This is a genomic window from Cryobacterium sp. TMT1-66-1, assembly GCF_004403435.1.
In the GTDB taxonomy this organism is placed as follows: Bacteria; Actinomycetota; Actinomycetes; order Actinomycetales; family Microbacteriaceae; genus Cryobacterium; species Cryobacterium flavum.
Genome location: NZ_SOGP01000002.1, coordinates 114183 through 170816, shown reverse-complemented (window position 1 = coordinate 170816; position 56634 = coordinate 114183). Strand labels below are relative to the sequence as shown.

Annotated in this window: 56 protein-coding genes and 2 tRNA genes (1 of these 58 cut by a window edge); 33 read left to right on the top strand and 25 right to left on the bottom strand. The window is 65.9% G+C overall.

Annotation, left to right across the window (positions count from 1 at the left end; genetic code table 11):
- The 6 genes from E3T29_RS01675 to E3T29_RS01650 form a co-directional block, all read right to left on the bottom strand.
- Positions 1-476, bottom strand: the 5' end (the start) of a protein-coding gene (locus E3T29_RS01675; protein WP_241987585.1) for a GMC family oxidoreductase. The gene continues 1105 nt to the left of window position 1, outside the view; 476 of the gene's 1581 nt are visible here — the first part of the coding sequence; the start codon lies at positions 474-476; the stop codon falls past the left edge of the window.
- Between the two features lie 50 nt (positions 477-526).
- A complete protein-coding gene (locus tag E3T29_RS01670) occupies positions 527-2014 on the bottom strand; it encodes an aldehyde dehydrogenase family protein (protein ID WP_134343809.1) in 1488 nt (495 codons plus the stop codon).
- Complete coding sequence (betT, locus tag E3T29_RS01665) at positions 2011-4143, bottom strand: choline BCCT transporter BetT (protein ID WP_134343808.1); 2133 nt, start codon at positions 4141-4143, stop codon at positions 2011-2013. Before betT ends, E3T29_RS01670 begins: the two co-directional genes overlap by 4 nt.
- A 268-nt stretch (positions 4144-4411) precedes the next feature.
- Positions 4412-4702, bottom strand: coding sequence for a WXG100 family type VII secretion target (locus E3T29_RS01660; protein ID WP_105035001.1), 291 nt, complete (start codon positions 4700-4702; stop codon positions 4412-4414).
- A gap of 124 nt (positions 4703-4826) precedes the next feature.
- Entirely contained in the window at positions 4827-6548 is a 1722-nt protein-coding gene (locus E3T29_RS01655; protein ID WP_134343807.1) for a HAMP domain-containing sensor histidine kinase, read from the bottom strand.
- A gap of 48 nt (positions 6549-6596) precedes the next feature.
- Positions 6597-7289, bottom strand: a complete 693-nt coding sequence (locus E3T29_RS01650) for a response regulator transcription factor (protein ID WP_092112483.1) — start codon at positions 7287-7289, stop codon at positions 6597-6599.
- 142 nt (positions 7290-7431) lie between these two features.
- Here E3T29_RS01650 and folP point away from each other — a divergent pair, with 142 nt between their 5' ends.
- Together folP and E3T29_RS01640 are read left to right on the top strand one after the other, a co-directional pair.
- Positions 7432-8346: a dihydropteroate synthase gene (folP, locus tag E3T29_RS01645; RefSeq protein WP_134343806.1), complete on the top strand. Its 915-nt coding sequence runs from the start codon at positions 7432-7434 to the stop codon at positions 8344-8346.
- Between the two features lie 119 nt (positions 8347-8465).
- A complete protein-coding gene (locus E3T29_RS01640; RefSeq protein ID WP_241987584.1) occupies positions 8466-9140 on the top strand; it encodes a pyrimidine reductase family protein in 675 nt (224 codons plus the stop codon).
- Positions 9141-9395: 255 nt separating this feature from the next.
- Here E3T29_RS01640 and E3T29_RS01635 read toward each other — a convergent pair whose 3' ends face one another.
- From E3T29_RS01635 to E3T29_RS01625, 3 genes are all read right to left on the bottom strand, one after another.
- Positions 9396-11087: a DNA repair helicase XPB gene (locus E3T29_RS01635; protein ID WP_134343804.1), complete on the bottom strand. Its 1692-nt coding sequence runs from the start codon at positions 11085-11087 to the stop codon at positions 9396-9398.
- A gap of 167 nt (positions 11088-11254) precedes the next feature.
- Positions 11255-13147 carry a helicase-associated domain-containing protein gene (locus tag E3T29_RS01630; RefSeq protein ID WP_134343803.1) on the bottom strand — a complete coding sequence of 631 codons (1893 nt, stop codon included), beginning with the start codon at positions 13145-13147 and terminating at the stop codon, positions 11255-11257.
- Positions 13147-13422 carry a hypothetical protein gene (locus E3T29_RS01625; protein WP_241987583.1) on the bottom strand — a complete coding sequence of 92 codons (276 nt, stop codon included), beginning with the start codon at positions 13420-13422 and terminating at the stop codon, positions 13147-13149. Before E3T29_RS01625 ends, E3T29_RS01630 begins: the two co-directional genes overlap by 1 nt.
- A 93-nt stretch (positions 13423-13515) precedes the next feature.
- Here E3T29_RS01625 and E3T29_RS01620 point away from each other — a divergent pair, with 93 nt between their 5' ends.
- Together E3T29_RS01620 and E3T29_RS01615 are read left to right on the top strand one after the other, a co-directional pair.
- Entirely contained in the window at positions 13516-13896 is a 381-nt protein-coding gene (locus E3T29_RS01620) for a cold-shock protein (protein ID WP_092112494.1), read from the top strand.
- The gene (locus tag E3T29_RS01615) at positions 13889-14557 is read left to right on the top strand and encodes a DUF3027 domain-containing protein (RefSeq protein ID WP_134343802.1); all 669 of its coding nucleotides are present in this window, start codon (positions 13889-13891) and stop codon (positions 14555-14557) included. Before E3T29_RS01620 ends, E3T29_RS01615 begins: the two co-directional genes overlap by 8 nt.
- Here E3T29_RS01615 and E3T29_RS01610 read toward each other — a convergent pair.
- Entirely contained in the window at positions 14450-14710 is a 261-nt protein-coding gene (locus E3T29_RS01610) for a DUF2530 domain-containing protein (RefSeq protein WP_134343801.1), read from the bottom strand. The genes E3T29_RS01615 and E3T29_RS01610 overlap by 108 nt on opposite strands.
- Positions 14711-14729: 19 nt before the next feature.
- On the bottom strand, positions 14730-15848 hold the full coding sequence (gene serC, locus E3T29_RS01605) for a phosphoserine transaminase (RefSeq protein ID WP_104089154.1): 1119 nt from the start codon (positions 15846-15848) through the stop codon (positions 14730-14732).
- A gap of 131 nt (positions 15849-15979) precedes the next feature.
- On the opposite strand from serC, the gene E3T29_RS01600 reads away from it, so the two are divergent.
- The 5 genes from E3T29_RS01600 (at position 15980) to E3T29_RS01580 (ending at position 19191) form a co-directional block, all read left to right on the top strand.
- Positions 15980-16699: a metal-dependent transcriptional regulator gene (locus E3T29_RS01600; protein WP_134343800.1), complete on the top strand. Its 720-nt coding sequence runs from the start codon at positions 15980-15982 to the stop codon at positions 16697-16699.
- Positions 16700-17033: 334 nt separating this feature from the next.
- Positions 17034-17786, top strand: a complete 753-nt coding sequence (locus tag E3T29_RS01595) for a C40 family peptidase (protein WP_241987582.1) — start codon at positions 17034-17036, stop codon at positions 17784-17786.
- Positions 17787-18132: 346 nt separating this feature from the next.
- The gene (locus tag E3T29_RS01590; protein WP_134343798.1) at positions 18133-18630 is read left to right on the top strand and encodes an HNH endonuclease; all 498 of its coding nucleotides are present in this window, start codon (positions 18133-18135) and stop codon (positions 18628-18630) included.
- A gap of 10 nt (positions 18631-18640) precedes the next feature.
- A complete protein-coding gene (locus E3T29_RS01585) occupies positions 18641-19033 on the top strand; it encodes a VOC family protein (RefSeq protein WP_134343797.1) in 393 nt (130 codons plus the stop codon).
- A gap of 83 nt (positions 19034-19116) precedes the next feature.
- Positions 19117-19191 (top strand) — tRNA-Arg (locus tag E3T29_RS01580).
- 274 nt (positions 19192-19465) lie between these two features.
- Here E3T29_RS01580 and E3T29_RS20585 read toward each other — a convergent pair.
- The gene (locus tag E3T29_RS20585) at positions 19466-19771 is read right to left on the bottom strand and encodes a hypothetical protein (RefSeq protein WP_174776387.1); all 306 of its coding nucleotides are present in this window, start codon (positions 19769-19771) and stop codon (positions 19466-19468) included.
- 634 nt (positions 19772-20405) lie between these two features.
- On the opposite strand from E3T29_RS20585, the gene E3T29_RS01565 reads away from it, so the two are divergent.
- The 3 genes from E3T29_RS01565 (at position 20406) to E3T29_RS01555 (ending at position 22665) form a co-directional block, all read left to right on the top strand.
- On the top strand, positions 20406-20681 hold the full coding sequence (locus E3T29_RS01565; RefSeq protein ID WP_134343796.1) for a hypothetical protein: 276 nt from the start codon (positions 20406-20408) through the stop codon (positions 20679-20681).
- A gap of 154 nt (positions 20682-20835) precedes the next feature.
- On the top strand, positions 20836-22209 hold the full coding sequence (locus E3T29_RS01560; RefSeq protein WP_134343795.1) for a glutamine synthetase: 1374 nt from the start codon (positions 20836-20838) through the stop codon (positions 22207-22209).
- 123 nt (positions 22210-22332) lie between these two features.
- Positions 22333-22665: a cupin domain-containing protein gene (locus E3T29_RS01555; protein ID WP_134343794.1), complete on the top strand. Its 333-nt coding sequence runs from the start codon at positions 22333-22335 to the stop codon at positions 22663-22665.
- Between the two features lie 62 nt (positions 22666-22727).
- Here the strand turns inward: E3T29_RS01555 and fdxA are convergent, their stop codons facing one another.
- Positions 22728-23051, bottom strand: a complete 324-nt coding sequence (gene fdxA, locus E3T29_RS01550; RefSeq protein ID WP_134343793.1) for a ferredoxin — start codon at positions 23049-23051, stop codon at positions 22728-22730.
- A gap of 498 nt (positions 23052-23549) precedes the next feature.
- On the opposite strand from fdxA, the gene E3T29_RS01545 reads away from it, so the two are divergent.
- Positions 23550-24353 carry an alpha/beta fold hydrolase gene (locus E3T29_RS01545; protein ID WP_134343792.1) on the top strand — a complete coding sequence of 268 codons (804 nt, stop codon included), beginning with the start codon at positions 23550-23552 and terminating at the stop codon, positions 24351-24353.
- Between the two features lie 153 nt (positions 24354-24506).
- Here E3T29_RS01545 and E3T29_RS01540 read toward each other — a convergent pair whose 3' ends face one another.
- The gene (locus E3T29_RS01540) at positions 24507-25121 is read right to left on the bottom strand and encodes a nucleotidyl transferase AbiEii/AbiGii toxin family protein (protein WP_255574915.1); all 615 of its coding nucleotides are present in this window, start codon (positions 25119-25121) and stop codon (positions 24507-24509) included.
- A gap of 187 nt (positions 25122-25308) precedes the next feature.
- Positions 25309-25893: a type IV toxin-antitoxin system AbiEi family antitoxin domain-containing protein gene (locus E3T29_RS01535; protein ID WP_241987581.1), complete on the bottom strand. Its 585-nt coding sequence runs from the start codon at positions 25891-25893 to the stop codon at positions 25309-25311.
- Positions 25894-26274: 381 nt separating this feature from the next.
- Here E3T29_RS01535 and E3T29_RS01530 point away from each other — a divergent pair, with 381 nt between their 5' ends.
- Positions 26275-26679 (top strand): VOC family protein, encoded by a 405-nt coding sequence (locus E3T29_RS01530; RefSeq protein WP_134343790.1) that lies wholly within the window; start codon positions 26275-26277, stop codon positions 26677-26679.
- A 122-nt stretch (positions 26680-26801) separates the two neighbouring features.
- On the opposite strand, the gene E3T29_RS19515 is transcribed toward E3T29_RS01530, so the two are convergent.
- The gene (locus tag E3T29_RS19515) at positions 26802-26957 is read right to left on the bottom strand and encodes a hypothetical protein (RefSeq protein WP_158252850.1); all 156 of its coding nucleotides are present in this window, start codon (positions 26955-26957) and stop codon (positions 26802-26804) included.
- A gap of 339 nt (positions 26958-27296) precedes the next feature.
- On the opposite strand from E3T29_RS19515, the gene E3T29_RS01525 reads away from it, so the two are divergent.
- Both E3T29_RS01525 and E3T29_RS01520 read left to right on the top strand, forming a co-directional pair.
- Positions 27297-31244, top strand: a complete 3948-nt coding sequence (locus E3T29_RS01525; RefSeq protein ID WP_134343789.1) for a Pls/PosA family non-ribosomal peptide synthetase — start codon at positions 27297-27299, stop codon at positions 31242-31244.
- An 18-nt stretch (positions 31245-31262) separates the two neighbouring features.
- Positions 31263-32588 carry a M1 family metallopeptidase gene (locus E3T29_RS01520; protein WP_134343788.1) on the top strand — a complete coding sequence of 442 codons (1326 nt, stop codon included), beginning with the start codon at positions 31263-31265 and terminating at the stop codon, positions 32586-32588.
- A gap of 342 nt (positions 32589-32930) precedes the next feature.
- On the opposite strand, the gene E3T29_RS01515 is transcribed toward E3T29_RS01520, so the two are convergent.
- Positions 32931-33575 (bottom strand): 4'-phosphopantetheinyl transferase superfamily protein, encoded by a 645-nt coding sequence (locus tag E3T29_RS01515; protein WP_166792303.1) that lies wholly within the window; start codon positions 33573-33575, stop codon positions 32931-32933.
- An 89-nt stretch (positions 33576-33664) separates the two neighbouring features.
- Here E3T29_RS01515 and E3T29_RS01510 point away from each other — a divergent pair, with 89 nt between their 5' ends.
- The 3 genes from E3T29_RS01510 to E3T29_RS01500 all read left to right on the top strand — a co-directional run bounded on the left by E3T29_RS01510 (position 33665) and on the right by E3T29_RS01500 (position 38746).
- Complete coding sequence (locus tag E3T29_RS01510; protein ID WP_134343786.1) at positions 33665-34681, top strand: magnesium and cobalt transport protein CorA; 1017 nt, start codon at positions 33665-33667, stop codon at positions 34679-34681.
- Between the two features lie 79 nt (positions 34682-34760).
- Positions 34761-38531, top strand: a complete 3771-nt coding sequence (locus E3T29_RS01505; RefSeq protein ID WP_134343785.1) for an ATP-binding protein — start codon at positions 34761-34763, stop codon at positions 38529-38531.
- Positions 38528-38746, top strand: coding sequence for a hypothetical protein (locus E3T29_RS01500; protein WP_134343784.1), 219 nt, complete (start codon positions 38528-38530; stop codon positions 38744-38746). Before E3T29_RS01505 ends, E3T29_RS01500 begins: the two co-directional genes overlap by 4 nt.
- Here E3T29_RS01500 and mscL read toward each other — a convergent pair whose 3' ends face one another.
- The 3 genes from mscL to E3T29_RS01485 form a co-directional block, all read right to left on the bottom strand.
- Positions 38747-39223, bottom strand: coding sequence for a large conductance mechanosensitive channel protein MscL (gene mscL, locus E3T29_RS01495; protein WP_241987580.1), 477 nt, complete (start codon positions 39221-39223; stop codon positions 38747-38749).
- Between the two features lie 4 nt (positions 39224-39227).
- Entirely contained in the window at positions 39228-39578 is a 351-nt protein-coding gene (locus E3T29_RS01490; protein WP_134343783.1) for an FmdB family zinc ribbon protein, read from the bottom strand.
- A gap of 107 nt (positions 39579-39685) precedes the next feature.
- Positions 39686-40264, bottom strand: coding sequence for a 5-formyltetrahydrofolate cyclo-ligase (locus tag E3T29_RS01485; protein ID WP_092341571.1), 579 nt, complete (start codon positions 40262-40264; stop codon positions 39686-39688).
- Positions 40265-40298: 34 nt separating this feature from the next.
- On the opposite strand from E3T29_RS01485, the gene galU reads away from it, so the two are divergent.
- From galU to E3T29_RS01465, 4 genes are all read left to right on the top strand, one after another.
- The gene (galU, locus tag E3T29_RS01480; RefSeq protein ID WP_092341572.1) at positions 40299-41192 is read left to right on the top strand and encodes a UTP--glucose-1-phosphate uridylyltransferase GalU; all 894 of its coding nucleotides are present in this window, start codon (positions 40299-40301) and stop codon (positions 41190-41192) included.
- Between the two features lie 40 nt (positions 41193-41232).
- Positions 41233-41892, top strand: coding sequence for a GNAT family N-acetyltransferase (locus tag E3T29_RS01475; protein ID WP_134343782.1), 660 nt, complete (start codon positions 41233-41235; stop codon positions 41890-41892).
- A 105-nt stretch (positions 41893-41997) separates the two neighbouring features.
- Complete coding sequence (locus E3T29_RS01470) at positions 41998-42927, top strand: hypothetical protein (protein ID WP_134343781.1); 930 nt, start codon at positions 41998-42000, stop codon at positions 42925-42927.
- 100 nt (positions 42928-43027) lie between these two features.
- Positions 43028-43103 (top strand) — tRNA-Ala (locus E3T29_RS01465).
- A gap of 118 nt (positions 43104-43221) precedes the next feature.
- Here the strand turns inward: E3T29_RS01465 and E3T29_RS01460 are convergent.
- Positions 43222-44073, bottom strand: a complete 852-nt coding sequence (locus E3T29_RS01460) for an IclR family transcriptional regulator (RefSeq protein ID WP_134343780.1) — start codon at positions 44071-44073, stop codon at positions 43222-43224.
- Between the two features lie 167 nt (positions 44074-44240).
- On the opposite strand from E3T29_RS01460, the gene E3T29_RS01455 reads away from it, so the two are divergent.
- Both E3T29_RS01455 and E3T29_RS01450 read left to right on the top strand, forming a co-directional pair.
- The gene (locus tag E3T29_RS01455; RefSeq protein WP_092341575.1) at positions 44241-44957 is read left to right on the top strand and encodes a CoA transferase subunit A; all 717 of its coding nucleotides are present in this window, start codon (positions 44241-44243) and stop codon (positions 44955-44957) included.
- An 11-nt stretch (positions 44958-44968) separates the two neighbouring features.
- A complete protein-coding gene (locus tag E3T29_RS01450) occupies positions 44969-45616 on the top strand; it encodes a CoA transferase subunit B (protein ID WP_092341630.1) in 648 nt (215 codons plus the stop codon).
- A 50-nt stretch (positions 45617-45666) separates the two neighbouring features.
- Here E3T29_RS01450 and E3T29_RS19510 read toward each other — a convergent pair whose 3' ends face one another.
- Complete coding sequence (locus E3T29_RS19510; protein ID WP_166789979.1) at positions 45667-45837, bottom strand: hypothetical protein; 171 nt, start codon at positions 45835-45837, stop codon at positions 45667-45669.
- Complete coding sequence (locus E3T29_RS01445; protein ID WP_370449088.1) at positions 45818-46804, bottom strand: serine protease; 987 nt, start codon at positions 46802-46804, stop codon at positions 45818-45820. Before E3T29_RS01445 ends, E3T29_RS19510 begins: the two co-directional genes overlap by 20 nt.
- A gap of 508 nt (positions 46805-47312) precedes the next feature.
- Between E3T29_RS01445 and E3T29_RS01440 the strand changes: the two genes are divergently transcribed.
- Genes E3T29_RS01440 through E3T29_RS01410 form a run of 7 tightly spaced genes read left to right on the top strand, consistent with a single transcriptional unit; the run spans position 47313 to position 54855 of the window.
- The gene (locus E3T29_RS01440; protein ID WP_104130387.1) at positions 47313-48032 is read left to right on the top strand and encodes a DUF969 domain-containing protein; all 720 of its coding nucleotides are present in this window, start codon (positions 47313-47315) and stop codon (positions 48030-48032) included.
- Positions 48029-48997, top strand: a complete 969-nt coding sequence (locus E3T29_RS01435) for a DUF979 domain-containing protein (RefSeq protein WP_104088584.1) — start codon at positions 48029-48031, stop codon at positions 48995-48997. Before E3T29_RS01440 ends, E3T29_RS01435 begins: the two co-directional genes overlap by 4 nt.
- Positions 48998-49020: 23 nt before the next feature.
- Positions 49021-50094 carry a DUF2891 family protein gene (locus E3T29_RS01430; protein WP_134343779.1) on the top strand — a complete coding sequence of 358 codons (1074 nt, stop codon included), beginning with the start codon at positions 49021-49023 and terminating at the stop codon, positions 50092-50094.
- Between the two features lie 5 nt (positions 50095-50099).
- A complete protein-coding gene (locus E3T29_RS01425; RefSeq protein WP_134343778.1) occupies positions 50100-50858 on the top strand; it encodes a LamB/YcsF family protein in 759 nt (252 codons plus the stop codon).
- Positions 50859-50861: 3 nt separating this feature from the next.
- Positions 50862-52415: an urea amidolyase family protein gene (locus E3T29_RS01420; RefSeq protein WP_134343777.1), complete on the top strand. Its 1554-nt coding sequence runs from the start codon at positions 50862-50864 to the stop codon at positions 52413-52415.
- A gap of 3 nt (positions 52416-52418) precedes the next feature.
- Positions 52419-54149: a biotin carboxylase N-terminal domain-containing protein gene (locus tag E3T29_RS01415; RefSeq protein WP_134343776.1), complete on the top strand. Its 1731-nt coding sequence runs from the start codon at positions 52419-52421 to the stop codon at positions 54147-54149.
- Between the two features lie 25 nt (positions 54150-54174).
- Positions 54175-54855 (top strand): GntR family transcriptional regulator, encoded by a 681-nt coding sequence (locus E3T29_RS01410; RefSeq protein WP_134343775.1) that lies wholly within the window; start codon positions 54175-54177, stop codon positions 54853-54855.
- A gap of 133 nt (positions 54856-54988) precedes the next feature.
- Here the strand turns inward: E3T29_RS01410 and E3T29_RS01405 are convergent, their stop codons facing one another.
- Together E3T29_RS01405 and E3T29_RS01400 are read right to left on the bottom strand one after the other, a co-directional pair.
- Positions 54989-55405, bottom strand: coding sequence for a DUF6855 family protein (locus E3T29_RS01405; protein WP_174776386.1), 417 nt, complete (start codon positions 55403-55405; stop codon positions 54989-54991).
- A 273-nt stretch (positions 55406-55678) separates the two neighbouring features.
- Positions 55679-56110 (bottom strand): MarR family winged helix-turn-helix transcriptional regulator, encoded by a 432-nt coding sequence (locus tag E3T29_RS01400; RefSeq protein WP_241987579.1) that lies wholly within the window; start codon positions 56108-56110, stop codon positions 55679-55681.
- 25 nt (positions 56111-56135) lie between these two features.
- Here E3T29_RS01400 and E3T29_RS01395 point away from each other — a divergent pair, with 25 nt between their 5' ends.
- On the top strand, positions 56136-56558 hold the full coding sequence (locus tag E3T29_RS01395; RefSeq protein ID WP_241987578.1) for an amidohydrolase family protein: 423 nt from the start codon (positions 56136-56138) through the stop codon (positions 56556-56558).
- Positions 56559-56634 lie beyond the last annotated feature (76 nt).

The following is a 56634-nucleotide window of genomic DNA, read 5'->3' as shown; positions in this document are numbered from 1 at the left end:
TCGTTGGCGGGCACGTTCATCAGGTGCACGGGACCGTCGTGCCCGTGATGGGACGCCTGGTCTTCGTTGGTTTCGAGCTTGGTGAACAGGGGGAAGGTGTTCGCGGCCTCCCAGCCGGTCGCGCCGTGCTTGCCGGCCCAATCGTCGAGGTCTTCCGCCGGCGCCCAGAAGGCGATGCAGGAATTGTGACTCGAACAGCCGCCCATCACCTTGGCGCGGGCGTGCCGCATAAAAGAGTTTCCGTGTTCCTGCGGCTCGATCGGGTAGTCCCAGTCGTAGCCGCTCTCGAGCAGTTCCATCCAGCGGTCGAGTCGCAGAATGGCGTCGATGCCGCGGTCGTCTGGCCCGGCCTCCACGAGGGCGACCTGAACGGCGGGGTCTTCCGAGAGTCGCGCGGCGACGGCGGCTCCCGCCGACCCGCCCCCGATGACGATGTAGTCGAATTCGGTGGGCGTAGCGGGTATTGCAGTGGTCAATTGATTCCTCATCTGGTCGATCTACTCACGCGATAAGCGGATGCCCGCAGCTACCGCTGCTGAAACCAGCCGGTCACGGCCGGGGCCGTGTTCTGGTAGATATGCTTGGTTTCCTGGTATTCGCCGAGGCCCATCGGGCCGAGTTCGCGGCCGGACCCCGACTGGCCGTAGCCGCCCCACTCGGCCTGCGGCAGGTAGGGGTGAAAGTCATTGATCCAGACGGTGCCGTGGCGCAGGGCCTTGGCTATGCGTTGGGCCTTGCCTGCGTCCTGGGTCCAGACCGCTCCGGCCAGGCCGTAGACGGTGTCGTTCGCGATCCGCACGGCATCGGCTTCGGTCTCGAAGGTCTCGATGGTCACGACCGGGCCGAACGCTTCGTCGATCACGACGGACATTCCGCTCGATACTTGGTCGAGGATGGTGGGCGTGTAGTAAAACCCTTCGGTCAGGTCGCCCTCGCCCCAGGTTCCGCCCGATCGGAGGCGGGCTCCCTCGGCCAGACCCTTGGCTACGTAAGCGGTGACCTTGTCGCGGTGGGCGGCGCTGATCAGCGGTCCGGTCTCGGCGTTCGGGTCGAATGGCCCGCCGAGACGAATCTGATTGGCCCGGCGCACCAGCTCGTCGACAAACTTCTCCGCAATGGATGCCTCCACCACGATGCGCGCGCCGGCGGAGCATACCTGGCCCGAGTGCACGAACGCGCCGTTGAGAGCGTTGTCGACCGCGGCATCGAAGTCGGCGTCGGCGAAGATCACGTTCGGGTTCTTGCCGCCGAGTTCGAGGGCGACCTTTTTGACGGTTCCGGCGGCTGCGGCGGCGATCTTCTTGCCGGTTTCGAGGCCTCCGGTGAACGAGACGAGATCGACGTCGGGATGGCTGGCCAGCGGGGCTCCGGCCACAGGGCCCGCGCCGAGCACGAGGTTGGCGACGCCCGCGGGCAGGCCGAGGTGGTCGAGCAGCTCCATCATGAGCATGCTGGTGTGCGGGGTGAGCTCGCTCGGCTTGAGCACGAAGGTGTTGCCCGCCGCGAGGGCCGGGGCGATCTTCCACGCAGCCTGTAGCAGGGGGTAGTTCCACGGCGCGATCAGACCGCAGACTCCGACGGGTTCGTGCACGATGCGGCTGATGACGCGCTCGTCGCCGGCATCGACCATGCGGCCAGTGTCCTGTCCGGCGAGCTTGCCGAAGTAAGCGAAGCAGTTGGCGATGTCGTCCATGTCGATTTCACTCTCGACCAGGCGTTTGCCGGTGTCGAGGGTCTCGGCGCGGGCGAATTCAGCCCGGCGCACGCGCAATTCAGCGGCCACCCGCAGCAGAAAGTCGCCGCGGGTGGGCGCCGGCACTGTGCTCCAGATTCCGCTGTCGAAAGCGGTGCGGGCGGCGCGGACCGCGGCGTGGACATCCGTTGTGGTGGCCTCGCTGACGGTACCGACCAGTGTTTGATCGGCCGGGCAACGGATCTCTCTGCTGCCGGCGTCGCTTGCGGGTACCCAGGCCCCGCTGATGAACAGTGTGGCCGGTGCGGTGGTGGTGCTCATTGTTTGACCTCGTCCGATTCGAAATCGGCTTCCCAGTTGTCTTTGGCCACCTGGTCCTCGGCGAGGGCGGTGTTTCCCGGTTCGGCACGGTTCAGGTGCAGAAAGTCGAGGTGTGTTTCGTAGTGATCGAGCACGTCGGTGATGACCTGCTCCTTGCTGTAGCCCATGAGGTCGTAGCCATGGCTGCCCTCGAGGGAAAAGACCTCCATGCGGTAGTACTTGCCGCTCGCGCTGGCTGCGCGCACCGCATAGGTGGGGGTATCGAATTGAACGGGGTAGATCTGGTACTTGAAACCGCGCTCGTCGCCCATCGAGACGTTCAGGTCGAGATGCGGAATCTGCAGTCCGTCGACGATTCCCTGCGACAGGGTGACTTCCGCGCCCTGCTGGAGCAGCTCATCGTGCACCTCCTGCAAGGCGGGCAGTGCCACGCTCGAAACGAAACGTTCCGCCTGGCGCGGGCCGGGGTAACTCATCGCCCGGGTGAGGCGCTGACGCCAGTTGCGGGCGCGGGCCGGGTCGGTGCTGCGGCCCGACAGCAGGCTGGGCAGGCTGGCCCGAAAACTGTCGGTGAGCGATTGTTCTACCCGTAGTGCCTTGTAGAGCCCGAGCATGACGAGCAGCAGTACGGCCGAGAACGGCAGCCCCATGATGATCGTGGCATTCTGCAACGTCGGGATACCGCCGACCAGCAACATCGCCATGGTCAGCACGCCCGTGGTCACCGCCCAGAAGATGCGCAGCCACTTGGGCCCGTCAGACTCAGAGTCCTTGAGGTGTGAGGTGAAATTCGCCATGACGAGGGCGCCGGAGTCGGCGCTCGTGACGTAGAACAGCAGTCCGGTGAAGGTGGCGATCGCAGCGGTGGCCGGGGCGAACGGAAACTCGGCCAGCAGGGAATAAAATGCTCGCTCCGGGGAATTCATTGCGACCTCGCCGAAGCCGGCGTCGCCGCCGATCACGATTGCGAGAGCACTGTTCCCGAAGACTGCGATCCAGATGAGGATGAAAGCAAATGGCACGATCATGGTGCCGGCGACGAACTCGCGAATGGTACGGCCGCGGCTAATGCGGGCCAGGAACAGGCCGACGAACGGAGCCCAGGCGATCCACCAGGCCCAGAAGAACAGGGTCCACCAGTTCAGCCATTCGTCAGGACGGTCGTAGGCGAAGGTGTCGAGCGTCATCGCCGGGAAACGGCTGAGCGTGTCACCGATGTTGAGCACGATGGCGTCGAGGAGAAAGCTCGTGTTGCCGGCGATGAGCACGAACAGCATGAGCCCGACGCTGAGCAATACATTTAGTTCGGACAACCGTCGAATGCCCTTTTCGACCCCGGACACGACGGAAATCGTGGCCATCACCACGCTGAGAGCGATGAGCGAACCCTGCACCAGAAGGGTCTCCGGCGTTCCGAACATGAAGGTTAGGCCGTAGTTGAGCTGGGCGACGCCGATGCCGAGGCTCGTGGCGATGCCGAAGATAGTGCCGAGAATTGCGGCGATGTCGACCACGTCGCCGATCGGTCCGTGAATTCTCTTACCGAAGATGGGATACAACGCCGAACGGATGCTCAGCGGCAGGTTCTGCCGGTAGGCGAAGTAGCCGAGGGCCAGGCCCATGAGTGCGTAGAGCGCCCAGCCGGTGATGCCGTAGTGGAACAGCGTCCAGACCATGGCCTGACGGGCGGCCTCAACCGAGCTGCCGTCGCCGGTGGGCGGAGCGAGATATTGGGTGACTGGCTCGGAGACCGAGAAGAACATCAGGTCGATTCCGATGCCGGCGGCGAACAACATGGCCGTCCAGGTGAACAGGCTGAACTGCGGACGCGAGTGGTCTGGTCCGAGGCGGGTCTTACCGACGCGGGACAGGGCGACGACGATCACGAACACGAGGACGACCGTGACGATGAGAAAGTAGTACCAGCCGAGGTTGACGGAAACCCAACCAACGACGGCGGCGATGACGTCACTGGCGTTGGTGGGGGCCAGGATCGCCCACAGCGCTATCGCGATGATGCCGGAGGCGGAACCGAAGAAGACTGTTTTATTGACCCGGGTCTTGTTCTCCGGTGGGCCGGCGGCGGGACTCTCCGGGGGAAGAGCGGGAGTGTGGGCAGAGAGAGTCATCTCATCCTTGGTGCTCGGTGTGATGTCTCGATGGCGCCAGTGCCCGATATGCGCACTGGCAATCCGAGTGGCCGCGGTGGCGGCGTGGTGCGCGTCTGTCAGTCTAGCAAGGCAAGATCCGCGTCTTTCCGGGCCTCTTCGGGGTTCAGGGTGTTATCCCGCGCGGGATATCACAGATTCCTGGTTGTGAGTTTCTACCGCCGAGGTGTGAGATTCACGCCGCTTTTCGCGAAAATTCGCCCAAGGCTCACACCTCGGTGCAGCGCACCTACCGTGCGAACAGTCGGGTGTTGGCCTGCTCGGTCTCGGCGTACTGCTGCCCGGCCACGCTCAGCGCCTGGTTGAGCACGGTCAGGCTTTCCTCCAGCTGCTGGTGCATGCCGCGCCACTCGGCGAATGCGCCCTGAAAGGCGGCGGAGGCCTGGCCGGTCCAGAACCCTTCGAGACTGGTCAGCTGAGCGTTGAGATCGCCCACATCGGCCTGCACTCGCGCGATGGTGCCGCGGGCGGTGCTCGCGGTGCTCTGCACCGCATCGCTGTCGACCTGAAAGCTCGTCATGGTGTGCCCTTCTCCTACATAACAGTGGTTGGTGACTGTGAGAGTAGAAGAGGAGCGGCAGTATCCGCTTGTCAGGCGCAGATCTGTGAGCGGATGTCGCCACCCGTACCCTGGGGAGGAGCCCCTACGGGATGACGGGCTGGGCGTGCTGCGGGGCGCTCGGCGTTCCGGCGAGGGGCAGCGAGACACGGAAGGTGGCACCGCCGCCGGGAGTGTCGACGACGTCGACGGTGCCGTTGTGGCTCGCGACGATCGCGGCGACGATGGCGAGTCCGAGGCCGCTGCCGCCGGTTTCGCGAGCGCGAGACGAGTCGGCGCGCCAGAATCGCTGGAAGATCTTCTCCCGAATCTGCGGCGGAATTCCCTCGCCGTGGTCGATCACGGCGATGGAAGCTCGCTGGGCGTGCGGGTCGACCATCACCTCGAGCTCGATCGGGCTGTCCGAGGCGGTGAAGCGCATCGCATTGCCCATCAGGTTGGTGATGACTTGCCGAATCTTGTTCTCTTCGGCCATGACGATCGGCGGCAGTTGCGGCTCCACCGGCAGTACAGTCAGGTCAGCCTCGGGCAGAACGACGGTTCCTCGACGCGGTTTGCGGGTGCGCAGCCGGGCCAGGGTGGCGCCGGCGAAGGCGATGGCTCCGGTCGGCGTGCCGGTTCCGGACGGCCGGGCGATGGCGCCGGTGGTGACGCTCTCTGACGAGTCGTTTTCGAACGGCACAATTTCGCCGGAGTCGCCGTCAACGTGCCCGTCGAGCGGCCCGACAACAGCCGGGGGAGTGAGTACGGTAACCTGGCGGCCCGGGGAGCTCGCCATGGCGTCGAGGGCGGCGTCACGGGCCAGGGGAACGAGGTCGACCGGGGTCAGCGCGAGCGGCTTGGTCTCGTCGAGGCGAGCGAGTTCGAGCAGGTCCTCGACCAGGCCGCCCATGCGGATGGCCTCTTTCTCGATGCGTTCCATGGCCTGAGCAACATCTTCGGGGGTTTGCAGCGCGCCCATGCGGTACAGCTCGGCGTAACCGCGCACCGAGACGAGGGGGGTGCGCAGCTCGTGGCTGGCATCGCCGACGAAGCGGCGCATCTGGTCGATGGTACGGGCTCGGTCTTTGAAGGCGCGGTCGATGCGGCTGAGCATGATGTTGAGCGAGCGGTTGAGGCGACCGACCTCGGTGTTTGGGGTGGCGCCGCCGAGCCGCTGGCTGAAGTCGCCGTCGGCGATGGCCGCGGCGGTCTGTTCCGCCTCACGCAACGGCACGAAGGTGGTCGTGACGAGCACCCGGGTGAGCATGGCACCAATCAACACGACCCCGGCGCCGAAACCCAGAAAGATCGTGAGATAGGTGGCCATGGTGTTCTCGGTCGGCCGCAGCGAAACGGCCATGACGAGGGTGCCGTAGGTGCCGGTAGGGCTGATCACCACGGGCACCATGATGGCGTGAAACTCGGTGTCGTGGGCAGCGTCCCAGAGTGTCTGAATCTGCCCGTCGAGCTGCGATACCCGCTTCAGGTCGAGCGGCATACCCACCACAGGCAGCTCAGCGTGGTCGCGTTCCTGCCAGGTGCGGGTGATCAGGGCGCCGTCCTGGTCATACAGGGCCACGAAGTAGTCCGACGCGACGCCCTTGGTGTCACCCTGCGAGAACACGCTCGACGAGTAGCCGCTGAGCGCGGTCTGCGTGTCGACCTGCAGCTGCGTGTCGACCTGGGTCACCACATACTGCTTGAGCATGGCCATGGTGCCGATGCCCGAAACGAGCAGGCCGAGCGTGAGCATCAGCACCGTGACACCGGTGATCTTGGAACGGAGGGAGATGCTGCTCCACCGCCTGGAGAGGGTTTCGTGCATAAGTGTGGATTTAGTCTACGAAAGCTCGCTGTGCCTAAGCCCCATGGATCATGCCTTGGCAGCCTTGAGCATGTAGCCGAAGCCACGCTTGGTCTGGATGAGCGGTTCGCTCGAGTGCACGTCGACCTTGCGGCGCAGGTAGGAGATGTAGCTCTCCACGATTCCCGCGTCACCGTTGAAGTCGTACTCCCAGACGTGGTCGAGGATCTGCGCCTTTGACAGCACCCGGTTGGGGTTCAGCATGAGGTAGCGCAGCAGCTTGAACTCGGTCGGGCTCAGCTCGATGGCCTCGGTGCCCACGAGAACCTCGTGGGTGTCCTGGTCCATGGTGAGCTCGCCGGCGCGGATCACGGCATCCTCGTCGGCGTGCATGGTGCGGCGCAGAATGGCCTTGATGCGCGCGACGATCTCGTCGAGGCTGAACGGCTTGGTCACGTAGTCATCGCCGCCGACCGTGAGGCCGGTGATCTTGTCCTCGGTGTCGTCTTTTGCCGTGAGGAAGAGGATCGGTGCGGTGTAGCCGGCCGAACGCAGGCGCTTGGTGACCCCGAAGCCGTTCATGTCGGGGAGCATGACGTCGAGAATGATGAGGTCGGGTTCCTCCTCGAGCACGGCGGAGATGGCCTGTGCACCATTGCCAACGGCGCGCACGGCGAAGCCGGCGAAACGGAGGCTGGTGGTGAGGAGATCGCGAATATTGGGTTCGTCATCGACGATAAGGATGCGGGGGCCGTCAGTCATGCCACCAGTATCTGCGCGTTAGCTGGAGCTTTGCTGAGAGTGGGCGGTACGTGGTGGGATCGGCGGGCGGTGATCCGTTGTGCGGCACGAATTACCGACATGATGGGAGGAACGATCGACGTGTTTCAACCTGAGGACCGATATGACCCGCACCAGAATCAGCTCGGCCCCGGCCTTGACGCTGCCACAACTGGATGCCCCGCGCCGGCTGATCGGCGGTCGCACCTTCGACTTCGATCGTGAGGTGGCCGTGATGGCCATCATCAATCGCACGCCGGACTCGTTCTATGACCAGGGCGCAACGTTCGCTCTCGACGCATCCGTTGTGGCGGCCCGTCAGGCTATTGCCGACGGGGCCGACTGGATCGATATCGGCGGTGCGAAGTTCGCGCCCGGGCCGGCCGTGCCGATCGAGCAGGAGATCGACCGGGTGGTTCCGGTGGTCGAGGCCCTGCGCGGTTCCGGGGTCGTCATCTCGGTCGACACCTTTCACCCCGCCGTGGCCGCCGCGAGCATCGCCGCCGGCGCGCACGTGATCAACGACACGACCGGGGTGCATGACCCCGCGATGGCCGATGTCGTTGCAAACAGCGATGCCACCCTGGTGATCACGCACAGTCTCGCGGCGCCGCGCATGCCGTACCCGGCGCCGCATTACGACGATGTCGTGGCCGAGGTGAGCGCGTTTCTGCTCGCCAGGGTCGACCGTGCGGTCGGGCGCGGGGTGCCGCCCGAACGCATCATCATCGACCCTGGCCATGACCTCAACAAGACCACTCGGCACTCGCTCGAACTGACCCGTCGGCTCGGTGAGATCGCCGGCCTCGGCCTGCCCACCCTGGTGGCCGTGTCGAACAAGGATTTCGTGGGGGAGAGCCTTGACCGTGAGCGCGGCGAACGGGTCGAGGGGTCGCTGGCCGCCATGACGGTCTGCATTCTGCAGGGCGCCCGCATCGTGCGCATGCACAACGTGCGGGCCGCCGTCGACGCCGTGCGCATGACCGAGGCCATCCTCGGGTTTCGCGAGCCTGCCTACGAGCGTCACAACCTCGCCTGATGGGTGCCGAAGTGCCCTCGCGGGTTGAGTCGTCGGTGCGGGCCGAACTACCTCCGAGCTCTGAGTCTTCCGTACGCGCCGAACTGCCGCCACGGGCCGAATTGATCGAGTGTTACCGGGTGGCTGACCGCTCGGTGCCGTGGGTGCGCGTGAATTTCATCGCGAGCCTCGATGGCGCCGCCACGGTTGACGGCCTCAGCGGTGGCCTGAATAACGCCGACGACAAGCTGGTCTTCGACACCCTGCGGCTGCTCACCGACGTTATTCTGGTCGGCGCCGGAACCGTGCGGGCCGAGGGCTATGGCGGCATTCTCCTGTCAGAGGATGACGCGGCCTGGCGCGTGCAGGCGGGCCTGGCCGCCCAGCCCCCCGTTGCGATTGTGTCGGGGCGGCTGGATCTTGAGCCGGGGCATCCGGTTTTCGTTGATGCGGCGACCCGGCCGATCGTGCTGACCCATGCGGCCGCACCGGCCGACCGCCGGGCCGCGCTCGCCGCCGTGGCCGACGTCGTCATCTGCGGCGACGAGGCGATCGACCCGCGCCGTCTGGTGGCGGAGCTCGCGGCGCGGGGCCTGCCGCAGATTCTGTGCGAGGGCGGTCCGCACCTGTTCGGTGACCTTCTCGCGGCGGACCGAGTCGACGAGCTCTGCCTGAGCCTCGCCCCGGTCCTCGTCGGAGGCTCCGCCGGGCGCATCGCGGTTGGGGAGGCCGCGGCGACCCGAGCCATGGAACTGCTGCACGTGCTGCGCGCCGGCGACATGCTCTTTTTGCGCTACCTGCGCCCCGCCGGCTGAGCGGGGGCGGCTGAGCGCGCGTGCTGATCGCGTGCTGGTGGGCGGCCTGCGCCGGGCCGCACCGGCTGGGCCCACCTTATAACCCTGGGCCCAGTTTATAAACTGGGCCTGTGGACGGGGCCTGGGCCCCGTCCACAGCCACTGGGGGACGCGGGTGTGTGCGGGGCTGGTGGGGGGTGAGCCGCTCGGCGAGAGGTGAGTTGGGGGCATCCGCTCGCCGAGACGTGAGTTTGGGGGCGGGTCGGCGCAGGAAACTCACGGGTCGGCGAGGTCGCTGGACAAAACTGCCCGCGGGTCAGACAGCGAGGGGGCCGTGAGGCTCTGGGCGTCGAGGATCGTGTAGCTGTAGCCCTGTTCGGCCAGAAAACGTTGGCGATTCTGCGCAAAATCCTGGTCGACCGTGTCGCGGGCGACCAGCGTGTAGAAGTTCGCCGACAAGCCGGACACCTTGGGCCGCAGCAGCCGGCCGAGGCGCTGGGCTTCCTCCTGGCGGGAGCCGAACGAGCCCGACACCTGGATGGCCACGGTCGCTTCGGGGAGGTCGACCGAGAAATTCGCGACTTTCGAGACGACGAGCACCTTCACCTCGCCCACCCGGAACGCTTGGTACAGCCGCTCGCGTTCGTCGATCGGCGTGGCGCCGGTGAGCTGCGGGGCGTTCAAGACCTCGGCGAGTTCGTCGATCTGGTCGAGGTATTGGCCGATCACGAGGATGCGTTCGCCTTCGTGCTTGGCGATCAGCGCCTGTACCACGCCGAGCTTGGCCGGTGCGGTCGCGGCCAGGCGATAGCGCTCGTCGTCGGCGGCAGCGGCGTAGCTGAGCCGCTCGGACTGCGGCAGGTCGATGCGCACCTCGTAGCAGTTGGCCGGGGAGATGAAGCCCTGGGCCTCGATCTCTTTCCACGGGGCGTCGAAGCGCTTCGGGCCGATCAGGCTGAACACGTCGCCCTCCCGGCCGTCCTCCCGCACGAGCGTGGCGGTGAGGCCGAGGCGGCGGCGCGCCTGCAGCTCAGCGGTGAGCTTGAACACGGGCGCGGGCAGCAGGTGCACCTCGTCGTAGATCACGAGGCCCCAGTCCATCGCGTCGAGCAGTTCAAGGTGCGCGTACTCGCCCTTGCGCTTCGCGGTGAGAATTTGATAGGTCGCAATGGTGACCGGCTTGACCTCTTTCACCTGGCCGGAATACTCGCCGATCTCCTCTGCGGTCAGGGTGGTGCGCTTGAGTAACTCGTCCCGCCACTGGCGCGCGGAAACCGTGTTGGTCACCAAAATGAGCGTGTTCGTCTTCGCGGTCGCCATGGCTCCGGCGCCGACGAGGGTCTTGCCCGCGCCACAGGGCAGCACGACCACGCCGCTGCCGCCGTCGAAGAAGCTCGCGACGGCCTTGTTCTGGTAGTCGCGCAGCGCCCAGCCGTCTTCCAACAGGGCGATGTCGTGCGGGGTTCCGGGCGTGTACCCGGCGAGGTCTTCGGCCGGCCAGCCGAGTTTGACCAGCTCCTGCTTGAGCTGTCCGCGTGCCCACGCCTCCACCAGGTATGTCTCCGGTGACGGATGCCCGATCAACAATGGCGCGATTCGTTTGGCTCCGGCGATTTCGGTGAGCACGGCCTGGTCGCTGCTGTGCAGCACGAGGGCGCCCTCGGAATCGCGCTCGATGACGAGCCGGCCGTAACGCCCGACGGTCTCGGTGATGTCCACGCTGACCGTTTGCGGTATGGCGAATTTGGAATATTTCTCGAGCGTTGCGAGCATATCCGACGCATCGTGCCCGGCCGCACGGGCATTCCACAGGCCGAGCCGCGTGATGCGGTAGGTGTGGATGTGTTCGGGCGCGCGTTCCAGCTCGGCGAAAACGGCGAGGTCGTGACGAGCATCCTCGGAAAGAGGGTGGGCGACTTCGAGCAACACCGTGCGGTCACTTTGGACAATCAGGGGGCCATCAGACATAGCGCCCAATCCTACTCTCGTCAGTCCGCGGTCCTGTCCAGAGGCTGGTCATTGCGCACGCATTCATGACTCTCGTCAGTGCGCGGTCCTGTCCAGGGGCTGGTCATTGCGCTCTCACTCTCGTCCGGTCGTCGGTCGCGTCCAGCGGATGCCCGCGCGCAGGCCGGTCAGGGCGCCGGTGTGATGCTGAGGATGCTCTTGAGCGGTAGGGTGCGCTCGATATCGGCACGGCGGTCCCGGGCCCGAAAGCGTCCGTTGCTGACGCTGGCCGGTTCGAGCAGGTAGTCCACCACAGCGCCGCCGGGCATCGCAATGCTCACCAGGATGGTCTGCTTGGCCTTGATGGCGGTGTCGAGCTGGCGGGTGAGCCAGGCATCCGCTACCGAAATACCACTTTCGGCGCCGAGTCGTAGCTTCTCGACCAGGTTGCGGGCGGTGTCAACCGTCGGCGTCAGCGTGACGTGGGCGATCTGGTGGCGGCGCAGGTGCACGATCTCACCGAGGTCGTCCTCGGCGGCGACCGGATAGCGCGCGTCACTGAGTGCCCAGAACACGGCGTCACCGGCGAAGCGGCTGAGCAAGTGTTCGCTGTCGCCGGCGCGCACGAGAGCGAGTGGCGCTAGAGTTTGGTCGACGGCGATCGTGCCGAGCAGCGCGGCATCCGCTGAGCAGACGTAGCTCAGAAAAACAGTCTCATCGCCGACCGGAGCGACCGGGGTGTTCGGTGCGCCGGTGAGACTTCCCACTCGCACCCGACCGTACCGCAAAGCCGACTCCTTGATGAGGTAATCGACCGGCTGCGGAATGCCGGTGAGCGAGATCGACGAGAGAAAAGCCAGCAGCGAGTCGGCGTTCTCGCCCGCGGCCAAGGCGCGATTGACGGATGCCGCGGTGATGCGATAGCTCGACGCCAGCTCGCGGCTCTCCACGTCGGCCATCCCGCGCAGGCGGGAGTCGATGGACGGTGCGAGCGGTCCGGGCGCGACGATCGAGAGGTCGTGCTGCAGATACACCGCGCCGACCTCGGTCGGGAGCGCGATCGCCATGGTGTCCACGGCCGCCTCGAGGTCGCCGCGCAGTACGCTCGCGCCGGCCGTGCTGGTGGTGTCGTGGGCGGTGATGCCGAGCAACTCGGCGTCGCGGGCGAACTCGGTGAGCTGTGCGAGCATCCACTCGCCGCCGGCCGGGTACAGCCAGGCGATGAACGTGGTGAGGCCGTCTCCCCAGAGCAGCCCGGCCTGACGCGGCAGGATATCGGCCACGATCGGCGGGAGCGCCGCCTGCCAGGCCGCGGCCAGAGCCGCCCAGCGCGCGGTCGTGCGTTCGAGCAGCCAGCCTTCGCCCGCCTCGGTCTCCATCCAATAACCGTCGGAGCGGGCGAGCAGGTCGGCCCGCGATGCCAGGGCCAGGATCGGGGCCACCAGATCGACGTCGACGGACATCACGGCGGACAGTCGCTTGGTGTCGGGCAGGCCTAGCCCGCCCCGGCTGAGCTGCCGGGCAGGCTCGCGGCTGAGCTCGTTGACCAGCTCCGCGATCGATGACACGACCGCGAAGGCGCGTTCGGCGGCCAGCTGGTCGATGAAGGCGACCTCGGTGTCGGGGACAGCGGTGAGGGATGCCGGGGGCAGAGCGACCGCGAGGTCGGCGGCACCCGGCAGGCCCTGGGCCGGCCAGCGCGCCAGGTGAGCCGACACGGCGTCGTAAGGAATGCAGCATCCGGCGGCGTGATCGGCGAGGAGCTGGGCGTGCAGGGTGTCGACCCGGCTGGTTACCTCGGTCAGCGTGACCTCGGTCGACCCCAATTCCCGCAACCGGTTCGTCACCGCTTGGAGGGTGGGAACGGAATTGTTGCTCGTGAGCTGCCCGGCTACCGCCAGAACGGCGAGCGTCGAACGGTCGAGGTGGCTCAAGGCCAGTTGCACATTGCCCGGGTCAAGCAGGGCCTCGGCCAGATCGAAGAAGTCACGGATGCCGCTCGCAGAAATGCCGCGCACCCCGATAACGCGCCGCAGCTCGGCATCGGGCAGGACCCGAAGTCTCGATGCGAGGCCGAGCATTACTCGCGGTCTCGTCGAGCTTCGCGGCTGCGGCGAACTCCCACAGAGATCATGAGCGCGATGATGAGCACGAAGCCGAAGGGCAGTCCGTAGAGCGGAAGGATGAAGATTGGTGGCCAGATACCACGGCTGAATCCGTCATTGGCGCCGACGCCCATCGCCGTTGCGATGATCACCGCGACGAACGCCAGAATCGACAGCCCCACCACGCTCGCCACCATGTAAGCGAGAACGCGCTCAAGCCGGCTGACGGGGTGTGGAGTTTGATTGGTCACCTGCTAAGGATACGGGCACGCCGGTGCCACAACCGAATATGCTGGGTTCACACCCCGCGCACTTTTGTGCGCCCAAAACTCAGTGAGGTTCAGATGCCCACCGGCAAGGTCAAGTTTTACGACGAGGAGAAAGGCTTTGGCTTCATCACATCCGATGACGGTCAAGAAGTCTTTCTCCACGCTTCCGCCCTGCCCTCCGGCGTAACCGTCAAGGCCGGCGCGAAGCTCGAATTCGGCATCGCCGACGGCAAACGCGGCGCCCAGGCGCTCTCGGTACGAGTGATCGAGGCGCCGCCGAGCCTGAGCAAGTTCAACCGCAAGCCGGCCGACGATATGGCCATCATTGTGGAAGACCTCGTGAAGCTGCTCGACGGTATCGGCACCAACCTCAAGCGTGGACGCTACCCCGAGTCGAGCCACAGCAAGAAGATCGCGGCGATGCTGCGCAAGGTTGCCGAGGAACTGGATGCCTGAGCTGACAGACGCTGAGCCCACCGCGGTCGAGCCTACCGCGGTCGAGCTCACCGCGGCCGAGCCCACCCGGCCGGCCGACGCCACCCTGCTGGCGGCCGTCGAGCTGGCCCGCGCGGCGCTGCTGGAGATCACGACCGACGACACCATCGGCGAGGTCATCGGCCACATCGACGAGGGCGACCTCGTGGTGTCGCTGCTGTTCGACTGCCTAATGACCGGCTACCCGGGCTGGCGCTGGACCGTCACCCTCGCGCGGGTCGACGAGAACTCCGAGCCGAAGGTGCTCGAAACCGAGCTCACACCCGGCGATGACTCGCTGCTCGCACCCGAGTGGGTGCCGTGGTCGGATCGCCTCGTCGACGACGGTGGCGACGACAGTGAAGCGGATGCTGACGACACCGACGACGACGAGTCAGACGATGACGATGACGATGACGATGACGACGAGTCGGATGACGATTTAGACGAGGACTCGGATGACGACGCAGAGTCGGGCGACGACGACGCGGATGACTCGCTCGACGCGCTCGACGGCATCGACTTCGACGAGGCGCTAGCGGCGGCGGAACTGCACCCAGGCGAGACCGAAGAGGCCGAGGCCGACGCCGATCACAGTGCACCACAGCCACCAACCCGCGGTCGTCGCGCTCGCCGCCCCTAAGCCTGACGCTGCCGGCGCCGTGACCTCAACGATGAGGGCGGCGCCGAGAGCGACCAGCCAGACGATGGTGCCGACGAACAGGGCTTTGCGGGCATCCGTTCGCGCGGGCAGCGGATCGGGCCGACGTTCGCTGTCTTTCAACCAGAGACGCATGACCCGATCCTTTTGTTCGCTAGTTGCCGAGGTGTCCGACGACGTGCTCGATGGACGCCACGAGCTTCTTGACGTCCTCCGGGTCGATCGCCGTGAAAGTCGCGATGCGCAGCTGGTTGCGGCCGAGCTTGCGGTACGGCTCGGTGTCGACGATGCCGTTGGCGCGCAGCGTCTTACTGATGGCTGAGGCGTCGATGGCGTCGTCGAAGTCGATCGTGACGACAACCTGCGAGCGGTGCGTCGGTTCGGCCACGAACGGGGTCGCGTAGTCGACGCCGGCTGCCCAGTCATACAGAACGGATGACGATGCCTGCGTTCGCGCCGACGCCCACGTCAGTCCGCCGCTCTGGTTGATCCAGTCGATCTGGTTTTCCATCAGCAGCAGGGTGCTGAGGGCCGGCGTGTTCAGCGTCTGGTTCAGGCGCGAGTTGTCCACGGCGTTCTTGAGGCTGAGGAACTCGGGAATGTACCGGCCGCTCGCCGCAATGCGTTCGACGCGCTCGAGCGCGGCGGGGGAGAAGAGGGCGATCCACAGGCCACCGTCGGAGGCGAGGTTTTTCTGCGGGGCGAAGTAGTAGACATCCGCTTGGCTCGCGTCGAAGTCGATGCCGGCCGCGGCGCTGGTGGCGTCGATGACGGTGAGGGCGCCGGCATCGCCGTCGACCCGGGTGACCGGGGCCATGACGCCGGTCGAGGTTTCGTTCTGGGGCCAGGCGTAGACGTCGATGCCGTCGCGCACCACGAAGTCGCTGCGTGAACCGGTGTCGGCTTTGATCACGTCGGGGGCTTCGAGCCAGGGGGCGGCGGCCGCCTTGGCGAACTTGCCGCCGAATTCGCCGAAGACCAGGTTCTGCGCGCGGGTTTCAATGAGGGAGAAGGCGGCGGCATCCCAGAATGCGGTCGAGCCGCCGTTGCCAAGCACAACTTCGTAGCCGTCGGGAATGCGAAACAGTTCGCCCAGGCCGGCGCGCACGCGACCGACGAGGTCTTTCACGGGGGCCTGGCGGTGCGATGTGCCGAGCACTCCGGTGCCGAATCCCAGCAGGTGGTCGAGCTGTTCGCGCCGGATTTTCGATGGGCCGCAGCCGAATCGTCCGTCGAGGGGGAGCAGATCGGTGGGAATCAGTAGGTCGGCCATACGGCGATTCTAGTTGCCCAGCTGCGGGCGGGTAGGCTTGTGACGCTGTGCGGGCCCGGCCGGGGCCGCCAACGGAGCACCATTCACTTACCTATGAACGGTGCGCGCACGAGCCGAATGAAGGGCTGCGGATGAGCGATCTGATCGACACCACCGAAATGTATCTCCGCACGATCCTCGACCTGGAGGAAGAGCAGATCGTGCCCCTGCGGGCGCGCATCTCCGAACGCCTCGGTCACTCCGGCCCGACCGTCTCGCAGACCGTCGCGCGGATGGAACGAGACGGCCTCGTCATCGTGTCAGGGGATCGACACCTGGAACTCACCCCGGCCGGCCGCAGCAAGGCGGTGCACGTGATGCGCAAGCATCGCCTGGCCGAACGGCTGCTCAGCGACGTGATCGGACTCGAGTGGGAGTTCGTGCACGACGAAGCCTGTCGCTGGGAACACGTGATGAGCGAGCAGGTCGAACGCAAGATTTTGGAGTTGCTCGGTCACCCGACCGAGTCCCCCTACGGAAACCCGATTCCGGGCCTCGACGAGTTCGGTGAGTCCGCGGCCGTTGCCTTCATGGCCGGGGTGACCAGCGTGCTGTCGGTGGTGGGGAATTCGACCGTGCCGGTGACCGCGGTCATCCGTCGTCTCGGTGAACCCGTGCAGTTCGACCCGGAGCTGCTGCTGCAGCTCAAGCAGAGCGGTGTGATGCCCGGTGCGACCGGGGCGTTTTCGGCCGCCGGATCGTACGTTCTAGTACAGGTCGAGGGTTTTGGTGCTGGATTAGAGCTGCCCAACGAGGTTGCCGGGCACATTTTCGTGACCACACCGATCGGCTACGTGCCAGTCGTACACTGACATCTCGCCGGGTTCGCTGCTTGATGAATCGAGCCAGTCGTCACGACCTGAACGGGCGTCCGTTACCAATCCGTTAGAAATGTACCGTTTCAGGGTGACAAATGGGCGAGCTTCTTGTAGCCTCGGGGATGTCCCACAGACCATGAAAGGTCGAAGGACTCTAGCCAAGACGCCTGCTTACCCCGTCTCTTGGTTCGGAACACACCCGCGATTAGCGAAGTGGACGGGACAACGACCTAGTGTTGTCGAGGCGCCGGAGGTTAAAACTTTGGCTGCATTAGGAACAAGAAGGTCCCGACGCGGGCTGAGCCGAACATCTGATTCCCTGGAAAAAGTGGAATCGTCGGCACACTCCCACCGAGCACTGTCGCGCGCGACCCCGAAGAAGCGCCGTGGCGGTTTCGCCAACATTGTCGTCATGACCCTCGCCACCGGACTCGTTGCCACCATGGCTCTCCCGGCGTATGCCTTCGCTCCCGGCTCGAAGGACGCCTCCTTCAAGGCCACCGAGTCCACGGAGATGTCCAAGGCTCAGGCGCAGGCTGTTGAAGTCGATGCGCAGGCCGCCACCGTGAGCGTGGCTCGCGAGGGTTTCACCGCCACCACTCCCGAAGAACTTGCTGCTGCCGTTGCCGCCGCCGCCGCGGAAACCCGCCGTGTCGAGGTTGCCGCGCAGATGACCTCCTACGCCGCAAGCTATTCGGGCCCGAGTGTTGCCGACTTCCTGGCCAACCCGACCTACCCGAATTTTGATCTCGCATCCGTTTTCAATGTTGCCTCGCAGTATCAGGGCACACCGTATGTTTACGGTGGCGCCACCCCGGCCGGCTTCGACTGCTCCGGCTTCATTATGTACGTCTACGCGCAGTTCGGCATCAGCCTGCCGCACTCCTCAGTGGGCCAGGGGGCGGCCGGTACCAAGATCTCGATCGAAGACGCCGTGCCCGGCGACCTCGTGATCATGGACGGCCACGACGGCTTCTACGCGGGCAACGGAAACATTCTGCACGCGCCGTACACCGGCCAGTCCGTGCGGATCCAGCCGATCTGGACCAGCGACTATTACATCGTGCGGATCGGCATCTAGTTCGTCTCCTCGCGTGAACACTAGGTAACAGCTCACACAAATGGCGCACACAGGTTCACCTGTTGCGCCATTTGTGGGTTAACCTAGTGCCCTGATGTAGTTTGTAGGGCCGTAAGGAGAGCCAATGCATGAGCGACGCACTATCCACACCATGGATCTGCGCGGTCGCGAGTGCTTTCGGCATAGTTGTCAGAGCGAGAAGAGCTGTGTGAGCAGCCAGAAGGCGTTGTCATTGTGACGGCGCCTTTTTTTGTACTCTTTTTCGCTTTGCCGCGCTCCTGTTCTTTCCGCATCGGATGTAGTTCGAATGGCTGGAAGCCGTCCAGCCTCCTTCGAAAGGGAGCGCATGCGCACACTGGTACTCAATGCGGGCTATGAGCCCCTCGCCGTCGTCTCGTTCAAACGAGCGCTCATTCTGGTAATGAACCAGAAGGCCACGATCGTGCAGTCGGATCAGAACCACCCTGTTTTCGCGGCCTCGGGCTCGTGGGATCGCCCGAGCGTCATTCTGCTCACCCGGTACGTGCGCATCCCCATGTCACGCCTGGTGCCGGTGAGTCGCCGCGGCGTGTTGCGCCGCGACGAGCACCGTTGCTGCTACTGCGGCAAGTCGGCGGCCACAATCGACCACGTGCTGCCGCGGTCGCGCGGTGGTCGCGACACCTGGGACAACCTCGCGGCCTGCTGTCTGCGCTGCAACAACCTCAAGAGTGACCACACCCCGGCCGAGATGGGCTGGGAGCTGCGCTTCACCCCACGGATGCCGCAGGGCGCGACCTGGATCGTGCGCGGAGTCGAACGGCCCGAGCAGGAATGGGATGCCTATCTGGCGCCCGCCGCGTAGGCTTTTGGTCATGCGAATCAACATTACGAGCGTGTTCGTCGACGAACAGGTGAAGGCGCTGCGGTTCTACACCGAGGTGCTGGGCTTCGTGAAAAAGAACGACGTCCCGCTGGGCGATGAGGACCGCTGGCTGACCGTGGTGTCCCCGGAGAACCCCGAGGGTACCGAACTGTTGCTGGAGCCGAGCGGCCACCCGGCCGCGAAGCCGTTCAAGGACGCCCTGGTCGCCGACGGTATTCCGTTCACCCAGTTCGCTGTCGATGACGTTCCGGCGGAGTATGAGCGACTGCGAGGCCTCGGCGTGCGCTTCACCCAGGAGCCCACGGTCATGGGGCCGGTGACCACCGCGGTTCTCGACGACACGTGTGGCAACCTCATTCAGATTGTGCACATGGCCAGCTAGCTGACCCAAGCCTGCAGGCGTTCGTGTGCCGCGACCCGCCATCGAGCGGGCGGACCGGCGTGACCGGCTAAACTTGCCGAACCGCCTCTGTAGCTCAGTGGAAGAGCAATTCCGTCCTAAGGAAATGGCCGGGGGTTCGAATCCCTCCAGGGGCACCACTCTTGACGGCCCTGCATCCCTTGTAAACACTGGGCTGTAGGATTTTCGCCATTCTCAGGAATGGCCGTTTGCCCACATTTTGCCCACACTTCAAAAAAATTTCGGTGTGATATGGAGCAGCTGAAACGGCTCAATTCTGGCTTTTCAGCTGGGTGGGGCGACGCCGTACCCAGCCTTCTAGGGCCACTCCCCGCGGTGGGAAATCGACCCTGACGGGCGCGCATCGTCACGGCAGCGCGTCCGACCTGGTCTTCGCAGTATCCAGCGCGACCGCTACGGCGTCAAGGTCATCGTCGAACAGGTCGGCATAGGTGTCGAGGGTAATCGCCGCTGAGGCGTGCCCCAATCCGGCTGCACGAACACACTTTCGTGCTCGCCGCGCCCCGGGAACAGCAACGAATACACCTCCGCATCGCTTCGATTCACGTGAGCGTCACGGTCGATGCCAGCTTTGTCGGCGGCGTCGAACACCGCCAGCACACTTTTGCGCGACATGCCCTGCGCTAAGGCGATCGCGCGCCCCGTCATGCCCTCAGCGCGGAGTTCGAGCACCCGCTTGGCTTGAATCCTTCGTACCATGATTGATTACTCCTTCTGCCGCGTGCCTATACACGCGGCAGAAGGAGCTAAACAGATGGCCCCGAACGGAAATATTCGGTGGCCCCGAAACGCGCTACTCGCCACATCACCCCGTGGCCCCGAACGTCAATAACACTGGCCCCCACGAGCGCAAATACTCATGGCCCCCTTAACAGTACTTAAACAGGAAGAACAGAACAGAAGCAGCACGCGCGCGCGAATTCTTGTGTGGATAACGTGCCGGCCGGCGGGTTGAGCAGCACCGCCTGCCTATTCGTTTGCCTAGTCACTGACGGCGAATAGGCTAACGACGGGGAAAGACTAGAAAAAGTTGAAGAAGAAGAGAAGACAAGAGCAAGAACAAAACCAAGAACTGAGAAGAAAAAGGGAGCAAGCAATCAGAGGCACAGACGCGAGACAACGAACGATGAAGAGCGCGAACGGTGAGTGAGCGAGCCGAGAATGTACCGAAAGCGGTGAGGTCAATCGAGATGGTTCAATCCACGCAAAATGCCGGTGCACCGAGTTCGCGATAACCATCCGAGCGATGCACCGTGACGTAGGTCGAAGCGGATGTCGGTGGTCGGCTGCAGAATCATGTCCATAAAGCTGCGTCAGAGCGAAAGGCAGAATTGTGGTGCAGATCACCGAGCGTGATGAGGCGATGGTGCAATGGCTCGACGTTGTCCGGTTGGCCGACGTGGAGGCGGTGCGCTGGGCGCTGGGCGCGTTCGTGGGAGCCGGCCAGCCGTTGAGCTTGTGGCGGGCGCAACTGTGGGTGGCGCGCATGACGGCCATCGGCTGGTGCAGTCGCGCGCTCCGCTCGACGAGGTGGCTGCGGCCGTGCGCGAGCTACGCCGGCTCGTCGGCTAAGGCCCAGCGTCGGCGCAGCCTCAACGGCGGCTCCTGAGCTGGTTCATGACCCCAATGCCAGAGCCCACGGCGTCGGCCAGCCATTCCCTCTGTGCCCAAGTTCTCGACCAGCACTCACTCACCCGTTGGGACCCGCGGCCGAGTGTCAATGTGAATTTCGTAATAACGCTCAGTCCTGCCAGCATGTCGGTATGGCGACAGAGTCTATTCTCCCCGAGTTCAGCGACAGCCGGATTGGCGAGGTGGCCGAACGGCTCTCGGAAGCCGGCGTCGGCATCATCGTAGGAACGCTGGCGAACCCAGCTGGCATCTACCTGGCCAAGACCATCCCGGTTGATCGACTGGCGACGTTCGCTTCATCCGGTCTCGGCGCCCCGCCGGTGTGGAACATCTTCTGCATCGACGGCGGCATTGCATTCACACCCGACCTCGGCGTCGTCGGCGATATGAGACTGAGACTCGATCTCGACGCTCTCCGAATCCTCGATGGAGGTCTCGCTTGGGCTCCAACGGAGATCTTCGACCAGAACGGCGCACCACTCGCCATCGATCCGCGGGGGCGGCTTCGCCGCATCCAACACGACATCGAGGAAGCCGGGCTTGAGGCGCTCGTGGGGCACGAGATCGAGTTCACCATCACCGCCGCGGACGGAACCCCGCTCCCACGCGCGGGCTGGACACCGTACGGTCTCGGTCCGGTACTCGACCACGAGGCTTTCATCACCGAATTACTCTCCGCCACCGCCGCCGCCGGTATCCCGCTCGAGCAACTACACGCCAAGTTCTTTGCCTCCACGGTCGAGTTCTCGCTGCCACCGGCCACACCACTTCAGGCGGCCGACGGGGTAGTGCTCGCCCGCCTGATCACCGGGAGGCTGGCGCGCAAACACAACCTGCGGGCATCTTTCTCGCCCTTCCCTATCAGCGGGGGCGGCGGGAATGCGGCGCACGTCCATTACTCGTTCAGCCGCATTGGGGAACCTCTCTTCTCCGGCGGCAACGGACCCCACGGCATGACCACCGATGGAGCGTCTTCCATCGCCGGGGTGATCGCCGCACTCCCCGGCATCCAGGGCGTTCTCGGCGGATCGATCCTCTCGGGGGCGCGGTTGCGGCCCCGACTCTTTTCGGGCGCATATGCCTGCTGGGGTCGGGAGAATCGCGGGGCAGCGGTTCGTTTCCTCGAAGCCACCCGCGGCAATCCATACGGCGCCAACGTCGAAGTCAAGATTGTCGATCCGTCGTCGAACCCCTACCTGACGACCGCGGTCATTCTCGGCGCCGCGCTCGAGGGCATCCGGTCATCGACGGCGCTTCCAGCGGAGGTCACCACGAATCCGGCCGACCAGACCGAAGAGCAGCAACTCGCCTCGGCGACGGTGCTGCTTCCCTCCGCTCTGGGAGCAACGCTCGACGCACTCGCCGCCTCCGAAATCGCTGCCCACATTCTCGGACCTCAGATCGTCCAGGCCGTGCTTGCAGTTCGACGCTGGGAACTCGATCACTACGGGCCGGCCGACGCCGACCAACTGCCAGAGAAGTTCAGGTTCGCCTGGTCGATCTAAAATCACAGAGGGGGCGGAGGGTTCGGCTTCTTTAGCCGCGCTCGCCACATGGGAATGTCTGGAGGCGACAGTATGCTGGGGATTACATCAGCAAGCGCAGTGCCGCGCGAAGAGAGGTGCCTCATGATGAAGTCGTCGTTGACTGCGCTTGTGCGTCACGAGTTGGATCATGCCCGGCAGGTCAGCAGCGGCCGAAGTGCGAAGACCGTGTACGGAGGCAGCGAACGCACGCTCCGCCAGACTGTGATCGCCTTGCGTGCGGGCGCTAAGCTGGATGAGCATGAGAATCCCGGTGACGCGACCTTTTTCGTGCTGCACGGACGCGTCGTCCTCATCTCGGGGGAGAACTCCTGGAGTGGCTCACCGGGCGATCTGCTGATCGTGCCGGAGGGTCGACACGCACTCGAAGCAGTAGAAGACGCGGCGGTACTGTTCACGGTGGCAAAGACTCGGTGATGAGTTCCCCAAATCGATGACCCATAGGAGTTCGGGGGGCGCACGATCGAGAAAGGGGTGCCTCAGGCGGCAGCCTGCGGCGGTAGTACAGCAATCAAGGGGTGATCCTTGGCAAATATGCCCACCTTGGCGGCCCCGCCCGGGGAGCCGATGTCGTCGAAGAATTCGACGTTCATCTTATAGTAATCGGCCCATTGCTCCGGCACGTCATCCTCGTAGTAGATCGCCTCGACTGGACATACCGGTTCACAGGCACCGCAGTCGATGCACTCATCGGGGTGGATGTAGAGCATCCGTTCGCCCTCGTAAATACAGTCGACCGGGCATTCTTCGATGCAGGCCCGATCTTTCACATCGACGCAGGGAAGAGCTATAACGTACGTCACAGTGGCGGGGCTCCCTTCACGAAGAGATGACTTTGAGCCTACGACAACCGGGTCATCAAATCCAGATCACGCTGTCGGGCCCGCTGGGGACGGGCCTGCAAACGGCACGATTCAGTCTCGATCGCGGGCCGGGTTCGCGCTCCTCTCGTTCAGCCAGGCAATGAGTCCGCCCGCGAGCAGTATGTCGATCTGCCGCTGTGAGAAGTTCTGCCGGGCGGGGTAGTCCTCCTTGTGAGTCGCATTGTGCACGGTGATCCCGGTGCCGGCAGCCAGTTATGAGGGCCGCAGCTTCAGTGGCATGACCAACGGCTACGACAAGGGGTTGGCGCTCGTCGCGTTCGGCGCAGCCTTGCCCTAGGCCCTCGCGTTGCAGGCACTTTCAGGACGACCACTACAGCCCCGTCCAGATTGCTCAAACAATCCGCTATCGGCACCGCGAAGAGTCCCGCAGAAGGTTCCCCACGTGACACCCTATCTGGGCCCGAGTATGGTTCAAACGTGGAGTTTGTCGAGGCAGATGGCGTCCAGATCGCCTACGAGCGGGTCGGTGAGGGGCCCCCCTTAGTCTTCGTCCATGGCGCGGCTGAGGACAGTCGAATCTGGCAACCGCAGCTTGCCGGCCTGGCCGACGAATTCACTGTCGTGGCGTGGGACGAGCCAGGGGCTGGCCGGTCCTCCGACCTTCCGAAGGGCTTCGGTTTAGCAGGCTTTGCGGACGGGCTCGCAAGGCTGATCGAAACGCTTGAGCTCGGGCCCGCGCACGTCGCAGGCCGTTCCTGGGGCGGCACTGTGGCGCTTGAGCTCTACCGCCGCCATCCTGGGCTCGTCGCGACCCTGATCATGATCGACACCTACGCCGGCTGGAAGGGATCGCTGCCCGCAGACGAGATACGCGCGCGGGTCGCACACGCCCGCCAGATGCTCGCCTCGCCGCCGGAGGACTTCGACCCCACGCTTCCCGGACTCTTCGCTGGCGATCCGCCTGTGAAGTTTGTGCCTCTGCTCGCCGCCATCGCAGCCGACGTCCGCCCCGCCACCCTCAGGTACCAACTTGACATCATGGCCGAGACCGACTTGAGCGACCTGCTGCCTCACCTATCAGTCCCGGCGCTGCTGATCTGGGGACAATTTGATGCTCGCTCGCCGCTCAGCGTCGCCCGCCAGTTCGAGGAGGCGATCCCGAACACGACACTTGTCACGATCGAGGACGCAGGCCACATGAGCAGTCTCGAGCGGCCCGAACCGTTGAACAACGCCGTGCGTGAATTCTGTCGTGCCCACCCACCATCGCGTTTGGGGTAACGGGCGACCATCCCAGCGTCCTATCGGCCCGGACCGGCAGATCCGTGCGGCCAGCCCATACGAGCAGCCGCTGACACGATGCCTTGCCTGTGAGCCGTCCGCCAACGGGCAACCTGAACTGTCCCGCAAGACGTTCCCCTTGCGGGTTTGAATTCAGCGCTTATGCCAGCGCTGAGTTGACGGGTCCCAAGTGTCATCGTCGCCCACGGTGCCGGTGAGGGCGAGTTTGCGCCGCCAGGCTGACCATTTTGTTTGAGCGACCACTGGCCAGCCTGTCGTGGCGACCGAGATTGCGGTCAGCGGCACTTGGCGGAAATCGGCGACGCGCTGAGCTGCACCGCGTAGCTCACTCGCGCTGAAGTCGTGTGTCAGCGAGAAATTTCGCAGGCCGACGATGTCGCGCCATCGTGTGCTCGTCGTTCCACGGGTCAGCATTGTGGCCGCCTTTTCTGCAACAACCATCACCAGCGGATAGCCGAGCATCTCAAATTCGCCACCGAGGATGCGCGGAACAGCCATCGAGCGCGGGGCCGGCCAGATCGGGTCGCCAGTGCTGATGTCCAGATGGAACGACAGGGCGCTCGTGTAGATGTGGGCAAATATCTTGACTCGGATCCCGGAGTAGTCATCGCCCTCGCGGATGGCGCGCACCTCGGTGCGTGCCGGGTCAATTGCCAGAGCATCGTCGACGAATACGGCCGCAACGGCCTCCACGACAGCGAGCAAATGGGCGGCATCCACTTGAAAGTTGACGGCTTCCATGTCGATGTCGCTCGTCGGAGGCGATACGCGGCCAGGAGCACGCCGCCCTTCAGCACGAAGTCATCCTTGTAGATTGTCTGAGCGAGTCTGCTCAGGAAAGCCTCCATGGCGTAGAAGGTGACCGTCTCCGAAACGGCCCGGCCCGAAGCTCGGGCATATCGTGAGAGCGCGGCATAGAGTTGCGACGCCTGGCTCACGAAAGCAACTCCAGGGCGTGACGCAACGGACCGCTCGATCGGGGCAGCTGCCGGGCGATGCTCATTAACGCGGCTGGGTGAGACCCGCGTCGGCGCAGCCAGTTCTTCAGCGCTTCCGTAGCGATCTCGTATCCCTCCGACCCGCGCAATCGGTAGGCATCGACGATGGAGCGTTCGGGCGAATACAGGCCGATAGTCGCGTCGGAACCATTGATGGCCAGCTCAGTGCGTTCGAGCGCGAACGTCGCGGCGTCGAAATGATGCCAGGAAACAGGAGCGTCAGTGCGGGGGATTCGGGCGCCACGCGGTAGGGCAATGTCGATTCGGGCGGGGATGACGTCAACGAGGCCGTGGTGCGCCAAGGCACTCGACAGGCACATTGTTGCGTCGGGCCTGCGGGTCAGGATCTCAAGCAAGTCCAGGTTGGCTGGCGGCAGATCGGCACGGCGGTAGAGCCCTCGGGCGATTCGGTCGATGGTGCCGTTCTCGCTGAGCCGACGCAGCTCGCGTGCCCCCACCCCCGCATCGGTGGCCATGGCGGTGCTGAAGGCGGCGGCAGGCAGGCTGTCAATCGCATGCATCTCCGGCCTCATTTCCGCGTGTATCGAAGCGTGCACACGTAACTTTAGCTGTAAACATTTCCGTACACCAGAGGGGTCGAAGCTGTCCCGACACTCCTGGCGTGCCCACATTTTGCCCACACTTGAAAAAAATCTGGGCAAATCTGGATGCATCATTGTGACCCACGCGGTTTTTGACCACATCGGTGACGTTGACCGGTCGATTATTGGAGTTCGAATCCCTCCAGGGGCACCACCGGAACACTGCAAGAACCGCGTGATCACGGGCCCCCCGTCAGGTGGTGCTTTGCCGTGATGCCCACATGAGCGCACACATGGTAAATATCGCTCCCGCTGTTGCTGCTGGGAGAGGTGCCCTGGCGTTCATGGAACGATGGTTGCATGGCAGCTGGCGTGCATCACATCGAGATTTGGGTCGTTGACTTGGACAGCGCCCGACATTCGTGGGGCTGGCTGCTGGTAGCTCTTGGTTGGTCCGTCGACCAGGAATGGAGCACGGGCATCTCCTGGCGATGCGGCGAGGTGTACATCGTGGTCACGCGACCGCCTGCCATCTCTGGCCAGGAGCATGACCGGCGACTTCCTGGACTGAATCAGATTGCCCTTCATGGAGGGACCACAGCTGATATTGACCGCATCGTTGGTCAGGCATCAGCCCACGGATGGAATGCGCTGTACGGCGATCGGTACCCCTACGCGGGAGGCCCCGACCACTACGCCGCGTATCTCGAAAATGAAGCCGGTTTCAAAGTTGAAGTCGTCGCGTCAACGCCGCGTAGCGGCTGAGACGTGCTGTACGGTTGGCCGTTTCTGCGGTGCGCTTGGGTCGGGCATCCGTTTGGAATATCGTGCCGAAATCGGGCAGGAGATCAAGGACTGCAGGGGCCTGTGGGGCACCGATCTCGGGGTCAGGAATCCACGGGGCGTTGCACCGTGATCGGTGACGTCTCCGGATCGGCAACGGCAGCGCTGGCGTCCTGCGCAACGTGATGCAGCTCGTCGTAGAGATGAACGGCCGACTCTTCTTTCAGGCGCTCCCACGTGGAGTTCGATACATGCTTCATGGTTTAGCGCTCCGTTCGTCCCCCGCGGGATCAACGCTTATTATCCTCGCCCGCCAACGGGAATTGAGCCGGGAGAAGACAATCAATGCGCCGGGAAGACACCCCGAATGGCCGCGAACATGGGCGTACGCCGCCTCCGGCTGGCCAGCCCAGAGTCCAACGCACAGCAATGCCAACAGGGCAGCGGATGCGAAAACTCGTTCCATGAAAACTCCTCACGCAAATACTATTCCCGGGCTGAGCGGAGAGCGCCGCACAGTTCACCCGTCCGTTACCCGCGAGTTCTAGACTGATACTTTCGCGGCGTGCCGAACTGCCACGACCTGAACGAGGAGTCGTGTGAGCGAGCACCAGCACAGCCCAGCGGGCGCCAGCGGGTACTCCCAGTCGGTGCTCGCGGCAGGCCACCGGGCCAAGCCGGCCCGCACCCTGGCCGACATTCTTGCGGTAACCGCAGCGCAGCATCCGGATGCTTTAGCACTGGAAGACGCGGCCGGCACGATCAGCTACCGCGGCCTGCTGCGGCGGGTGCAGGCCCAAGCCAACGCGCTGAGCCTGGCCGGCGTGCGACGCGGCGACACCGTGGGCATTCGCATCCCCTCGGGCACCCGTGACCTGTACGTGTCCATTCTGGCGACTCTGTTCGTGGGTGCCGCCTACGTTCCGGTCGATGCCGACGACCCCGAAGAACGCGCCCGGCTGGTCTTCGCCGAGGCACACGTGGTCGGCATCATCGGCGAGAGCAGTGTGTTCGCGCCGCGTGACGGCCTCGACCTGCAGTCCCTGCGCGCTCGCCGCGTCGAACCGCAGGAGGACCCCGCGCTGGTGTTTCCGACCGCGAATATTCCCTCGCCCGACGATGATGCCTGGGTCATCTTCACCTCCGGCTCGACCGGCGTGCCCAAGGGCGTCGCCGTCACCCATCGCTCGGCGGCCGCCTTCGTCGATGCCGAGGCCGGCTTGTTCCTGCGATCAGAACCGATCGGCCCCGCAGACCGGGTGCTCGCCGGACTCTCGGTGGCCTTTGACGCGAGCTGCGAAGAGATGTGGCTGGCCTGGCGAAACGGCGCCTGCCTCGTGCCGGCCCCGCGCTCCCTCGTGCGCAGCGGCGCCGACCTTGGCCCCTGGCTGATCACGCACGGCATCACCGTGGTGTCGACCGTGCCGACCCTCGCCGCCCTGTGGCCGGAAGAATCGCTCGAAGCCGTGCGCCTGCTCATCTTCGGCGGCGAAGCCTGCCCGCCCGAACTGGTCGCCCGCATCGCCACCCGCGGCCGCGAAGTCTGGAACACATACGGCCCGACTGAGGCCACCGTCGTCGCCTGCGGCGCCCTCGTCGACGGCGTTGGCGAGATGCGTATCGGCCTGCCGCTCGACGGCTGGGACCTCGCCGTCGTCGATGCGCGCGGCGAGCGGGTTTTAGAGGGTGAGATCGGCGAGCTCATTATCGGCGGCGTCGGCCTGGCCCGCTACCTCGACGCGGCCAAAGACGCCGAGAAATATGCGCCGCACCCGCAGCTCGGCTGGGCGCGCGCCTACCGTAGCGGCGACCTCGTGCGCTTCGACCGCGCCGGCCTGGTGTTCGCTGGGCGCGCCGACGACCAGGTGAAACTCGGCGGCCGACGCATTGAACTCGGCGAAGTGGATGCCGCCCTCAACGCCCTGGACGGGGTAGCCGGCGGCGCCGCCGTGGTGCAGATCACCCCGGCCGGCAATCACATCCTCGTCGGGTATATCGCGCTCACCAGCGCGAACGCTCCGTTCGACCGGAAGGCCGCTCTAACCCGGCTGCGCGAGGAACTGCCCGCCGCGCTCGTGCCACTGCTCGCCGTGGTCGACGCGCTGCCCACCCGCACCTCGGGCAAGGTTGACCGGGCGGCGCTGCCGTGGCCGCTGCCGGCCTCGGACGACGACGCGGCCGCGCTGTCACCGACGGCGGCGTGGCTGGCTGAAGCGTGGGCATCCATTTTGGGGGTGCCGGTGACCGGGCCCGACGACGACTTCTTCGCCCAGGGCGGCGGCTCACTCTCGGCAGCCCAGTTCGTGTCGGCCGTGCGCGCCCGCCACCCTGAAACCACCGTTGCCGACCTCTACGACCACCCGCGCATCGGCTCGCTCGCCGACGAACTCGATGCCCGCACCCCCGTCACACCCCAGGTGCTGCGGAACGTTTTGCCGACGCCGGCCCGCAGCCAGCTGGCCCAGACGGTGCTCGGCATTCCGCTGCACGTGTTGAGCGGCGCGCGCTGGCTGGTCTATCTGGCCATTGCCAACAACCTGCTGAGCCTGAACGGTGCCAGCTTTGCCCCGACGCTGTCGTGGTGGTGGGTGGCCCTCGGGTTTGCGCTGTTCGTCACCCCGCCTGGCAAGATGCTCATCGCCGTGATTGCCGCACGGCTGCTGCTGCACGACGTCATGCCGGGCAACTACCCGCGTGGCGGGTCGGTGCACCTGCGGCTCTGGCTGGCCGAGCAGATCGCGCTGCTCGTCGACGCCGCAAGCCTGGCCGGCGCGCCCTGGATCAGCTACTACGCCAGAGCACTTGGCGCCGAGATCGGCCCCGACGTCGATCTGCACTCGCTGCCGCCGGTGACCGGACTGATGACCATCGGTGCCCAGGCTTCGATCGAACCCGAAGTCGACCTGGCCGGGCATTGGATCGACGGTGACGTGCTGCGCATCGGCCACCTGCACGTCGGCGCAGATGCTCGCATCGGCTCCCGCAGTACCCTGCTCGGTGGCGCCCACGTAGGTAACGGCGCCGAGATCGACCCGGGCGCCGCCGTCTCGGCGCGGGTGCCGGCGGGGGAGCGCTGGGCCGGTTCCCCGTCGCGTCGGGTGGGCTCAGCTCGCCGCCCGTGGCCGGCCGAACGACCGCCGCGGGCCAGTCGCTGGCTCGGCGCCTTCGCGGCCGGGTCGGTCGCGATGACCGCGATCCCCACGGTCGCCCTCGTACTCGGCGCGCTCATCGTTGGTGCCGTCGTCGGTCACGCGGACAGTCTCGCCGTGGCCGTGTTGCGCGCCGCCCTGATCATGCCGGTCGCCGTCATCGCGGGCGGTCTCGTCTACGCGCTGCTCGTGGTCGGCTTCGTGCGCGTCCTCGGCGTGGGTCTGCGCGAGGGCTACTACCCGGTGCGCAGCCGCATCGGCTGGCAGGTCTGGATGACCGAACGCATCCTCGATGGCGCCCGCACCGTGCTGTTTCCGGTCTATGCGAGCCTGCTCACCCCCACCTGGCTGCGCCTGCTCGGCGCCAAAGTAGGAGCGGACGTCGAGGCATCGACCGTGCTGCTGCTGCCGTCGCTCACGACCATCGCGCCCGCCGCGTTTCTCGCCGACGACACCATGGTGGCCTGTTACGAACTCGGCGGCGGCTGGATGCACATCGGCCCGGCCAAGGTTGGCCGCCGGGCCTTTCTCGGCAACAGCGGCATGGCCGGTCCCGGCCGCACGGTACCGCGCAACGGACTCGTCGCGGTACTCTCCTCGACCCCGCGCAAGGCCAAGCGTGGGTCGAGCTGGCTCGGCAACCCGCCCTCGCGACTGCGTCGCAAGCAAACGGATGCCGACGACTCCCGCACCTTCCACCCTCCCGTGCGCCTGAAAGTAGCCCGATCGCTGTGGGAACTCCTGCGCATCGTGGCCGGCTTCACCAGCGCCTGGATCGCGTTGCTGGTGCTCACCCTGCTCGACCTGCTCTGGCTGCAGCTCGGCCTCGGCGCGGCGATCGCGCTGTCCGGTGTGGTCATGCTCGCCGCCGGCGCCGTGGCAGCCGGGGTGACAACGGTGGTCAAGTGGACGCTGGTAGGGCGGATCGACGCGTCGGAGCATCCGCTCTGGTCATCGTTCATCTGGCGCAACGAGGTGTCGGACAGTTTCGTCGAGATGGTCGCCCGCCCGTGGTTTGCAGAGAAGGCCTCCGGCACGCCGGCGCTCGCCGTGTGGCTGCGCACGCTGGGGGCTTCGGTGGGGCGCGGCGTCTGGTGTGAGACGTACTGGTTGCCCGAGGCAGACCTGGTGCGGCTGGGCGACGGCAGCACCGTCAACCGCGGCTGTGTCGTGCAGACGCACCTCTTTCACGATCGCATCATGCAGCTTGACGCGGTGGAACTCGCCGACGGATCGACGCTCGGGCCGAACGGCGTCATTCTCCCGGCCGCGTCGATTTCAGCTGGGGCGACCGTGGGGCCCGGCTCGCTCGTGATGCGCGGCGAACGGGTACCCACCGGGTCGCTCTGGTCTGGCAACCCGATCACGCCGTGGCATCAGCCGCCGTGGCAACGGTGAACGTGGAATAGTGGACCGATGGCCCCTGTGCAGACGACCTACGGCTCGGCCAGCGCTGGCGACCCCTATATTCCCACCGGCGGCAACGGCGGTTACGTTGCCGAACACTACGATCTGAACTTGTCCTACCGGGTGGCTACCAACCGGCTGAACGCGACCGCGATCATCACCGCGCGCGCCCTCATACCCCTCGACCGGTTCAGCCTTGACTTCGCCGGGCTGAGCATGGAGAAGGTCACGGTCAACGGCGAGCGGCCGACCAAAGTGACGCACAGCGCCCGCAAACTCGTGATCAGCCTTGCCACTCGGGTTGAGGCCGGGGCGGTGTTCGAGGTGACGGTGCGCTATCGCGGGGCGCCGCATCCGGTTCGCAGCGCCTGGGGCGACGTCGGCTGGGAAGAACTCGACGACGGCGTGCTGGTCTCCGGGCAGCCGTGCGGGGCCGCATCCTGGTTTCCCTGCAACGATCATCCGAGTAACAAAGCCACCTATCGCATCGAGATCGCCTGCGAATCCGGCTACACCGTGGTGTCGAACGGAGTGTTGTCGGCCAGGTCGAGCCGGTCGGGCCGCACCAGCTGGACCTTCGACGTGCGCGAGCCGATGGCGACCTACCTCGCCACGGTGCTGATCGGCCGCTACCGTCGCCGCGACCTCGCCGCAGCTCCGGTCGCGCACAGTCTGTTCTTTCCGGCCCAGCTTGCGACCCGGGTCGGCACCGACTTCGCTCGCCTCACCGAGATGATCGCGTTCTTCGCCGACCGGTTCGGCCCGTACCCGTTCGCGTCATACTCGGTCGTGATGACCGACGACGAGCTGGAGATTCCCCTCGAGGCGCACGGCCTGGCCGTGTTCGGCAGCAACCATGTCGACGGGGAGCACGGCAGCGACCGCCTGATCGCCCACGAGCTGGCACACCAGTGGTACGGCAACAGCCTCACCGTGGCCCGCTGGCAGGACATCTGGCTGCAGGAGGGTTTCGCCTGCTACGCCGAATGGCTGTGGGAGGAACAGCGCGGCGGTCGCACCGCCGACTCCCTTGCCGTGCTGCACCGCGGCAAGGTGGCGGCCCTGCCGCACGACATCGTCGTCGGCGATCCCGGCCCGCACGCCATGTTCGATGACCGCGTGTACAAACGCGGCGCGCTCGCCCTCCACGCGATTCGCAAATCGCTCGGTGACGAGGCCTTCTTCGCCGCCCTGCGCGCCTACACCGCGGCCCGGCGGCACGGTCAGGTCTCCACCGAGGACTTCGTGGAGTTCTTCTCCGAACACACCGGCAGCCGGGCGATCGGCGGGTTTGTGGCCCGCTGGGTGCAGCAGAGCGCGCTGCCGAGCCTCTAGCCGAGCTTCGTGGGCGTGGGCGTGGGCGTGGTTGCCCTGCGCGGGAATTCGAGGTTGGCCGCCTCGACGGCGCCGAGGTGCTGACGTGCGCCAGCGCGGTCAGCTGCGGGGTTTGCTGCGCGGGTGCTGCGCCGGTGCGCGGGAGTTCGAGTGAGGTGCTGGCCCCCGCAGCGTGGGCTACGCGGGTGTTGCGCCGATTCGCGGGAGTTCGGGCTTGGCCACAACTCCAGCGCGACGCGACGGGCTGGACCTGCGCCAGTGCGCGGGAGTTCCGCCTCCCGCGCACTGGCGCAACTCCCGCGGCGGCGTGAAACGGACGGCCGCGAGCGGAAAGAGTGAGTTTTAGAGCATCGAAAGGCTCGGGGCTCTCGGACCGAGCAAGGCCAGGGTGCCCACCAGCCCGGGGCCCGCGTGGAAGCCCACGACGTGCACCCGGCTCAGATCGAGCGTGGCGGTCGGCCAGCTCAGCAGAGCGGAGCCCCCGGCGCGAGCGGACGCTTCCCGTTCAACGGATGCCCCACCCGGGCCCAACGCCACGGTCACCTCGCGCGGGTCCACCGTCAGCCCCTCGCCGGAGAGCTTGAGCAGAGCCTCCTTGGTGGTCCAGAGCGCGGCGCGCGCCCGATCGCGCTTGTTGACCGGCAGCTCCGCTAGGGCGGTGCGCTCGTCGGCGTTGAACGCGACGTCGTCGAATCCGGCCCGGGCGACCGAGGCCACGCTCTCCAGGTCGACCCCGATCGGTCCGACCTGCGACACGGCAACGACAACGGTGCGACCGGCGCGGCTCAGGCTCACGTGCACCCCGCCCGGTGTCAGCACGCGAGGCCGCCCATGCGCGCCGCCGCAGCGTTCGCAGCGTTGTTCGATGGTGACGGCCGTCAGTTCAACGGCGCAGACCCGGGCGACAGCGGCGGCGAGTAGTAGCCGGTCGGTCTGGGGAAGCGGCGCGCGCGGTTGTAACAAGAGGGAAACATCCGTTTGCGGCACGATCTAACCGTACCCGCCGGCAAAACTGCACCGGCGTTACCGTGCAGCTACGCCGAGTGGCACACTGGTAGATCGGAGAAGGAGAGCCAATGGCGCTGGTGGACAACGCGGTCTACGTGGACGGGCACCGGGTTGCCACGCCGCCGAGCCTCGACGAGACCTTCGAAGTGATGAAAGAGAAGAAGGGCTTCGCCTGGATCGGGCTGTACCGGCCGAGCGAGGAGGAAGTGCGGGCCGTCGCGACCGAGTTCAGCCTGCACCACCTGGCCGTGGAGGACGCCCTCAAGGGGCACCAGCGGTCGAAGATTGAACGGTACGCAGACATCCTGTTCATTGTGTTGCGCCCGGCCCGCTACATGGACGACGAAGAGCGCGTCGAATTCGGTGAGCTGCACGTGTTCGTCGGCCCCGATTTCGTGGTGACCATTCGCCACGCCGAATCGCCCGACCTCGCCCTGGTGCGGGAGCGGATGGAGAGCACCCCGCACCTGCTCGCCCTCGGCCCGGAGGCCGTGCTGTACGCCATTCTCGACCAGGTCGTCGACGAATACGGGCCGGTCGTGGCCGGGCTGGAGAACGACATCGACGAGATCGAAGACCAGCTGTTCGACGGCGACCCGGAGGTCAGCCGGCGCATCTACGCACTGTCCCGCGAGGTGATCGAGTTTCAGCGGGCCACCCAGCCGCTCGTAAGCATGTTCGAGGCGATGCAGCGGGGCTTCGACAAGTACAACGTGGACCTCGAACTGCACCGGCACCTGCGTGACGTGCTCGACCACACTCTGCGCATCGTGGAGCGCGGCGACGCGTTTCGGCAACTGCTGCAGAACGCCCTGACCGTGCACAGCACCCTGGTGGGCCAACGCCAGAACGACGAGATGCGGCACCTGTCGGAGACGAGCCTCGCGCAGAGCGAAGAGGTGAAGAAGATCTCCAGCTGGGCGGCTATCCTGTTCGCCCCAACCTTGGTCGGCACCATCTACGGCATGAACTTCGACAACATGCCCGAGCTGCACTGGCCGCTCGGCTATCCCTTTGCGATCGCTCTGATGCTCGCCATGGGGTTCACCCTGTACATCGTGTTCAAACGGCGAGGCTGGCTGTGAACGGTCAGATTGGGGCACAAACACGCGAAACCCCGGCCGCCTCAGGGCAAACCGGTGATTTGCCAATTAGGGTATCCCTGTGTGGCACCTCGATAGAAAACAAGACGACGACGACGTGCTTTCCAAGTACCTGGACGTCGTTCCCGTCGACCCTCAAAACGTGACGAGTCCACACAACCTCAGTCTGGGCGATCCGGCGTTCACCGCCGGTAACATCGCCGAGCCGGTCTGGCAGCGCTGGCGCGACGAACTCGCCGCGCTCGGCGGTCGCTCCCCGCTGCTGCACTTCACCGATGAAGCCCGCACCCGCATCGAGCTAAGCGCCACGCATCCCGGCGGTCTGCCGCAGTTCATCATCGGCAAGACCACCCTGTTGTCCAACCTCATTCGCGATGAACTGGCTCTGCGTAACGCCCGCCTGGCCGCGAACGAGATCACCCAGAAGGGCATCGAACTGCGCTCCATGCGCGGCCTCGAATCGGTCAACCTCGCCATCGGCCTCGCCGAATGGCGCTATCAGGATGTGGACTACAGCGCCCCGGTGCTGCTGCGCCCCCTCGCCATTCGCCGCTACGGCCGCGACTACGAACTCAAGCTCAAGGGCCAGCCCTTTCTCAACCCGGAACTCGCCCGCGCCCTGAAGGACCAGTTTCAGATCGTGCTCGACGCCGACGCTTTTGTGGCGCTCGCCGTGACCAATGGCGCGTTCAAACCGCAACCGGTCATCGACCGTCTGCGCGGGTTGACCTCGCACCTGCCCTGGTTCAACGTCGTGCCGCGCCTGGTGGTCTCAAGCTTCGCCGACGTGGGGCGGGCGCTGGCCGCCGACGCGTCGAACCTTGATCATCCGCTGCTCGACGCCGTGGCCGGTAACAAGACCGCCCGCCGCAACATCGAGACCGCCTACAACCCGGTGGTTCCGATCGGACAGGATGCCCGCCCGCCGGCCACCGACACGCTGCTCGGCGACGCCGACTCCGAGCAGGAGAACGTTGTCGCGCAGATCGCGGCCGGCAACTCCCTCGTCGTGAAAACCTTGCCCGGTACCGGCGGCACTCAGACCATCGTCAACGCGATCGGCTCGCTCGTGGCCCAGCACAAGCGGGTGCTCGTGGTGAGCGCCCGCCGTTCGAGCCTCGACGGCATCCACGGCCGCCTCGTGCAGGTGGGCCTGCCCGGCATCGCCGTGACCCCGCGCACCCTGCGCCGCGACCTGATCCAATCGATCACCCGCAATGAGAAGGCCGCCCAGCCGCGCGTCGGCGACGTTGACGACGCCCTCGTGCGCCTCCGCAAGGTGCTGCTCGACTACCGGTCGGCGCTCACCCGCCGCGACTCGGCCCTCGGAGTCTCCGTGCTCGACGCGCTCGGTGAACTGGCCCGCCTGGCCCAGCTGCCCGAGCCGCCGTCGACCACCGCCCGCCTCGACCGCCAGGCCCTCGAACTGCTCGCCCACTCCCGGTCAGCCGCTGCCAACACCCTGATCAAGGCCGCCGTGCTCGGCGAATTCCGCTACGGTCCCGGCGACTCGCCCTGGTACGGCGCCTCGTTCGCCTCCACAGCGGATGCCTCCAACAGCCACCAGCTCGCCAAACGCATCAACCAGATCGAACTGCCGCGTTTGCTTGAACGGGCCAACGGCCTCATCGGCCAGACCCGGCTGCGCCCGTTCGAGACGATCACCGAGCTCGGCATCTACCTGCGCCTGCTGCTGGATATTCGCGAAACGCTCGACAAGTTTCAGCCCGGGGTTTACGACCGGTCGCTCACCGAGCTGATCGCCGCCACGTCGTCGCGCCGCGAATCGTCGGAGATGAGCTCGGCCAGCCGCAGAAGGCTGCGGAAGCTCGCCGAGGAATACCAGCGCCCCGGTGTGCGCGTCAATGACATGAATGAGAGCCTCCGCCGCATCCAGAGCCAGCGCACGCTCTGGCAGCGCTATGCCGCCGCCGGGGTCACGCCCGAGGTGCCGGTCGGCATCAACGATGTGCACGTCGCTTTTCAGCGAGTCTCCGAAGACCTCGGTCTGCTCGATGTGCCGCTCGGCACGATTGGCACGACGCGCGCTCTCGCCGGGCGCCAAATCAATGAGCTCGTGTCGATGATTTCCGGCCTCGCCGCCGAGAGCGAGGTGCTCGCGAACCTGCACGAGCGCACCGCACTGCTGGCAACGCTGCGCGAGCACAACCTCGACCCGCTGATGACCGATTTGTCCCAGCGACATGTCTCGGAGGAGAACGTCGCCGCCGAGCTCGAGTTGGCCTGGTGGCAGTCCGTGCTCGAGATCATGCTCGCGAGCGACCGGGCGTTGCTCGGCGCCAACACGGCGGTATTGGACCGCCTCGAGGCCGATTTCAAACTCGTCGACGAGGCGCACGCATCCGCTACCGGCAAGCTTTTGGCCTGGCTGCTCGCCGAAACGTGGAAGATCGGCGTCGTCGACTTTCCCGAGGAAGCCGACCAGCTGCGCCGCCTGCTGCGCGCCGACCGCGCCACCCCGGCCCGGCTGAACGAGGTTGCCCCGCACCTCGGCCGCGTACTCGCCCCGGTCTGGCTGGCCTCGCCGTATGAGATCGCCGGGATCAGCGACCAGATCACCTTCGACACCGTGCTGCTCGTCGACGCCGGCGCCACAACCCTCGCCGAAAACGTCGGCGCGATTCGCCGCGGCCGCCAGATCGTGGCGTTCGGTGACCCGGTCACCCAGACCCCGTCGGCCTTCGAGACCGGTATCGCCGGCTCAGGGGAGACGGCCGCGCCCGAGGTCTCAGTGGACGCCCTGCACGCCGACTCCGCCCTGGCCCGCCTTGGCGAACTGCTGCCGACCCTCACCCTCACCCGCAGCTACCGGGCCGGCGGCGAAGACCTCGCCGAACTCGTCAACCACCGTTTCTACGGCGGACGCATCGACTCCCTGCCCTGGGCCGGAAGCTTTCTCGGCCACGGCAGCCTCACCATCAACTATGTGGCCGGCGGCCGCGGCATGCCCGACGCCGACAGCGGTGCCATCGAGAGCGTCGACGCCGAGGTTGTCAAGGTCGTCGACCTCGTGCTCGACCACGCGTCAAAGCGCCCGCGCGAATCACTCATGGTGATCACCGCGAGCACCCGGCACGCCGTGCGCGTGCAGCAGGCCGTGCTCGCCGCGTTCGCCAAGCGCACCGACCTCTCGGACTTCATTTTGAAGGACCGCAGCGAACCGTTCACCGTGCTCACCCTCGAGCAGGCCGTGGCGCAAAGCCGCGACCGGGTGATCTTCTCGATCGGCTACGGCCGCACCCCACACGGGCGCCTGCTGTCGAACTTCGGTTCGCTCGGCGAACCCGGCGGCGAACGCCTGCTCGCGATCGGCATGACCCGCGCCCGCCGCGCGCTCGACATCGTCTCCTGCTTCCGCCCGGCCGACATCGACGAGGACCGCCAGCGCCACGGCATCCTCGCCCTGTCCCAGGTGCTCAGCGAAACCGAAGCGCGGCGCGATGAGGTGCAGGTGCCCGACGCGAGCGAGGCAATGCTGGTCGACCTTGGCGGCCGCCTCGAAAAGCTCGGCCTCACCGTGCGCCTCGGCCACCGCGGCAAGCTCGCCCTCGCCGCGTCCTACGGCACCCGAGCGATCGTCGTCGAAACGGATGCCGTCGTCGGCCGGGCAAGCCTGCGCGAGTCCCTGCGACTGCGCCCCGAAGTGCTGCGCCGCCTCGGCTGGCACTACCTGCGCGTGCACAGCTTCGAGCTGTTCAGTAACCCTGACGCCGTCGCCGCGCGCGTCGCCGCGATCGCCGGTGTGCCCAAAACGGATGCCGCTCCCTTTTCGACCGGCGACCCGATCGCTCCGAAGCGGCCCGGCGCGTGAATGCTTCTGACGGTGTGCCGCCCCTCGGAACGGCTCGTCAGCCGATCGTGAAGGCCGTCGGCAAGGCTCGGCGCGCCAAGCTGCTGCCGGCACCGGACACCGACCCCAACCCGCACCCGCCGGTTCTGCGCGAAGAGGGCGGCGTCGCGCACACCGGAAGTGCGCCCAGCGCCAACGAGGCTCAACTGCGGCAGGATCGCCCGCCGCACTGGTAGTTAGTGCTTGGGGCCCTGGTCAGCGGCGGCGTTCTTGGCCAGCAGATCACGGATCTCGGTGAGCAGGTCGAGCTCGGTCGTGGGGTCGGCGACGACCTCGGAGGGAACCCCGGCGGCGCGGCGTCGGTCCTGGGCCTCCTTGAGCTTGTTCAGGGGCAGCACGATGACGAAGTAGACGACCGCGGCGATCAACACGAAGTTGATGAGCGCACCGATGACGGCGCCGAACAAAAGAAAGTCGCCTCCGGGAAGCGGTACGCGCAGGGTCTGGGCCAGTGACTTGGCGCTGAAGATCGCGGCGATGAGCGGGTTGAAGATGCTTGTAACGATGGCGGTGACCAGCGCGGTGAACGCCGTGCCGATGACGACCGCGACGGCGAGGTCGATGACGTTGCCGCGCATGATGAATTCTTTGAAACCGTTGATCACGGGGTGCTCCAATCGAATGACTTGGGAGACCGTCTTTGTCAGCGCCATCTACCTAAGACGCCTTCGCGGCCGAAACGGAGGAGGACGGTGTCGACGACTTGGCGGGCGTGCTGTCGGGCTTCTTCTCGGATTTCTTCTCGGCCGGCTTACTCGCCGACGAGTCGGACGTGTCGGCAGACTTCTCGGCCGGCTTGCGATCGAGGTTGGGATTGGACCGCTTCGAGTCCGACTTGGAGTCGTTGCTGTAGAAACCGGAGCCGCTGAAGGTCACGCCGATCGAGGAGAACACCTTGCGCAGCTTTCCCTGGCAGGTCGGGCACACCGTGAGCGAGTGGTCCGTGAAGGCCTGCTGGATATCGAAGGCGGTGTCGCACTCGGTGCAACGGTAAGAGTAGGTAGGCACTGCATCTCCAGCTGGTTGAGCCGACAGGCAAACGCCTGCCAGTACTAAGGTTATGCGCGCCCAAGGGCCCGCACGTTCAGAATGCGGGTCTTGAGCGATGAAAAGGGTCAGAAAGCGATGATTCGGGTCGGCGTTACGAGGCCGTTGACCGGCTGATCGTGCACCTCGCGAGGAACTTCCTGCAGATATTCGCTGTCGAACACCACGGCGTAGACCGGCGGGCACTTCTCCATCGATCCGAGGGTCTTGTCGAAGTAGCCGCGACCCCAGCCCATGCGCAGTCCGTCCTCACCGACGGCCGCCGCCGGAACGATGATGAGATCGACATCGTTGATGGCGATCGGGCCGAGCAGGGTTCCGACGGCTTCTGGCACCCCCGAAATGCCGGTGAATTCTTCCTCACCGTCGCCGACGGTCCAATCGAGCAGACCGTCTTCACGTGAAATCGGAAACAAAATCCGGATGCCCTCTGCCGTGGCCCAGTTGAGAAAAGGTCGAGTATCTGGCTCGTTGCGAGCCGATAAATAACAGGAGATCGACCGCGCCGACAGGTCGAGCACGAGGCTTTGCAGGTTTTCGGTGAAGCCGGCCGTGGCGGCCTCGCGTTCCGAGGAGGTCATGTTCTGGCGGCGTTCGCGCAATTCCGCTCTCAGCGCACGCTTGTAATGACCTGTGTCGGAGTCCATATAAGGCATCCTACTTGCCACTAACCTAGTGCCCATGGGTACCCCGATAACTAAAGCCGTCATTCCCGCAGCTGGACTCGGAACACGCTTCCTCCCAGCGACCAAGGCCATGCCGAAGGAGATGTTGCCGGTCGTTGACAAGCCGGCGATTCAATATGTCGTCGAAGAAGCCGTCGCGGCCGGCCTCAGCGACGTACTGATGGTTACCGGTCGCAACAAGAATGCCCTGGAAAACCACTTCGACCGCATGACCGAACTTGAGGCCATGCTCGAACGCAAGGGCGACCAGACCCGGCTCGCCAAGGTGCGCGAATCCAACGAACTCGCCGACATCCACTATGTGCGTCAGGGCGACCCGCGCGGACTCGGCCACGCCGTGCTGCGCTCGCGCATGCACGTGGGCAACGAGCCCTTCGCGGTGCTGCTCGGTGACGACATCATCGACGCCCGCGACCCGCTGCTGACCCGCATGCTCGAGGAACAGGTCAAGCGCGGTGCCAGCATCGTGGCTCTGCTCGAGGTGGACCCCTCGCAGATTCATATGTATGGCGCGGCCGCGGTCGAGTCCACCGACGATCCCGACGTCGTGCGCATCACCGGCCTGGTCGAAAAGCCGAGCGCCGCCGATGCCCCCTCGAACCTCGCCATCATCGGTCGCTACGTGCTGCGCCCCGAAGTCTTCGATATTCTGGAACACACGGCGCCCGGCAAGGGCAACGAGATTCAGCTCACCGACGCCCTGCAGGAGATGGCCGTCAACCCCGAGTCGACCGGCGGCGTATATGGCCTGATCTTTCGCGGTCGGCGCTATGACACCGGCGATCGGCTCGATTACATCAAGGCCATTGTGCAACTCGCCGTCGATCGTGAAGATCTCGGTGCCGACCTGAAACCGTGGCTGCGCGAATTCGTCGCCACGCTCGACTAAATCATCACCCAGCTTCCATTCCAAAACAGACAGGCGAACCGTGCCGATCGCAATTCCGACCCTTCGTGAGGGCGCCGTCACCCTGCGCCCCATCCGCTTGCGCGATGCGCGCACCCTCGAGGGCGAATTGCTGGCCAACCGGTCGTGGCTGCGCAAGTGGGAGGCGACCAATCCGTACGCGCCGATGTCCTTCGACACGCGGGCGAGTATCCGTAGTCTGTTGACGCACTCACGGTCGGGCCACGGTCTGCCGTTCATCGTGGAGCAGAACGGTGAACTGGCCGGCCAGCTCAACGTCTCGTCGATCACCTGGGGATCGCTGTCGTCGGCGACGATCGGATACTGGGTGAGCGAGAAATTCGCTGGCCAGTCGGTTACTCCCACGGCCGTGGCCCTCGCCACCGATTACTGCTTCTACCAGCTCGGCCTGCATCGCATGGAAATCTGCATCCGCCCCGAGAACAAGGCCAGCCTGCGCGTCGTCGAGAAACTCGGCTTTCGGTACGAGGGACTGCGCCGCCGCTATATCCACATCAACGGCGACTGGCGCGATCACTTTTGCTTCGGTCTGGTCGCCGAAGAACTCGGCCAGGGCGTCATGCGCCGCTGGCAGGATGGCATGGTGCCAGCGGATGCCGCGAGCGTCACCACGGCAGATCTCGAGTCGGCCGCGCATCCGGTGCGTGTCATCACCCGATGACGGTGAAGAATTTCCCTGTTCGGGGGCAGGATCAGTGCATTAAGTTAGGTGACACACCGAGAGTAATCCTCGGCGGATGCGCCCGCGCCTCTTACCGTTGTCAACATGAGTAGTGAGGCATTGGGCGGCGGGGTCATGGTGGCGGTGGCTGCCGTGCTCTGGGTTGCCTATCTGATGCCCACCTGGTCGCGGCGCAAGCAGTATCAGGCGACCGAACGAAATGCGGTGCGATTGCAGCAGACACTGCGTATTCTGGCGGAAACAGCCGAGGTTCCTCAGCAAGTGCGGCTTGAGGCGACGGCTCGCACCGTGGCTGAGCAGCAGCGGGTTCTGGCCCGGGTCGAGCAGTCCGAACGGGTTGAAGCGCAGGCGGTAGCGGATGCTGCTCGCGATGTTCGCCGCGCCGCCGCCGCTGTGGCCGCCGCAGCCACACCGCGCCTGCCGGAGTCGCCGGTGAAGAAACTCCGCCGGCTTCGACGCTTTCGCGGCTCGGTGTCGACGATTCTGCTGGCCGGCCTCGTGCTGGCTGGATCCGGAATCGCGCCCGCTCTGTCGGGTTCGTTCACCGCGCTGGTCAGCGGCGGAGTCGTCATGGTCGCCGCGTTCGGCGTCCTGGGCCGCCTGGCCACGGTCGCCCGCTCTGCCCGCATCGTGCGGCTGGAAGCCCCGGTTGAGCTGCCAGTGCTGATCGGCCAGACCTTTGAACCCGTTCAGCTCGAAGAGACTCCGGTCGCCGCAGCCACCTGGACGCCCCAGCCGCTGCCACGCGCGCTGCACCTGTCGCGCGGATCCATCGCGCAGACGGCGATGGCATCCGTTGAAGCGGCCAATCAGCTGCGCAAGGCTGCCGCCGAGGCGGAGGTGGCCCGCCGCGCCGCCGCGCTCGCCGAGGAAGCCAACCGGGCGGTCACGCCCTTGGTGCGCCCCGAGTCTGCCGCGGTGCCGAGTCGATTCGCGTCGATGGGCATCGTCGGTGAGCCGGAGCCGGGCATGACCGACCTCGACGCCGTACTGCGACGCCGTCGCGCGGTTTAGTTCGCCGCACTCGGGCGCCAGGCGCGGTCTCGAAATCGTGCCTCACGCTCGAAAGCGGTGAAACTGTCGCCCAGCCCGTGATATTCTTCAAAGGCAGTTTGGGGCTTTGGCGCAGTTGGTAGCGCGTCTCGTTCGCAATGAGAAGGTCAGGAGTTCGAATCTCCTAAGCTCCACCACACTGTAAGAAAAGTCCCGGCCGCGGTCGGGACTTTTCTCGTTCCCCGACCAGATTGCTGCCCGCTGCGGGTGGAGGGCCGGGCGAATGGGGCAGATTCCGTCGTCTCGCGTCGTTGGCTAGGTGAGTGGGGGCCGCTGCAGGGTCTGGGTGATGCGGCTGGCCTCGTCGAGCAGCAGCTGGCCGAGCACCTTCTGCCGTTCGGGCTTGAACCGTGGCTCGATTCCGGTGAGTGAGAGCGCCCAGCCTGGTCGTCCGCTGCGGTCGAAGATCGCTGCGCCCATGCCCCAGCTGCCCTCCAGAATGAGTCCGGGGTTGACCGCGTAACCGGTGACCCGGGTGCGTTCCAGATTGGCGCGGATGCTCGCGGGTGAATGCTGGGCGCCCCAGCGAGCCGCGATGGTCTCGGTTTCGCCGAGACCAGTGTCGGCGAGGAGGGCATCCACTTCGGCGTCGGGCAGGTAGGCCAGAATCGCCATTCCAGCGGATGCGACCCCCAACGGAAAGCGCACCCCCTCGTGCAGCACGAAGGAGCGTATGGGGAAGCTGCCCTCCTCGCGGAGCAGGCAGACGGTTTCGGCGCCGCGCCGGATGGAGAGGAACGCGCTTTCGCCGGTCTCCTCGGCGAGGCGAACGAGACTCGGTCGGGCGAGCTCTTCAATCGGGTAGCGGGCGGCGGCGACCGTTCCCATGACGAAGACCTCTGGTCCGTAGTGCCAGGTGTGCCGCGCGGCGTCATGGTCGAGCAGCCCCTCGGCGGCGAGCGAGGTGAGCAGTCGGTGCACCGTGGGCCGGGTCAGGCCGGAGTCCCGCACGATCTCGGCCAGGGGAGTGCCCGAAGGGTTTCGTCCGACCAGGCGCAACAATAGGGCAATTCGCGCCACGACCTGAGCGCCCTGCACGGGCTGGGCCAGCGGTGGCTGCGTTGTGTGGGCCTTCCGAGGCTCGCGGGCGGGCGACTGACCGGTCATATCGACTCCTTTGTCCATAATGTGGATAATTAGCAGCCTACTGTTCATGGGGTGGATTCTCATGAAACTAGCAATTGACAGGGCCTGTTGCGCCTGAATACCATGACGTTACGTGCCGATGTCCACAAGATGGACACCGCAGGATCATCACTCAACGAGGAGACAGCATGTCTAAGGTTCAGGCCAGCGCGAGCGAGGCGCTGCAGGATGTACTGCGCGACGGGATGGTGCTCGCGGTCGGCGGATTCGGCCTCAGCGGAATTCCGGCCGATCTCATCGACGCGGTGCGGGCATCCGGTGTGAAAGATCTCACCGTCGTGTCGAACAACATGGGCGTTGACGGCAAGGGGCTGGGCGTGCTGCTCGAAGCCGGCCAGGTTCGCAAGGTCATCGCCTCGTATGTGGGCGAGAACAAGCTGTTCGCCGAGCAGTTTCTGGCCGGCGTACTCGAGGTGGAGTTCAGCCCTCAGGGCACCCTCGCTGAGCGGCTGCGGGCCGGCGGCGCGGGCATTCCCGCGTTCTATACCAAGACCGGCGTGGGCACGCTTATCGCCGAGGGCAAGCCGCTCGCGGACTTCGACGGCGAAACCTACCTGCAGGAACGCGGCATCGTCGCCGACGTCGCGCTGGTCAAGGCCTGGCGCGCCGACACCCTCGGCAACCTCGAGTACCGCTTCACTGCCCGCAACTTCAACCCGGTCGTCGCGACCGCGGGGCTCGTCACCATCGCCGAGGCGGAGCTGATCGTCGAGCCGGGCGACATCGACCCGAACCACGTGATCACCCCCGGGGTGTACGTGCAGCGCCTGATCCAGGCCTCGGCGCGGGTCAAAGACATCGAACAGCGCACCGTGCGCAGCCGGCCCGTGCTGGCATCCGCTTAAGGAGAATGACCATGGCTTGGACCAGAGACGAAATGGCCGCGATCGCGGCGCAGGAACTGAGCGACGGCGACTACGTGAACCTCGGGATCGGCATTCCGACGCTCGTGGCCAACAACCTGCCCGAGGGAATCCACGTGACCCTGCAGAGCGAGAATGGCCTACTCGGCATGGGGCCGTTCCCCTTCGAGGGCGAGGAAGATGCCGACCTGATCAACGCCGGCAAGCAGACCGTCACGGTGCTGCCCGGGGCGTCGATCTTCGACTCGGCGACGTCGTTCGGCATGATCCGCGGCGGCCACGTGAAGGTCGCCATTCTCGGCGCCATGCAGGTCTCCGGGCTTGGCGACCTCGCCAACTGGACCATCCCGGGCAAGATGGTCAAGGGGATGGGCGGCGCAATGGATCTCGTGGCCGGCACCCCGCGGGTGGTCGTGCTCACCGAGCACGTCGCCAAAGACGGCACGCCGAAGATCGTCACCGAGTGCACCCTGCCGCTGACCGGCGTGCGCGTCGTGGACCGTATCATCAGCGACACCGCCGTCTTTGACGTCACGCCGACCGGCCTCGTGTTGCGGCAGCGCGCCCCGGGCGTGAGCTTGCAGGACATCGAGGACACTACCGAGGCCGCGTTTACGGTTGAGGAGCTGGCTCCGGTCTAGTCGCCAAAGCTGAAGGCCCCGCTCAGGTTCTGGGCGGGGCCTTCAGATATTCAGGATTCCGGTTCGTCAGTGTCCTGTTCGCGCGACCCGTCTGGGTTCAGGCGGATGCTGCGCGGCCGGGCCGCGCGCATCCGCTCTTCGTTCCAATCGTCAGTCTCGGGGTCGAGTTTTTGGCGGGTCACGTCGGCTGCGTCGCTCGGATCAAGCGGATGCTGCGACATAGGTATTCTCGATGACCGAGCCCCAGTACGGGCCGAACATGGTGTTGGCGATGTTGTTGTAGCCAAAGCTGTTGACTGAGTTTTGCAGGCCGCTGGAGCCGTTGCCGATCATCCACGGGCCGCCAGAGGAGCCGCCGGTCATGTCGCACGGGATTCCCTGTGACTGGCTCTGGCCGTAGGGGTCGGCGCTGGCGGTGCCGTAGCAGGACTGCAGGGTCTCGCCGGTGAAGGGCGGGGCCGCCGGGTAACCGTAGGCGGTGTAGGTGAGGCCGCGGCTCTGGTTGAACGTGACGCCCGAGGCTCCGACGCTGTCGCTCAGCGAGGTTCCGGTGGGCGAGGCGACGATGGCGAAGCCGGTGTCATAGCTGATGTCGCCGTTATTGCTCCACTGGGTGGGAGCGTAGAGCTCGGTGGCATTCCACTGGCCGAACGGTGCCGAGCCGTTCTCGTAGGCTGGCACGAAGATGAAGCGTGAGGCGAAGTTGCCGGGACCTTCATTGACGCAGTGCCCGGCAGTGACGACGGTGTTCTCGTTCGCGGCCGAGATGGAGTTGCCGGAACAAACGTAGTCGGTGCCGCCGAGGGTGAAGAAGATCTTGCCGATGTGCGAGATGGGAGAGACCTGGGTGGCCGTGGGCGACTGGTCGGGGTCGGCCTGCTGCGGGGCCACGAGCGAGGTGGCTCCGGCTGCGACGGCGCCGATCATGCCGGCCGCGACGTTGTCCTGCACCAGTACTTCGCCGGGGATGGCGGACTGCATGCGCTCGGCGGTCCAGTAGTCGCCGCCCTGTTGAGTCTGCGGAACGACCCAACGGTCGACATCCGCAGACGTTGACGTGGTCGTAGTCAGTGACCCCGGCGCGATGGCGGCTGAGGCTGCGCCGGCCGACAGAAAACCGCCGGTACCGACTAACGTGCCGATCAGGAGCGCCGAGAGGGCGCCGGTCTTAACTTTGCTTCGCATCATGTGCTTCACTCCAGTTATCGATCGCATCCCGCGGACTGTATTGCCGCAGGTATTAATACAATATTGAGGAGTAGACTCCTTGTCTACCCTTTATGGGTCACACCCATTAGGGGGGTCGATGATCTGGGTCGGCATGTGTTCGCGTGCTCGGGTGTCGGTGGCAGCGGCCATACTGAGTGCATGTCGGACGGGCTACGATTTTGACCCCGATCAAACATTGTCGACGTCTACGTGGGGTACCTGCGCGGGCAATCCGTGCTTCAGTGTGGCGCCCGCAGCTAAGCCGGGCGCAAGCGCACCGTGAGAACTCGTTTAGATTTGAAGCGATTGCGCGAGGGGGCGCGACAGAAGCTGCCGCCAAAGTCTTGTGGGATTGTTCAACAATTCGGTAGGCTCTGGAAAACGCTGATCGGGCATCCGCTCTGAAATGGCGAGCAATACCCCCGGTGATCACGGGTTTATTTGGCGTACCCGGATACCCGGGTACGCGGGCGCTACTGGGAGAAATATGCTCGTACTGATTGGTGTGTTGCTCGTCATCGTGGGGTTTGCCATTCGCATGAACCCCCTGGTCGTGGTCACGGTCTCGGGGATCGTCACGGCTCTGCTCGGCGGGCTGACGCCGCTGGAGATTCTGGATGCCTTCGGAACGGGCTTTGCCAGCAGTCGCTCGGTGACCGTTTTCGTGATCGTGCTCCCGGTTATTGGACTGATCGAACGCTTCGGCCTGCAACAGCAGGCCAAACGACTGATTTCCCGGCTGTCGCGGCTGACCACGGGCCGGGTGCTGATCGGCTACCTCGTTATTCGCCAGGCTACGGCGGCGCTCGGGCTGAACAGTGTCGGCGGCCACGCGCAGACCGTGCGTCCGCTCATCTTTCCGATGGCGGAGGGCGCGGCCCTGCGGCGCTACGGCACGGTTCCCGACCCGATCAAGGAGAAGATCAAGGCGCATTCGGCCGCGACCGACAACGTCGGCGTGTTCTTTGGCGAAGATATCTTCGTGGCCGTCGGCTCGATTCTGCTGATCACCACCTTCGTCGATGCCACCTATGGTCTGCAGCTCGACCCCCTGCACGTTGCCGTCTGGGCGATCCCGACCGCCATCGCCGCCCTGCTCGTGCATGGATTCCGGCTGCTTCGACTCGACAAACAGCTCGACCGCGAGGTGCGCGCCATTGAGGCCGCCGACAACGTCGAGATCATCAACGCAGGAGGCACGGCATGATTGGCGTTGAAGCGGTTTACTGGTTTGTCGGCGCGCTCTTTCTGGCCTGGGCGCTGCTCATCGCCGGCGATGCGGGCCACCCTCGCCGCTGGGGAAGCTCAGCCTTCTGGGGCCTCCTGGGCCTCTGCTTCTTCTACGGCACCTGGGTGCAGAGCGAACAGGCTCCCGGCTGGATTCTCGGTATCGCCGTCATCGTCATGGTCGTGCTCGCGAGCACCGGCCGGCTCAAAGACGGCCGGGCACGCACGACCACTGCTGAGGAACGCGATGTCTCCTCTCGCCGATTCGGCAACAAACTGTTCATCCCGGCACTGACCCTGCCGGTCGTCACGGTGCTCATCGTGCTGCTGGCCCCCTACATCTCCATCAACGGACAGCTGCTGATCAGCCCGGTCAACACGACCCTGGTCGCTCTCGGAATCGGTTCGCTCGCGGGCGTGATCGTCGGCCTGTTCATTCTGCGGCCGCGCCAGCTCTTCACCCCCATTCTCGAAGGGCGTCGGATTCTGGAGTCGATCGGCTGGGCGGCACTGTTGCCGCAAATGTTGTCGACCCTGGGCATCCTCTTCACCAAGGCCGGCGTGGGCGTGGCCGTGGGCACCCTCGCGACCGTCGTTCTGCCGGACGGCTCGCTGATCGCCGCCGTGCTCGTCTACTGCGTTGGCATGTTCCTGTTCACCGTGCTGATGGGCAACGCCTTCGCGGCATTCCCGATCATGACCGCCGCCATCGGCTGGCCGGTACTCGTGCAGATCTTTGACGGCAACCCGGCCGCCGTCTTTGCCATCGGCATGCTCTCCGGATTCTGCGGCACCCTGGTCACCCCCATGGCCGCCAACTTCAACCTGGTTCCCTCAGCCCTGCTGGAGATGAAGGATAAGTACGGGGTGATCAAGGCGCAGGTCGGTACCGGCGTGCCCATGCTCGGCGTCAACGTTGCCCTGATGTACTTTCTCGCGTTCTAAACCGCACAACGAAGTGGAGCACCATGCCCGACGCATCAACCGTTCTCGACGCACCCGCACTGCTGGCTGGGCTGGCACCGACCTACGCCGATGTCGTTCTCGACAATCTGGCCAGGCCCTACCCGCACTCGGCGCACCACACCACGCATGCAGCGGATGATCGACCAACGCCCGAGCAGATCCACCCGTCGTTCTACACCTCGTTCGACTGGCATTCCTGCGTGCACATGCACGCCCTGGGCGTGATGCTGCTCGAGCACGGTCTGGACAGTGGGCGGGAGGCTGCCCTCCGTCAAGCGATCGGCGCCAACCTCACGGTGGAGAAGCTGCGCGTCGAGGGCGCGTACCTGCTCGCCAACCCCAGCTGGGAACGCCCATACGGCTGGGCCTGGCTGGTGCGGCTTGCGGCCACCTGCGCGGCGTCGACCGACGCCGAGATTCGCGGGTGGGCATCCGCTCTCGATCCGATCGTCGACACTGTGGCCGAACTGTTCGTGGCCTGGGCGGGCAAGGCCGAATGGCCGGTGCGTCACGGTCTGCACACCAATACGGCGTTCGGGCTTGGCTTGATGCTCGACGCTTTTCGAGCCCTCGGCCGCGCCGACGCTGCTGCGGCCTGTGAAACCGCGACCCTCGCCTGGTTCGAAGCGGATGCCGACTGGCCCGGCGACTGGGAAATGAGCGGCCAGGACTTTCTTTCCGCCGGTCTGAGCGAGGCAGACCTGCTGCGCCGGGTGCTGGCGCCCGAGCAATTCGACGCCTGGTTCGTGTCCTTTCTGCCCAGCTTGACGGCTGATTCACGCATCGTGCGCCCGTTTCGGGTCACCGATGAAACCGACGGCTACCTCGTGCACCTGCACGGGCTGAACCTCTCCCGCGCCGGGCAGGTGGCACGCATTCTGCGTGCGCTGGGTCGGGCGCCGGAGTCGGCACCAGCAGTGGCAGCCCTGACCGCGGCCAGGGAACCGCTGCTGCGGGCCGGACTCGAGGCCGTCGTCGCGCAGGAGTTCATGTCCTCGCACTGGCTGGCGACCTTCGCCTGGGATGCGCTGTTGTCGGCATCCGCCCTCGTGAAGCCGACCGATACGGCAGCATAGAACCTATGGCAACGATCGATCTGAACAGCGACGTCGGAGAATCTTTCGGCAACTGGACCTTCGGCGACGATGCCGCCATCATCGCTTCGGTCACGAGCGTCAACGTGGCAGGCGGATTCCACGCCGGTGACCCGACGACTATTCGTGCGACCTGCGCTGCCGCCGCCGCTGCTGGCGTGACGGTGGGCGCGCACCCCGGCTATCGCGACCTGGCCGGTTTCGGCCGCCGGTTCATCGAGATGGATGCGGCCGAGCTCAGCAACGACGTGATCTACCAGATCGGCGCGGTGCAGGCCCTCGCCCGCGCAGCCGGCACGCGGGTGCAGTACGTGAAACCGCACGGCGCCCTGTACAACACGATCGCTCGTCACCCGGTGCAGGCCCGTGCCGTGGTCGACGCCGTGCTCGCCGTCGACCCTAGCCTGCCGCTCATGGTGCTGCCGAACAGTGAGATCGAACGAGTTGCCCAGGCCGCGGGCCTCCGCACCGTAGCCGAAGCCTTCGCCGATCGTGCCTACAACCCCGACGGCAGCCTGGTGTCACGCACGCTGCCGGGCGCGGTGCTGCACTCGGTCGACGCGGTGACGGCGCAGGTCGTGCGCCTCGCCCTCGAGGGCACCGTCGTCGCCGTCGATGGTTCGGTCATCGCGGTGCCGGCAGCGAGCATCTGCCTGCACGGCGACACCCCCGGCGCCGTGCGGCTCGCCGCAGCGGTGCGTTCCGCGCTGTCGGCCGCCGGCGTGTCCATCGCCAGTTTCGTCTAGCGGATGCCGACCCCCATTCGATCCATCCGGGCCGTGGGTGAGCGGGCGGTGCTCGTGCAGCTCGGCACGCTCACCGAGGTCCTCGGATTGTATGAGGCGCTGCGCGGGCATCCGCTGCCCGGGCAGGTCGATGTCGTCGCGGCCGCTGAAACCGTGCTCGTGACGGCCGACTCGGCGACAGCGGCCCGCAGCTTTGCTGCCCGGCTGCGCGCGATAAAACCGCGCACGATTCAGGCCGGGAACGACGGGCTCGTGACCATCGACGTGATTTATGACGGGGACGACCTCGCCGAGGTTGGCGAGCTCACCGGCCTGGGCCAGGGCGGCGTGATCGCGGCGCACACCGGTCAGCTGTGGACCGCCGCGTTCGGCGGCTTCGCCCCCGGCTTCGCGTACCTCGTCGGCGACGACCGCCTGCGCGTCTCCCGGCGCGCCACCCCGCGGAAGGCCGTGCCGGCCGGCGCGGTGGCGCTCGCCGACGGCTATTCGGCCGTGTATCCTCGGGTCAGTCCCGGCGGCTGGCAGCTGATCGGCCGCACCGACGCCGCCCTGTGGAACCTCGACCGCGACCAGCCGGCCCTGGTGCAACCCGGCAACCGGGTGCAGTTTCGTGCCGTGCGTGAGTTCCTACGCGTCGCACCGACGGCCTCGATGGCGGAGGCACAGCGCCCCGGGGACCTCGTCGTCGTGCAGCCCGGCCTGCAAACCACCGTGCAGGATCTCGGCCGCCCCGGCCTCGCCCACCTCGGTGTGGCCGGCGCCGGCGCCCTCGACCGCGGCGCCCTGCGCCGCGCCAACCGGCTGGTCGGCAACCCCGGCTCGGCCGCCGTGCTCGAAAACGCCCTCGGCGGGCTCGTGCTCGAGGCCCGTACCGAGCAGGTACTGGCGGTGGCGGGGGCATCCGTTCTGATCACGATCAGCAAAACGGGTGCCGCCCCCCGCGTCGTCCCCACCGATGCCCCGTTCGCGCTGCACACCGGCGAACAACTCAGCCTGGGCACCCCGCTCGGGGGCGTACGCAGCTATATCGCCGTGCGCGGCGGCCTGGACCTGCCGCTCACGCTGGGCAGCCGTTCCACCGATTCGATGTCCGGCATCGGACCGGCGCCCCTCAGGGCCGGTGCCGAACTGCCGGTGCTTCCGGCCCCGCCGACCAGCGTGGTCGGTACCGCCGAACCGTCGCCGGCCCCGCCGGTCGAGGTCACCGTGCTGCGGTACGTGCCCGGCCCGCGCGCCGACTGGTTCAGCGCCGACACGCTCGCCGATTTCGATCGCACCGAGTGGAGCGTCACCGCTCAGTCGAACCGCATCGGTCTGCGCCTCGACGGGCCGGCGCTGGAACGTGCGCGGGATGGCGAACTGCCGAGTGAGGGCACCGTCTCCGGCGCCATCCAGCTGCCGGCCTCTGGGGTTCCGGTGTTGTTTCTCGCCGACCACCCGGTCACCGGCGGCTACCCGGTGCTCGGCGTGGTGCTGCACGCCGACCTGGACCGGGCGGCGCAGCTCGGAACCGGCGCGCGCATCCGTTTCACTCCAATTCCTTCAAACGAGAGCTGAACCGTGCAGAAAGTACTCATCGCCAACCGTGGCGAAATCGCCGTGCGCATCATTCGCGGCTGCTCAGATGCCGGGCTCACCTCCGTCGCTGTCTACGCGGATGTCGACGCCGACGCCCTGCACGTGGGTATGGCCACCGAGGCCTACGCGCTGGGCGGTGACAGCCCAGCTGACACCTATCTCAATGTGCCGAAACTGTTGGCCATCGCCCGGCGGGCCGGTGCCGACTCCGTGCATCCCGGCTACGGTTTTCTCTCCGAGAACGCCGACTTCGCCCAGGCCGTGCAGGATGCCGGGCTGATCTGGATCGGCCCGAGCCCGGCGAGCATCCGGTTGCTGGGAAACAAGGTGTCGGCGCGCGAAATCGCCGTGCGAGTCGGCGCTCCGCTCGTGGCCGGCTCGAACGGCACCCTCGAGACCGCTGTGGAGGTGCGTGCCTTCGCCGAGGAACACGGCCTTCCGGTCGCCATCAAGGCGGCGTTCGGCGGCGGCGGCCGCGGAATGAAGGTGGTCTGGGAGCTGGACGCGATCGAGGAGGCGTTCGACTCCGCCGTGCGCGAGAGCATGGCCGCGTTCGGTCGCGGCGAATGCTACGTTGAGCGCTTTCTGAACCGGCCCCGGCACGTCGAAGCGCAGATTCTGGCCGACGGGCACGGCGGGGTGATCGTCGTCGGCACCCGCGACTGCTCGCTGCAGCGCCGCAACCAGAAATTGGTCGAGGAGGCGCCGGCACCGTTTCTCACCGCTGACCAGCGGGATCTTATTTACACCTCGGCGAAGGCCATCTGCCGTGAGGCCGGATATGCCGGCGCCGGCACCGTGGAGTATTTGCTGGCCGAGGACGGCAGCATCTCCTTTCTCGAGGTGAACACGCGCCTGCAGGTGGAGCACCCGATCACCGAAGAGACCTCCGGCGTTGACATCGTGCTTGCCCAGCTGGCCATCGCCGCCGGCGGAGAGCTGCCGGTTGCCGAAGACCCGGTGCCGCGCGGCCACTCCTTCGAATTCCGCATTAACGCCGAGGACCCGGGCCGCGGCTTTCTGCCCGCGCCGGGCACCATAACCACGTTCACCGTACCGACGGGGCCGGGAATCCGGGTGGATGCGGGCATCCGCTCTAATGATTCGGTGGCGCCGCAATTCGATTCGCTGCTCGCCAAGCTCATCGTGACCGGCGCCGACCGGCCGCAGGCCCTGCGCCGGGCGCGCCGGGCGCTCGCCGAGTTCGAGATCGCCGGGCTGCCGACCGTGCTGCCCTTTCACCGCGCCGTCGTCGACCTGCCGGCGTTCACCGGGCCTGACCGGCTCGGCGTGTACACGAGCTGGATCGAGACCGAATTCGCCGAGCAGCTCGCGGCCGACCCCTCGCTGGTTACTACATCCCCGGCCGGCGGCCGCCGCACGATCACGATCGAGCTCGACGGGCGTCGGGTGGCGCTCGGGCTGCCAGAGAGCCTGCTGGGCGGCCTCGTGCACGGCGCTCCCGCTGTCGCGGCGCCGGTGATCGACGAATCCGACCCGGCCGAGCTCCGCTCCGGCATGGTCGGCACCGTGGTCAAATGGCTGGTCGAGGAGGGCTCCACGGTGGCCGCGGGCGATCCTCTTCTGGTGCTCGAAGCCATGAAGATGGAATCGACCGTCGTGGCGCACCGCTCGGGAACGCTGGGCGGTGTGCTCGTGGCCGCGGGAGACAACGTTGCCCTGAACGAGGCCATCGCTCGCATCGATACCTGAGCGGCCCAATCGCTACTCTGGGGGAATGACTCTCGACCAGATCTTTGCCGACCTGCGTGGTCAGGGCGCGAAGGTGCGCCACGCCGAGACCGGCAGCTGGGCCGCGGAGGTGCTGCGCGGGCGCATCGCCGCCGGGCAGTTGGTTCCCGGTACGAAGCTGTCGGAGGAGCGGCTCTGCGATCTCCTCGGCGTCTCCCGGAACACCCTCCGGGAGGCCTTTGCGACGCTCGCCATCGAGCACATGGTGGCGCGCATCCCGAACCGGGGTGTGTTCGTGGCACGACCGACCGCCGATGACATCCGTGAGATCTACCGGGTGCGGCGCTTTCTGGAACCGGCGGCGCTGTTATGGTCGGCCAGCCCCACAACGGATGCCCTGCACGCCGCGATCGAGCGCGCCCGCCTGGCCCGGTCACGGGGCTCTGTGGCCGATATGGCCGGCGCCAACCAAGACTTTCATGCCGGCGTCGTGGCGCTGGCCGGCAGCGAGAGATTGAGCCGGCAGATGGCTCAGGTGCTCGCGGAGATGCGGCTGGTATTTCATTCCATGGTCGCTGACCCGCTGTTCCACGCGCCCTATGTTGACGAGAACGCGGGAATCCTCGAGCGTTTCGAGGCGGGTGCGCGCACCGAGGCCGCCGCGCTCATGGTCGAGTACCTCGAGCGGGCCGAGCGGCAGCTGCTGGAGGCGCACGCGCGCGCGTAGGGCGGGGCGGGGCGGGGCATCCGCTCTGGGGTGGTCGGGGTTTCGGTGCCGGGCGCAGGATCAAACGTACGCCAGGCAAGCCAACGTGCGCCCAGCGCCGACGCTCGCCCGGACGGCCGCGACCCGACGGTGCTCAGAGCGCGCGCATCCGGTTATTGCGCGGGTTGTGCTCGACCTCGGCAAGGCCGAGGGCTTCGAGCAACGGCGGAACGTACATGCCGAAACGACCGCGAAACCCGTTCTTCAGGCCGTACCAGCCGCCGACCGGGTTGCTCTCTGCGCGACCCCAGGCCTCGACGGTGTCGGGCTTGGCCGCCTTCTTCTCGTCGGCGGCGCCCAGCTCGACCCAATCACCGTTCTCTGTGAGCATGGCGTGCAGGTCCTCAATGCAGCTCAGTCGATAGGAGAGCGTCGTGGACCCGACCTTGCAGATGAGCGACGGGGGAGTCGCCGCCTCGTCGCGATACATGAGGTACTCCGACGACCCGGGCGGAGTGCGCAGCACCCACGGGTCGTCCTTGCTGCCGGTTCCGATGCTCGTGTCGGTCATGACTGTCTCCTCGTTATCGTGCAGTTGGGTCAGTGGATTCATGCCCATCTTGGCCCAGTGCACCCGAAATTGACACGATACAGGCCGGCACGCATTGCCGGCCTGAGTGCATGGGCAAAAGTGTCTGCCATTTCTCTGGCGGATAACTCCTGCAATTTCTGGAACCCGTCGACGGCTTCCGCGTGATTCTGCGGAACAATTCTGACAAGCGCACAAATTGCAGGAGTTATGCCGCGCAGGAGGTCAGAGCGGATGCCCGAGTTAGCGAGTGCTTCAGGCCGTCGGCTCGAAGGCGATGCGGCGCAGCAGGGAGGGCAACTGTTCGCGTTCGGCGGGGTTGAGGTCATGCAGGGAGCGGTCCTCGGCGGTCTGGATGACGGCGCGGGCCTGCCGACAGAGCAGCCGGCCGGGCTGCGTGGCCACGATCACATTGGACCGGCGATCCCGTGGGTCCTGGTCGCGGGTGACCGCACCACGGTTTTCCAAGTGATCGACCAGGGCCACGATCTGGCTCGGGTCGAGGCTGAGAAAACCCGCGAGCTCGCGCCGGGACGGGTTTTGCCCGCTGCACGCCAGCGACGGCACCGAATAGGAGCGCACGCGCAGATCCAGCTCGGCGAGCACGGTATCCGCCCTCCCGGAACCAACCGAGCGTGCCCGCGCGGTCATGAATTCGATTTCGTTGGCCAGATCGGTGTCCCGCAACCGGTCCGGTTCGCGTAGGCGGTCGGTGGTCAGATCGACGGTGTCTGTACTCGACGAGATCGACGAACTGTACCGCGAACGCAAGACGGCCGCGGTGGTGCTCGCCGTCGACCCTTCCCGCAACCTGAACCAACGGCCGAACAGCAGCGAGGAGACTGCGATCGGCGCAGCCCGCAACAATGACATGCTGATTGCCTTCGGCTCGGTCGACCCCACTCGGGGAGCGGGTGCCATCACCCAAGCCCTGCGCTTGGCCGGTGATTTCGGCGTGCGCGGCTTCAAATTCCACCCCACGGTGCAGACCTTCAACCCGAGCGACGAGCAGTTCTACCCGCTCTGGGCTGCGTTGCAGGATCTCGGCCTGCCGGCCCTGTTCTACGGCGACTACGGAGCGCCGAATCCCCCGGTACGGTTGGCAGCGCAGCTTCTGCGCGGAACCCGACGCTGAGAGGCAGTCATGACTGATTCTGGTCCCGATTGCTTCATTCAATCGGTGGAAACGGCGGTCTCGCCCCGGCCGAACA

Bases quoted from the DNA above. Each gene is read 5' to 3' on its own strand.
- E3T29_RS01670 (WP_134343809.1), bottom strand. From the start codon at position 2,014: ATGAGCACCACCACCGCACCGGCCACACTGTTCATCAGCGGGGCCTGG.
- betT (WP_134343808.1), bottom strand. From the start codon at position 4,143: ATGACTCTCTCTGCCCACACTCCCGCTCTTCCCCCGGAGAGTCCCGCC.
- E3T29_RS01660 (WP_105035001.1), bottom strand. From the start codon at position 4,702: ATGACGAGCTTTCAGGTCGACAGCGATGCGGTGCAGAGCACCGCGAGC.
- E3T29_RS01655 (WP_134343807.1), bottom strand. From the start codon at position 6,548: ATGCACGAAACCCTCTCCAGGCGGTGGAGCAGCATCTCCCTCCGTTCC.
- E3T29_RS01650 (WP_092112483.1), bottom strand. From the start codon at position 7,289: ATGACTGACGGCCCCCGCATCCTTATCGTCGATGACGAACCCAATATT.
- folP (WP_134343806.1), top strand. From the start codon at position 7,432: ATGACCCGCACCAGAATCAGCTCGGCCCCGGCCTTGACGCTGCCACAA.
- E3T29_RS01635 (WP_134343804.1), bottom strand. From the start codon at position 11,087: ATGTCTGATGGCCCCCTGATTGTCCAAAGTGACCGCACGGTGTTGCTC.
- E3T29_RS01630 (WP_134343803.1), bottom strand. From the start codon at position 13,147: ATGCTCGGCCTCGCATCGAGACTTCGGGTCCTGCCCGATGCCGAGCTG.
- E3T29_RS01620 (WP_092112494.1), top strand. From the start codon at position 13,516: ATGCCCACCGGCAAGGTCAAGTTTTACGACGAGGAGAAAGGCTTTGGC.
- E3T29_RS01615 (WP_134343802.1), top strand. From the start codon at position 13,889: ATGCCTGAGCTGACAGACGCTGAGCCCACCGCGGTCGAGCCTACCGCG.
- E3T29_RS01610 (WP_134343801.1), bottom strand. From the start codon at position 14,710: ATGCGTCTCTGGTTGAAAGACAGCGAACGTCGGCCCGATCCGCTGCCC.
- serC (WP_104089154.1), bottom strand. From the start codon at position 15,848: ATGGCCGACCTACTGATTCCCACCGATCTGCTCCCCCTCGACGGACGA.
- E3T29_RS01600 (WP_134343800.1), top strand. From the start codon at position 15,980: ATGAGCGATCTGATCGACACCACCGAAATGTATCTCCGCACGATCCTC.
- E3T29_RS01590 (WP_134343798.1), top strand. From the start codon at position 18,133: ATGCGCACACTGGTACTCAATGCGGGCTATGAGCCCCTCGCCGTCGTC.
- E3T29_RS01585 (WP_134343797.1), top strand. From the start codon at position 18,641: ATGCGAATCAACATTACGAGCGTGTTCGTCGACGAACAGGTGAAGGCG.
- E3T29_RS20585 (WP_174776387.1), bottom strand. From the start codon at position 19,771: ATGGTACGAAGGATTCAAGCCAAGCGGGTGCTCGAACTCCGCGCTGAG.
- E3T29_RS01560 (WP_134343795.1), top strand. From the start codon at position 20,836: ATGGCGACAGAGTCTATTCTCCCCGAGTTCAGCGACAGCCGGATTGGC.
- E3T29_RS01555 (WP_134343794.1), top strand. From the start codon at position 22,333: ATGATGAAGTCGTCGTTGACTGCGCTTGTGCGTCACGAGTTGGATCAT.
- E3T29_RS01535 (WP_241987581.1), bottom strand. From the start codon at position 25,893: ATGCATGCGATTGACAGCCTGCCTGCCGCCGCCTTCAGCACCGCCATG.
- E3T29_RS01530 (WP_134343790.1), top strand. From the start codon at position 26,275: ATGGCAGCTGGCGTGCATCACATCGAGATTTGGGTCGTTGACTTGGAC.
- E3T29_RS19515 (WP_158252850.1), bottom strand. From the start codon at position 26,957: ATGAAGCATGTATCGAACTCCACGTGGGAGCGCCTGAAAGAAGAGTCG.
- E3T29_RS01520 (WP_134343788.1), top strand. From the start codon at position 31,263: ATGGCCCCTGTGCAGACGACCTACGGCTCGGCCAGCGCTGGCGACCCC.
- E3T29_RS01510 (WP_134343786.1), top strand. From the start codon at position 33,665: ATGGCGCTGGTGGACAACGCGGTCTACGTGGACGGGCACCGGGTTGCC.
- mscL (WP_241987580.1), bottom strand. From the start codon at position 39,223: ATGGCGCTGACAAAGACGGTCTCCCAAGTCATTCGATTGGAGCACCCC.
- E3T29_RS01485 (WP_092341571.1), bottom strand. From the start codon at position 40,264: ATGGACTCCGACACAGGTCATTACAAGCGTGCGCTGAGAGCGGAATTG.
- galU (WP_092341572.1), top strand. From the start codon at position 40,299: ATGGGTACCCCGATAACTAAAGCCGTCATTCCCGCAGCTGGACTCGGA.
- E3T29_RS01470 (WP_134343781.1), top strand. From the start codon at position 41,998: ATGAGTAGTGAGGCATTGGGCGGCGGGGTCATGGTGGCGGTGGCTGCC.
- E3T29_RS01460 (WP_134343780.1), bottom strand. From the start codon at position 44,073: ATGACCGGTCAGTCGCCCGCCCGCGAGCCTCGGAAGGCCCACACAACG.
- E3T29_RS01455 (WP_092341575.1), top strand. From the start codon at position 44,241: ATGTCTAAGGTTCAGGCCAGCGCGAGCGAGGCGCTGCAGGATGTACTG.
- E3T29_RS01450 (WP_092341630.1), top strand. From the start codon at position 44,969: ATGGCTTGGACCAGAGACGAAATGGCCGCGATCGCGGCGCAGGAACTG.
- E3T29_RS19510 (WP_166789979.1), bottom strand. From the start codon at position 45,837: ATGTCGCAGCATCCGCTTGATCCGAGCGACGCAGCCGACGTGACCCGC.
- E3T29_RS01445 (WP_370449088.1), bottom strand. From the start codon at position 46,804: ATGATGCGAAGCAAAGTTAAGACCGGCGCCCTCTCGGCGCTCCTGATC.
- E3T29_RS01440 (WP_104130387.1), top strand. From the start codon at position 47,313: ATGCTCGTACTGATTGGTGTGTTGCTCGTCATCGTGGGGTTTGCCATT.
- E3T29_RS01435 (WP_104088584.1), top strand. From the start codon at position 48,029: ATGATTGGCGTTGAAGCGGTTTACTGGTTTGTCGGCGCGCTCTTTCTG.
- E3T29_RS01430 (WP_134343779.1), top strand. From the start codon at position 49,021: ATGCCCGACGCATCAACCGTTCTCGACGCACCCGCACTGCTGGCTGGG.
- E3T29_RS01425 (WP_134343778.1), top strand. From the start codon at position 50,100: ATGGCAACGATCGATCTGAACAGCGACGTCGGAGAATCTTTCGGCAAC.
- E3T29_RS01420 (WP_134343777.1), top strand. From the start codon at position 50,862: ATGCCGACCCCCATTCGATCCATCCGGGCCGTGGGTGAGCGGGCGGTG.
- E3T29_RS01410 (WP_134343775.1), top strand. From the start codon at position 54,175: ATGACTCTCGACCAGATCTTTGCCGACCTGCGTGGTCAGGGCGCGAAG.
- E3T29_RS01405 (WP_174776386.1), bottom strand. From the start codon at position 55,405: ATGACCGACACGAGCATCGGAACCGGCAGCAAGGACGACCCGTGGGTG.